Origin of the sequence: Sphingopyxis granuli NBRC 100800 (assembly GCF_001591045.1) — a bacterium.
Taxonomy (GTDB): Bacteria; Pseudomonadota; Alphaproteobacteria; order Sphingomonadales; family Sphingomonadaceae; genus Sphingopyxis; species Sphingopyxis granuli.
Map to the genome: position 1 here is coordinate 1 of NZ_BCUA01000031.1, position 41,294 is coordinate 41,294.

At 64.9% G+C, this 41,294-nt stretch carries 38 protein-coding genes and 1 tRNA gene; 25 read left to right on the top strand and 14 right to left on the bottom strand.

From position 1 onward, the window contains the following. Window positions 1-132: 132 nt before the first annotated feature. Window positions 133-1,053 (bottom strand): methionyl-tRNA formyltransferase, encoded by a 921-nt coding sequence (gene fmt / locus SGR02S_RS09195; RefSeq protein WP_067108408.1) that lies wholly within the window; start codon window positions 1,051-1,053, stop codon window positions 133-135. Between the two features lie 198 nt (window positions 1,054-1,251). Here fmt and recR point away from each other — a divergent pair, with 198 nt between their 5' ends. Further along, window positions 1,252-1,848 (top strand): recombination mediator RecR, encoded by a 597-nt coding sequence (gene recR / locus SGR02S_RS09200; protein ID WP_067108324.1) that lies wholly within the window; start codon window positions 1,252-1,254, stop codon window positions 1,846-1,848. A 31-nt stretch (window positions 1,849-1,879) separates the two neighbouring features. After that, complete coding sequence (def, locus tag SGR02S_RS09205) at window positions 1,880-2,413, top strand: peptide deformylase (protein WP_067108327.1); 534 nt, start codon at window positions 1,880-1,882, stop codon at window positions 2,411-2,413. Between the two features lie 164 nt (window positions 2,414-2,577). On the opposite strand, the gene grpE is transcribed toward def, so the two are convergent. Then, a complete protein-coding gene (gene grpE, locus SGR02S_RS09210; RefSeq protein ID WP_067108330.1) occupies window positions 2,578-3,129 on the bottom strand; it encodes a nucleotide exchange factor GrpE in 552 nt (183 codons plus the stop codon). A gap of 4 nt (window positions 3,130-3,133) precedes the next feature. Next, complete coding sequence (gene hrcA / locus SGR02S_RS09215; RefSeq protein ID WP_067108332.1) at window positions 3,134-4,177, bottom strand: heat-inducible transcriptional repressor HrcA; 1,044 nt, start codon at window positions 4,175-4,177, stop codon at window positions 3,134-3,136. A 107-nt stretch (window positions 4,178-4,284) separates the two neighbouring features. Between hrcA and rph the strand changes: the two genes are divergently transcribed. Genes rph through SGR02S_RS09240 form a run of 5 tightly spaced genes read left to right on the top strand, consistent with a single transcriptional unit; the run spans window position 4,285 to window position 8,331 of the window. Then, complete coding sequence (rph, locus tag SGR02S_RS09220; RefSeq protein WP_067108335.1) at window positions 4,285-5,001, top strand: ribonuclease PH; 717 nt, start codon at window positions 4,285-4,287, stop codon at window positions 4,999-5,001. A 1-nt stretch (window position 5,002) separates the two neighbouring features. Then, complete coding sequence (gene rdgB, locus SGR02S_RS09225; protein WP_067108338.1) at window positions 5,003-5,644, top strand: RdgB/HAM1 family non-canonical purine NTP pyrophosphatase; 642 nt, start codon at window positions 5,003-5,005, stop codon at window positions 5,642-5,644. 58 nt (window positions 5,645-5,702) lie between these two features. Beyond that, on the top strand, window positions 5,703-6,218 hold the full coding sequence (locus SGR02S_RS09230) for a DUF2239 family protein (RefSeq protein ID WP_067108341.1): 516 nt from the start codon (window positions 5,703-5,705) through the stop codon (window positions 6,216-6,218). Window positions 6,219-6,249: 31 nt separating this feature from the next. Then, window positions 6,250-7,395, top strand: a complete 1,146-nt coding sequence (gene hemW / locus SGR02S_RS09235) for a radical SAM family heme chaperone HemW (protein WP_067108344.1) — start codon at window positions 6,250-6,252, stop codon at window positions 7,393-7,395. Between the two features lie 45 nt (window positions 7,396-7,440). Then, window positions 7,441-8,331 (top strand): tyrosine-type recombinase/integrase, encoded by an 891-nt coding sequence (locus SGR02S_RS09240; protein ID WP_067108347.1) that lies wholly within the window; start codon window positions 7,441-7,443, stop codon window positions 8,329-8,331. A gap of 7 nt (window positions 8,332-8,338) precedes the next feature. Here the strand turns inward: SGR02S_RS09240 and SGR02S_RS09245 are convergent, their stop codons facing one another. Genes SGR02S_RS09245 through rsmI form a run of 4 tightly spaced genes read right to left on the bottom strand, consistent with a single transcriptional unit; the run spans window position 8,339 to window position 11,203 of the window. After that, window positions 8,339-8,947: a DedA family protein gene (locus tag SGR02S_RS09245; protein WP_067108349.1), complete on the bottom strand. Its 609-nt coding sequence runs from the start codon at window positions 8,945-8,947 to the stop codon at window positions 8,339-8,341. 54 nt (window positions 8,948-9,001) lie between these two features. Beyond that, window positions 9,002-9,952 carry a glutathione synthase gene (gene gshB, locus SGR02S_RS09250; protein ID WP_067108352.1) on the bottom strand — a complete coding sequence of 317 codons (951 nt, stop codon included), beginning with the start codon at window positions 9,950-9,952 and terminating at the stop codon, window positions 9,002-9,004. Between the two features lie 43 nt (window positions 9,953-9,995). Beyond that, window positions 9,996-10,346, bottom strand: coding sequence for a YraN family protein (locus SGR02S_RS09255; protein WP_067108355.1), 351 nt, complete (start codon window positions 10,344-10,346; stop codon window positions 9,996-9,998). Then, window positions 10,343-11,203, bottom strand: coding sequence for a 16S rRNA (cytidine(1402)-2'-O)-methyltransferase (gene rsmI, locus SGR02S_RS09260; RefSeq protein WP_067108358.1), 861 nt, complete (start codon window positions 11,201-11,203; stop codon window positions 10,343-10,345). The genes SGR02S_RS09255 and rsmI overlap by 4 nt, the downstream gene beginning before the upstream one ends. A gap of 10 nt (window positions 11,204-11,213) precedes the next feature. Here rsmI and SGR02S_RS09265 point away from each other — a divergent pair, with 10 nt between their 5' ends. Together SGR02S_RS09265 and infC are read left to right on the top strand one after the other, a co-directional pair. Beyond that, window positions 11,214-12,401: a penicillin-binding protein activator gene (locus SGR02S_RS09265; RefSeq protein ID WP_067108411.1), complete on the top strand. Its 1,188-nt coding sequence runs from the start codon at window positions 11,214-11,216 to the stop codon at window positions 12,399-12,401. A 180-nt stretch (window positions 12,402-12,581) separates the two neighbouring features. Continuing rightward, on the top strand, window positions 12,582-13,118 hold the full coding sequence (gene infC, locus SGR02S_RS09270) for a translation initiation factor IF-3 (RefSeq protein ID WP_067108361.1): 537 nt from the start codon (window positions 12,582-12,584) through the stop codon (window positions 13,116-13,118). A gap of 15 nt (window positions 13,119-13,133) precedes the next feature. Here the strand turns inward: infC and SGR02S_RS09275 are convergent, their stop codons facing one another. After that, window positions 13,134-13,835, bottom strand: a complete 702-nt coding sequence (locus tag SGR02S_RS09275; protein WP_067108414.1) for an NRDE family protein — start codon at window positions 13,833-13,835, stop codon at window positions 13,134-13,136. An 85-nt stretch (window positions 13,836-13,920) separates the two neighbouring features. On the opposite strand from SGR02S_RS09275, the gene SGR02S_RS09280 reads away from it, so the two are divergent. After that, a complete protein-coding gene (locus SGR02S_RS09280; protein ID WP_067108365.1) occupies window positions 13,921-14,358 on the top strand; it encodes a hypothetical protein in 438 nt (145 codons plus the stop codon). Between the two features lie 40 nt (window positions 14,359-14,398). Here SGR02S_RS09280 and SGR02S_RS09285 read toward each other — a convergent pair whose 3' ends face one another. From SGR02S_RS09285 to uvrB, 4 genes are all read right to left on the bottom strand, one after another. Beyond that, the gene (locus SGR02S_RS09285; protein ID WP_067108369.1) at window positions 14,399-15,904 is read right to left on the bottom strand and encodes a S10 family peptidase; all 1,506 of its coding nucleotides are present in this window, start codon (window positions 15,902-15,904) and stop codon (window positions 14,399-14,401) included. 92 nt (window positions 15,905-15,996) lie between these two features. Then, the gene (locus SGR02S_RS09290) at window positions 15,997-16,290 is read right to left on the bottom strand and encodes an addiction module antidote protein (RefSeq protein WP_067108372.1); all 294 of its coding nucleotides are present in this window, start codon (window positions 16,288-16,290) and stop codon (window positions 15,997-15,999) included. Continuing rightward, entirely contained in the window at window positions 16,265-16,612 is a 348-nt protein-coding gene (locus SGR02S_RS09295) for a type II toxin-antitoxin system RelE/ParE family toxin (RefSeq protein ID WP_255211433.1), read from the bottom strand. The genes SGR02S_RS09290 and SGR02S_RS09295 overlap by 26 nt, the downstream gene beginning before the upstream one ends. Before the next feature lie 118 nt (window positions 16,613-16,730). Further along, window positions 16,731-18,917, bottom strand: a complete 2,187-nt coding sequence (uvrB, locus tag SGR02S_RS09300) for an excinuclease ABC subunit UvrB (protein WP_067108375.1) — start codon at window positions 18,915-18,917, stop codon at window positions 16,731-16,733. 104 nt (window positions 18,918-19,021) lie between these two features. Between uvrB and SGR02S_RS09305 the strand changes: the two genes are divergently transcribed. The 12 genes from SGR02S_RS09305 to SGR02S_RS09360 all read left to right on the top strand — a co-directional run bounded on the left by SGR02S_RS09305 (window position 19,022) and on the right by SGR02S_RS09360 (window position 32,489). Continuing rightward, window positions 19,022-19,543 (top strand): DUF3617 domain-containing protein, encoded by a 522-nt coding sequence (locus SGR02S_RS09305; protein ID WP_158682112.1) that lies wholly within the window; start codon window positions 19,022-19,024, stop codon window positions 19,541-19,543. 588 nt (window positions 19,544-20,131) lie between these two features. Beyond that, entirely contained in the window at window positions 20,132-21,889 is a 1,758-nt protein-coding gene (locus SGR02S_RS09310; RefSeq protein WP_067108381.1) for a tetratricopeptide repeat protein, read from the top strand. A gap of 271 nt (window positions 21,890-22,160) precedes the next feature. Further along, window positions 22,161-22,397, top strand: a complete 237-nt coding sequence (locus SGR02S_RS09315; protein ID WP_003039428.1) for an acyl carrier protein — start codon at window positions 22,161-22,163, stop codon at window positions 22,395-22,397. A 169-nt stretch (window positions 22,398-22,566) separates the two neighbouring features. Next, window positions 22,567-23,829 (top strand): beta-ketoacyl-ACP synthase II, encoded by a 1,263-nt coding sequence (fabF, locus tag SGR02S_RS09320; RefSeq protein ID WP_067108384.1) that lies wholly within the window; start codon window positions 22,567-22,569, stop codon window positions 23,827-23,829. Window positions 23,830-23,994: 165 nt separating this feature from the next. After that, window positions 23,995-24,933, top strand: a complete 939-nt coding sequence (mltG, locus tag SGR02S_RS09325; RefSeq protein ID WP_067108421.1) for an endolytic transglycosylase MltG — start codon at window positions 23,995-23,997, stop codon at window positions 24,931-24,933. A 98-nt stretch (window positions 24,934-25,031) separates the two neighbouring features. Continuing rightward, window positions 25,032-25,784, top strand: coding sequence for an alpha/beta fold hydrolase (locus tag SGR02S_RS09330; protein WP_067108386.1), 753 nt, complete (start codon window positions 25,032-25,034; stop codon window positions 25,782-25,784). A gap of 227 nt (window positions 25,785-26,011) precedes the next feature. Beyond that, entirely contained in the window at window positions 26,012-26,503 is a 492-nt protein-coding gene (locus SGR02S_RS09335; protein ID WP_067108389.1) for a 2'-5' RNA ligase family protein, read from the top strand. A 53-nt stretch (window positions 26,504-26,556) separates the two neighbouring features. Continuing rightward, window positions 26,557-26,633: transfer RNA gene (locus SGR02S_RS09340), tRNA-Met, on the top strand. Window positions 26,634-26,751: 118 nt separating this feature from the next. After that, a complete protein-coding gene (locus SGR02S_RS09345; RefSeq protein WP_067108392.1) occupies window positions 26,752-27,318 on the top strand; it encodes an RNA polymerase sigma factor in 567 nt (188 codons plus the stop codon). Beyond that, window positions 27,302-28,399 carry a FecR family protein gene (locus tag SGR02S_RS09350; RefSeq protein ID WP_067108395.1) on the top strand — a complete coding sequence of 366 codons (1,098 nt, stop codon included), beginning with the start codon at window positions 27,302-27,304 and terminating at the stop codon, window positions 28,397-28,399. The genes SGR02S_RS09345 and SGR02S_RS09350 overlap by 17 nt, the downstream gene beginning before the upstream one ends. 93 nt (window positions 28,400-28,492) lie before the next feature. Then, on the top strand, window positions 28,493-31,846 hold the full coding sequence (locus tag SGR02S_RS09355; RefSeq protein WP_082797070.1) for a TonB-dependent receptor: 3,354 nt from the start codon (window positions 28,493-28,495) through the stop codon (window positions 31,844-31,846). A gap of 205 nt (window positions 31,847-32,051) precedes the next feature. Beyond that, window positions 32,052-32,489, top strand: a complete 438-nt coding sequence (locus SGR02S_RS09360; RefSeq protein ID WP_255211434.1) for a DUF2147 domain-containing protein — start codon at window positions 32,052-32,054, stop codon at window positions 32,487-32,489. Between the two features lie 57 nt (window positions 32,490-32,546). On the opposite strand, the gene SGR02S_RS09365 is transcribed toward SGR02S_RS09360, so the two are convergent. After that, entirely contained in the window at window positions 32,547-33,575 is a 1,029-nt protein-coding gene (locus tag SGR02S_RS09365) for a FecR family protein (protein ID WP_067108399.1), read from the bottom strand. Then, on the bottom strand, window positions 33,572-34,084 hold the full coding sequence (locus SGR02S_RS09370; protein ID WP_076077957.1) for an RNA polymerase sigma factor: 513 nt from the start codon (window positions 34,082-34,084) through the stop codon (window positions 33,572-33,574). The genes SGR02S_RS09365 and SGR02S_RS09370 overlap by 4 nt, the downstream gene beginning before the upstream one ends. A gap of 553 nt (window positions 34,085-34,637) precedes the next feature. On the opposite strand from SGR02S_RS09370, the gene SGR02S_RS09375 reads away from it, so the two are divergent. The 3 genes from SGR02S_RS09375 (at window position 34,638) to SGR02S_RS09380 (ending at window position 41,234) form a co-directional block, all read left to right on the top strand. Next, window positions 34,638-37,841 carry a TonB-dependent receptor gene (locus SGR02S_RS09375; protein ID WP_255211435.1) on the top strand — a complete coding sequence of 1,068 codons (3,204 nt, stop codon included), beginning with the start codon at window positions 34,638-34,640 and terminating at the stop codon, window positions 37,839-37,841. A 155-nt stretch (window positions 37,842-37,996) separates the two neighbouring features. Continuing rightward, window positions 37,997-38,464, top strand: a complete 468-nt coding sequence (locus tag SGR02S_RS20050) for a hypothetical protein (RefSeq protein ID WP_156483028.1) — start codon at window positions 37,997-37,999, stop codon at window positions 38,462-38,464. A gap of 217 nt (window positions 38,465-38,681) precedes the next feature. Then, window positions 38,682-41,234, top strand: a complete 2,553-nt coding sequence (locus tag SGR02S_RS09380) for a porin family protein (RefSeq protein ID WP_156483029.1) — start codon at window positions 38,682-38,684, stop codon at window positions 41,232-41,234. The last annotated feature ends 60 nt before the right edge of the window (window positions 41,235-41,294 follow it).

Here is a 41,294-nt window from a genome sequence, read left to right on the forward strand (position 1 = left end):
GGCTTTCGCCGGGGAACAGCTCACCACTTGCCTGAGGGGTATATATGCCGACTTGATCCGGGGTCCCGCTATGCGCCGCCCGGCAGCGGGATCCCGGATCAGGTCCGGGGTGGCGAGGGAGTGAGGTCGCTTTCATGCCAGCCGCACCCCCTTCGCGATCGGGCGCCCGCGCAGCAATTCGGCGGCGTCCATCGCCGGCTTGCCCGCGCGCTGCACTCGCGTCGCGCGGATCGCGCCGGGGTTGCAGGCGACGGTCAGCGCCTCGTCGAGCGTGACGCCCGGCGTCGCGCCCGGAATCGTGTCGGCCGGATGCACGACCTCGGCGGCGAGCAGCTTGTACCGTTCGTCGTCGAGTTCGAAAAAGGCGCCGGGGACGGGGTTGAACGCGCGAATCTGCCGTTCGACCTGCACCGCGCTGGTCAGGAAATCGAGCCGCGCCTCGCTCTTGTCGATCTTGGCGGCATAGGTCGCGCCCGCATTGGGTTGCGGTTGGGGCGCAAAAGCATCGAGATCGCCCAGCACCTTCACCATCAGCCGGGCGCCCATCGCCGCCAGTTCCGCGGTCAGTTTGCCCGCCGTCTTGCCATCGACCGGAGTGCGTCCGATCAGTCGTATCGCACCCGTGTCGAGCCCGGCGTCCATCTGCATGATCGTCACCCCGGTCTCGGCATCGCCCGCCAGGATCGCGCGCTGCACCGGCGCCGCGCCGCGCCAGCGCGGCAGGATCGAGCCATGGACGTTGAGACACCCGGCGCGCGGCGTATCGAGCACCGCCTGCGGCAGGATCAGGCCATAGGCGGCGACCACCGCGACATCGAGGTCGAGCGCCGCGAACGCTGCCTGCTCCTCGGCGTTCTTCAGGTTTTTCGGCGTGCGGACGGGCAGGCCGTGCGCCTCGGCCCAGTCGTGTACGGCGCTGCGCTGCACCTTCTTCCCGCGCCGTGCGGGGCGCGGCGGCTGGGTGTAGACTGCTACAACCTCGTGCCCCGCCGCGTGCAGAGCGGCGAGCGTCGGCACCGCGAAGGGCGGCGTTCCCATGAAGGCGATGCGCATGGTTGCGGGCATTGGCGGAGGCAGGCGATACATTCAACCCTGCTCTGCCTGCATGTGTCCCCGCGAAGGCGGGGATCCAGAGGATCAAGAGGTGACGTTGGTTCCGAACGCTCTGGGTCCCCGCCTTCGCGGGGACACACGTGGTGGATTTATGCATATGGATTGTGCACCGATTGCACACCCACTACCACCACACCCATGGCCTCCACCGAAATCGAAGCCCTCGTCCAGCAACTCGCCCGGCTTCCCGGCCTCGGGCCGCGGTCGGCACGGCGCGCGGTGCTGCACCTGATGAAGAAACGCGAAAGCGCCTTCGCGCCGCTGCTCGCCGCGCTCCAGACCGTGTCCGAACGGCTCGTCACCTGCACCGTCTGCGGCAATGTCGATACGCACGATCCCTGCGCGATCTGCGCCGACCCGCGCCGCGACGCACGCAGCCTGTGCGTGGTCGAGGAGGTGTCGGACCTATGGGCGCTCGACAAGGCGCGGCTCTTCCCCGGCAAATATCATGTCCTCGGCGGCCGTCTGTCGGCGCTCGAAGGCGTGCGGCCGCAGGATCTGAGCATCGACGCACTCGTCGCCCGCGTCGCGGCGGGCGGCATCGACGAGGTGGTGTTGGCGATGAACGCGACGCTGGAGGGGCAGACGACCGCGCATTATCTCGCCGAACGTCTCGAATCATTTCCGGTGCGCCTGACCCAGCTCGCGCACGGCCTGCCGGTCGGCGGCGAGCTCGATTATCTCGACGAAGGGACGCTCGCGCAGGCTCTTCGCGCGCGGCGGCCGGTGGGTTGACGGCGGGCCCGCGAGTTCATACCTCCCGCCCATGGCCCTGCTACCCATCATAGAGACCCCCGATCCGCGGCTGCGCGTCATTTCGAAGCCCGTCGAGACGTTCGACGCCGAGCTGAAGACGCTGATCGCCGACATGTTCGAGACGATGTACGACGCCCCCGGCATCGGGCTGGCCGCGATCCAGGTCGGCGTGCCGAAGCGCATCCTGGTGATCGATCTTCAGGAACCCGATCCCGAGGATGAAGAGGGGAAGCGGGTGATTCGCGACCCCCGCGTCTTCATCAACCCGGTCTTCTCCGACTTTTCGGAGGAGCACAGCGTCTATCAGGAAGGCTGCCTGTCGGTCCCCGAGCAATATGCCGAGGTGACGCGCCCCGCCGAGGTGACGGTCGAATGGCAGGACGCCGACGGCCAGCCGCACAAGGAACGCATGACCGGCCTGATGGCGACGTGCATCCAGCACGAGCACGACCATCTGGAGGGCATTCTCTTCATCGACCATCTGTCGCGGCTGAAGCGCGAGATGGTGCTGAAGAAGCTCGCGAAGATGCGCAAGGCGGCATAATTCCCCTCTCCCCTTGGGGAGAGGGCGGCGAGGCTTGCGAACTTGTTCGCTAGTCGCAGCGGGTGAGGGCTATTACGCCAGCGCCTGAACCCTCACCCAGCTTCGCCCAGGCAACGAGTTGCCAAGGCTGCGCATCCCTCTCCCCCAAGGGGAGAGGGTTTTCGTCAATCCGCCTTCTTCGCCACGCCGACCATCGCGGGGCGCAGCAGGCGATCCTTCATCATATAGCCCGCCTGCATTTCCTGCACGATCGTGCCCGGCTCCTTGTCGCTCGGCACTTCGAGCATCGCCTGATGCTGGTTCGGATCGAGCGGCAGGCCGATCGCGGCGATGCGCGTGATGCCGTGGCGTTCGAAGACGCCCATCAACTCGCGCTCGGTCGCTTCCAGCCCGGCGACGAACGCCTTGAACGTCTCGTCCTCGCGCTGCTGCGGGCTGACCGCGGCCAGCGCGCGACCCAGATTGTCGGCGACCGACAATATGTCGCGCGCGAACTTGGTCGCGGCATAGGCGTGCGCGTCGGCGACCTCCTTTTCGGCGCGGCGGCGCACATTCTGCGTTTCGGCGCGCGCATAGAGCAGGTCCTGCTGCACCGCGGCAAGCTGTTCGGCGAGCTTTGCCGTCTCGTCCTGCGGCTCTGCGGCCGGGGTTTCGATGGCGGCGGCGTCTTCGGTCTGGCCGTCTTCGACTGGCGTATCGTTTTCGATGTTCGTCATAACCCTATCGTATCAGTCTGGAGAGCGATTGTGCGGTAAAGTCCACCATGGGTACGATGCGCGCATAGTTCAAGCGTGTCGGGCCGATTACCCCGACGACGCCGACGACGCGTCCGTCGCTGCCATGATAGGGCGCGGCGATAACCGACGAACCCGACAGCGAAAAGAGCTTGTTCTCCGACCCGATGAAAATACGCGTCGCGCTGCCCTCGCGCGCGCTGTCGAGTAGATGCGCGATGTCCTGCTTCGTCTCCAGTTCATCGAGCAGCTGGCGCACGCGGTCGAGGTCGCCGACCGCGCTTTCGTCGAGCAGATTCGCCTGACCGCGCACGATCAGCACCGGCCGGTCGGCGCCGTCGACCGACCAGATGGCCAGCCCGCGCGACACCAGGTCGGCGGCGGCGCGGTCGATCGCGATGCGTTCGGCCTCCAGTTCGCGTCGCACGCGGGTCTGCGCCTCGGCCAGGGTCAGGCCGGCGAGCATCGCCGACACATAATTGCCCGCCTCGACCAGCGTCGAGGGTTGAAGGCCGGGCGGGATCGCGATGACGCGATTCTCCACCGTCCCGTCGGCTGCAACCAGGACGACGAGCGCCTGCTCGTCGGACATGGGGACGAAGGCGACCTGCTTCAGCACCCGCTCGTGCTTCGGAACCAGCACCAGCCCGGCGCAGGCCGACAGGCCCGACAGCGCGGCGGTCGCGTGCGCGAGCGCGCTTTCGATCGGCCCGCCCTCGGCGAGGCTCGCCTCGATCTGCGCGCGATCCTCGGCTGACGGTTCGGCGACCTGCATCATCCCGTCGACGAACAGGCGCAGCCCCTGCTCGGTGGGCAGGCGCCCGGCGCTGGTGTGCGGGCTGGCGAGCAGGCCGAGTTCCTCGAGGTCCTGCATCACGTTGCGGATCGAGGCGGGCGACAGGTTGAGCGTCGCGAGTTTCGACAGCGTGCGCGATCCGACCGGCTGGCCGGTCTCCAGATAGGCATCGACCACCAGCCGGAACACGTCGCGTGCGCGCGTGGTCAGTTCGATGATCGGCGGCGTGGTCATGGAAGCAGATTTAGGGATGGGGCGGGGCGGGGGCAAGCATTGCGGGGGTGGCGCCGGATCGTCAACGCGGCTAAGCGCCGGCACAGCTTCACGAGGAGACAGACGACATGCGCCCTTCCGGCCGCGCGCCCGACCAGATGCGCCCCATCGCGATCGAAACCGACTTCACCATCCACGCCGAGGGCAGCGTCCTCGTCGCTTTCGGCAACACCAAGGTGCTGGTGACCGCCAGCGTCGAGGAAAAGGTGCCGCCCTTCCTGCGCGGCAAGGGGCAGGGGTGGGTGACCGCCGAATATGGCATGCTTCCCCGCGCCACCCACACGCGCGGCAGCCGCGAGGCGGCGAAGGGCAAGCAGTCGGGCCGCACGCAGGAAATTCAGCGGCTTATCGGGCGCAGCCTGCGCGCCGTCGTCGATATGAAGAAGCTCGGCGAGCGGCAGATCGTCCTCGACTGCGACGTGATCCAGGCTGATGGCGGGACGCGCACCGCGGCGATCAGCGGCGCGTGGGTCGCGCTGCGCCTCGCGGTCGACAAGCTTCTCGCCGCCAAGGCGATCGCCGAGGACCCGATCGAGGACAAGGTCGCCGCCGTCTCGTGCGGCATCCACAACGGCACCGCGGTGCTCGACCTCGACTATGACGAGGATTCGACCGCGGGGGCCGACGGCAATTTCGTGCTCACCGGCAAGGGGCAGATCGTCGAGGTGCAGGCGAGCGCCGAGGGCGCGACCTATGACGAGGAAGGCCTGCTGCGCCTGCTCCGCCTCGCCCGCATCGGCTGCACCGAGATTTTCGCAGCGCAGGCGAAGGCGGTGGGGCGCTGATGTGACCCGAAAGCTCGCTCCCGGCAAACTCGTCATCGCCAGCCATAATGCGGGCAAGGTGCGCGAAATCCGGGCATTGCTCGACCCTTATGGCATCGATCCGGTGTCGGCGGGCGACCTCGGCCTGCCCGAGCCGGCCGAGACAGGCACGACCTTCGCCGAGAATGCGCTGCTCAAGGCGCACGCCAGCGCCTCCGCCGCGGGCCTGCCGGCGCTTGCCGACGACAGCGGGCTCGAGGTCGCGGCGCTCGGCGGCCGGCCGGGCGTCTACACCGCCGACTGGGCCGAACGCCAATGGTTCGAGGGCGAGCCGGGAAAAGATTGGGCCGGCCGCGACTGGTATATGGCAATGGGCAAGGTCGAGGGGCTGCTCGCCGAACAGGGGCCGGGGGTCGACCGCAGCGCCTGCTTCGTCTGCACCCTCGCGCTCGCCTGGCCCGACGGTCATGCCGAGGTTTTCGAGGGGCGCGCGCAGGGCAGCCTGACCTGGCCGCCGCGCGGCACGCTGGGCTTTGGTTATGACCCGGTCTTCGTTCCGTCCGGCAAGCCACAGACCTATGCGGAAATAGACCCGACCGAGAAGCACGCGATCAGCCACCGCGCCGATGCGTTTGCGAAGCTGGTGGCGGGTGTTTTCGGCTGATCGCTTATTTTACCCGGATATTATTGACTCCAATTTTATCCGGGTGTAATCGGCCGGCATGCAACAAGATATTCAAACCGTAACCGCCTTCCTTGGCGCCACATCACTCGTATCGGGGTCGCGCATGATCGTCCGGCAACGGCTGGAGGAGCGCTATCCGGGCGACCTCGGCGCGATCCTCGTTTTCGACGATGCGACCGGCAAGCCGGTCGACCTCGACTATTGGGACGCCGCGACGACCGCGCCGGCATCGTCGGTGGGTCGCCCGAGACTCGGCGTCAAGGCGCGCGAGGTGACGCTGCTGCCGCGGCATTGGGACTGGCTGGCGGAACAGCCCGGCGGCGCCTCCGCCGCGCTGCGCCGACTGGTCGAGGCTGCGAGCCGGGCGCCCGGTGACGGTCGCAAGCGCAAGGATGCCGCCTATCATTTCATGAGCCATATGTGCGGCAACCTGCCGGGCTATGAAGAGGCGCTGCGCGCGCTGTACCGCGACGATAGCGCGGCGTTCGACAGTCTGATCGCGGAGTGGCCGGACGATGTGCGCGATCATATCCGGCGCCTGATCGCCGGCTGACATTCGCGCGCCGCGCCCTATATCGCTCCCCATGGCCGAACCGCTCGCCCTTTATGTCCACTGGCCGTTCTGCGTGTCGAAATGCCCCTATTGCGACTTCAACAGCCATGTTCGCGAGCGCGTCGATCAAGTGGCATGGCGCGACGCGTTGCTCGCCGACCTGCGGCACGAGGCGGCGCTGCTGCCGGGTCGCAAGGTTTCGTCGATCTTCTTCGGCGGCGGCACCCCCAGCCTGATACCGCCGCAGACGGTCGCGGCGGTGATCGCGGCGGCGGACGCGGCATGGGGGCTGACCGACGATTGCGAGATCACGCTGGAGGCGAATCCCAATTCGGTCGAGGTCGCCAATTTCGCCGCGCTCGCCGCCGCCGGGGTCAATCGTGTGTCGATCGGGGTTCAAAGCTTCGACCCGCAAATCCTTGAATTTCTGGGCCGGGCGCATAGCGGCGACGAGGCGCGGCGGGCGATCGCCGCGGCGCAGGCGTATTTCGCGCGCGTCAGTTTCGACCTCATCTATGCGCGTCCCGGCCAGTCGCTCGCCGCGTGGGAGGTGGAGCTTGCCGAGGCGCTGGCGTTCGGCACCGGCCATCTGTCGCTCTATCAGCTGACGATCGAGCCGGGGACGCGCTTCGCTACCCTCGCGGCGAAGGGCGATCTCGTCATCCCCGACGGCGATGCTGCCGCCGATCTGTTCGACGCGACGCAGGCGACGACGCGCGCGGCCGACCTGCCGCGCTACGAAGTGTCGAACCACGCGCGCCGCGGCGAGGAGAGCCGGCACAACCTGACCTATTGGCGCTATGGCGATTATGCCGGCATCGGCCCCGGCGCGCACGGGCGGCGACTTGCGCAGGCGACCGAGCGGCACCGCAAGCCCGAGAATTTCCTGTCCGCCGTCGCGCGCAACGGCCACGGCCTGAAGGTCGAAATCGACCTGCCGCTGCACGAGCGCGCGACCGAGGCGATGCTGATGGGCCTGCGCCTGACCGAGGGCGTCGACCTGACGCGCGTCGAGGCGCGCAGCGGGCTGGCACGCGATGCCTTCGTCGATGCCGGGGCGGTGGCGCGACTGGCGGGACAGGGGCTTTTGGTGCAGGAGAGCGATCAACTGGCGGTCACCGACGCCGGGATATTGCTGCTCGACTCCATCCTTTCGGAGGTGGTGAAAACCGACTAATCCTCACGGTATCCGCTCGACACGAACGGAACGAGAGGGACGGATTTGCCGCAGGACATCATCCGCGACTGGCACGCCCATCTGGCGCACGAAAGGCGCCGGTCGGAGCATACGCGCCGCGCCTATGTCGCGACGGCCGAGCGTTTCTGCGCCTTCCTGATGGAGCATCGCGGCGGTGGGGTCGATGCGGCGATGCTGCGGTCGCTGTCCGCCGGCGACCTGCGCGCCTATCTGGCCGCGCGCCGCGCCGGGGGGCTGGGCAATGCGTCGGCCGCGCGCGAACTCTCCGCCATCCGCACCTTCCTGCGCTTCGTCGGCGGCTCGAATGCCAGCGTGCCGCAGATGCGCGGCCCGCGCGTCCGCAAGGGGTTGCCGCGCCCCGTCGCGCCCGACCAGGCGCTCGATCTTGCGCACGAGGTGGAGGATAATGCCCGGCAGGGCTGGACGGGCGCGCGCGATTTCGCGCTGCTGCTGCTGCTCTATGGCGCCGGGCTACGCATCGGCGAAGCGCTGTCGCTGACCGGCGCCGCGCTCCCGCTCGGCGAGACGCTGCGCGTCACCGGCAAGCGCGGCAAGACGCGGATCGTGCCGATCCTGCCCGCGGTTGCCGCCGCGGTGGCGCGTTACGTCGAGGCCTGCCCATGGCCGATCGCGAAAGAGACGCCGCTGTTTCTCGGTGCGCGCGGCGGCCCGCTCCAGCCCGGCGTCGTGCGCGCGAGCGTGCGGTCGGCGCGCCGCGCTCTCGGGTTTCCGGAGCGCACGACGCCGCACGCGCTGCGCCACAGCTTCGCGACGCACCTGCTTGCCGGCGGCGCCGACCTGCGGTCGTTGCAGGAACTGCTCGGCCACGCGAGCCTCGCTTCGACGCAGGTCTATACCGCGGTTGACGCCGCGCACCTGCTCGACATCTACCGCAACGCGCACCCGCGCGCCTGACCGGCGTTCAGTCGCCGGGCCGCTGCGGCTTCCAGGTGACGACGCGCCAGAGGTAGAACAGGATCAATGTTCCGATCGCGATCAGCGCGAGCGGCCCGACCAGCTGCTCGATCGCGGCGAAGCGCTTGCCGAACCATTGCCCGGCGCCCGCCAGCGCGGCGATCCAGATCGTCGATCCGGCGGCGGTCCACAGCAGGAATTTCGCCTGGTTCATCCGCACCATGCCCGCGGGCAGCGACACCATCGTCCGCGCGACGGGCATGAAGCGCGCCGCGAAGACGATGCCGGGACCATATTTCAGGAAGCCCGCGTGCAGCCGCTCGACCTCGCGCCAGTCGAGTGTCAGCCAGCGGCCGTGGCGGTCGATGAAGGGCTTCAGCCGCTCATAGCCGATCCAGCGGCCGATCGCGTACCATACCCAGTTGCCCGCGGTCGTCCCTGCGACGGCGACCGCGACGAGCGTCCAGAAATCGAAGCGCCCCTGCGCGGCCGCGACGCCGCCCAGCCCCATGATCACCTCGGACGGGATCGGCGGAAAGACGTTTTCGAGGAGCATCAGGACGAAGATGCCGAAATAGCCCCACGTCTGGATCAGATCGAGAATGAAATCGGTCATGCGGGGCTTAACGCGAGGGGAGGGTGGTTCGATCCGCGTCTGTCATCGAACCCGTCACCCGATCCGCCGCTCGATCGCGTCCCAGATCATCCCCACGGTGTCGCTGTTGTTGAACTTGTCGATCGCGACGATGCCGGTGGGCGAGGTGACGTTGATCTCGGTCAGCCATTCGCCGCCGATCACGTCGATGCCGACGAAGATCAGCCCGCGTTCCCGGAGCGCGGGAGCGAGCGCGGCGCAGATTTCCTCTTCGCGCGGGGTCAGCGCCGCCGCTTCGGCATAGCCGCCGACCGCCAGGTTGGCGCGGAATTCGCCTTCGCCCGCCTTGCGGTTGATCGCGCCCGCGACCTCGCCGTCGATCAGGACGATGCGCTTGTCGCCCTCGCTGACGCTCGGCAGGAACTGCTGCACCATGAAGGGTTCGGGCCAGACCTGTCCGAACAGTTCGACCAGCGCGCCCAGATTGGTGCCCGCCTCGTCGATGCGGAACACCGCCTTGCCGCCGTTGCCGTGCAGCGGCTTGATCACCAGCGCGCCGTGCCGCGCGTGGAAATCCTTCACCGCGTTCAGGTCGCGCGTGACCATCGTCGGCGGCATGAACTGCGGAAAGTCGAGCACGAACACCTTTTCGGGCGCGTTGCGAACCGACACCGGATCATTGACCACCAGCGTTTCGTCCCGAATGCGCTCGAGCAGCCAGGTGCCGGTCAGATAGCCGAGGTCGAACGGCGGGTCCTGCCGCATCAGCACGACATCGACATCGCGGCCGAGGTCGAGGGTGACGGGGTCGCCGAACCGGTAATGGTCGCCCTTCACGCGCTTCACCTCCAGCACCGGATGGGCCGGAGTGGTCAGCCGTCCCGCTTCCCATGTCAGGCCGCGCACGTCGTAATGATAGAGGGTGTGGCCGCGTTCGAGCGCCTTCAGCATCAGCGCGAAGCTGCTGTCCCCGGCAATGTTAATGCCGTCCATCGGGTCCATTTGCACGGCGGCGCGCAGGGTCATCTCATTCTCCTTCCGGGGCGACCGAATTTCCAGGCGAGCCGCGTCAGGGCTGCCAGACGTGGACCAGATGGCGAGGCAAACGCCGCGGCGCAAGCAGCATCACGTCGATACGGATGGCGTCGCCCGGCCGCGAGAAGCGCGGGGCGAGCATTTCCGCCGCCGCCGCGACGCGGCGTAGCCGCCAGGCGTCGATCGCGAAGTCGAGGTCGGCGGCGCGGTCGCGCCACTTGACCTCGACGAAGGCGACCGTCCGCCCGCGCCGCGCGACCAGATCAACCTCGCCGACGCGAACGCGCAGCCGCCGGGCCAATATCCGCCAACCGTGCAGCCGCAGCCACCACGCGGCGCGATTTTCGGCGCGGCGGCCGCGCGCTTCGGCGACCGCGCGGTTCACGCCTCGTCCTTCAGCGCCAGCGCGCGGGCATAAATGGTGTGACGGTCGAGCCGATAGCGTTTGGCGACCGCCTTCGCCGCCTTGGCGACCGGCTGATCGGCAAGCGCGGTGCGCAGCGCATCGTCGACCGCCGCGTCGTCGGCCTCTTCGACGGCGTCGTCGGCGGGCGGCGCGACCATGACGACGATCTCGCCCTTCGGCGGCGCGTCGGCATAGCGTGCGGCCAGTTCGCCGAGCGAGCCGGTGATGCATTCCTCGTATAATTTGCTGATCTCGCGCGCGACGGCCGCGGCGCGGTTGCCGAGTCCCTCGGCCAGCGCGGCGAGCGTCGCGGCGAGGCGCGGCCCGCTTTCATAGAAGACCAAAGTCGCGCGCAGCCCGGCGAGTTCGGCGATGGCCTCGCCGCGCGCCTTGGCCTTGGACGGCAGGAAGCCGGCGAACAGGAAGCGGTCGCTCGGCAGGCCCGACAGGGTGATCGCCGCGATCGCGGCGCAGGGGCCGGGCAGGGTGGTGACGCGCCGCCCCGCCCCGCGCGCATCGCGTACCAGTTTGTACCCTGGATCGGAGATCAGCGGCGTGCCCGCGTCCGAGACCAGCGCCACCACATCCGTTTCCATGCGCGCAACCAGCGCGGCGCGCGCGCGTTCGTCGCTATGGTCGTGATAGGGGGTCATCGGAACGCGCAAACCCAGGTGCGACAGCAGCTTCGCCGTCACGCGCGTGTCTTCGGCGGCGATCACGTCGGCGCGGGCAAGCAACGCCGCAGCGCGCGGCGTGATGTCGCCGAGGTTGCCGATGGGGGTCGCCACGATATAGAGACCGGGCAAGGGAGATTGAGAAATGGTCGAATCCGGCATGTCGCCGAAAATGGCAGAAAGCGTCGTCGAGCGCCAAGACAATGCGTTGCGGCGGCGCAGGTTGCTGCGTGGAATGGCGACGCTGGCGCTCGGCGGCTTGCTCGCGGCCTGCCAGGTCGTGCCCAAATCGGGCGGTCCAGCGGCGCCGCCGCCGCCCGAGAACCCCGACGAGACCGTGGGCCCCGGCCTGCCGACCGACACCGATCGCCACCGCGTCGCGCTGCTCGTGCCGCAGACGGGGGCGAATGCCGACGTCGGCACCGCCATCGCCAATGCGACGACGCTGGCGCTGCTCGACACGCGCGCCGACAAGGTTCGCATCACCACCTACGACACGGCGCTCGGCGCCGCGGCGGCGGCGCGGCAGGCGGTCGCCGATGGCAATCGCCTGATCCTGGGCCCTCTGCTCAGCGAGGATGTCACCGCGGTCGCGCCGGTCGCGCGCGCGGCAAAGGTGCCCGTGCTCAGCTTCTCGAACGACAGCGGGGTCGCGGGCAACGGCGTCTTCATCCTGGGCTTCGTGCCGGGCCAGTCGGTCGAGCGCGTCGTCGCCTTCGCGCGCGGCAAGGGGCATCAGCGCTTCGGCGCGCTGGTGCCCAAGAACGTCTATGGCGACCGCGCGGCGGCCGCGTTCCGCGACGCGGTGCGCGAAGCCGGGGGGACGCTGGTCGCGGTCGAAACCTACGATCGCACCGCGACGGCGCTGACCGGCGCGGCGCGGCGGCTCGCCAATGGTGGCGCGATGGACGCGGTGCTGATCGCCGATGTCGGTGGTAATGCGATCCGCGCCGTGCCGATCGTCAAGGGCGCGGGCAGCAAGCAGATATTGGGCACCGAATTGTGGAACACCGACGCCTCGCTCGGCAGCAACGCCGCGATGCGCGGCGCGTGGTTCGCCAGCGTCTCCGACGGTCTCTACGGCCAGCTCGCGACCAAATATCGCGCCCGCTACGGCAAGGCGCCCTATCGGCTCGCCAGCCTCGGCTATGATTCGGTGCTGCTGACCGTGCGCATCGCGCGCGACTGGAAACCCGGCACCGCCTTTCCGGTGAACCGGCTGCTCGCGGCCGACGGTTTCGGCGGCATCGACGGCATCTTCCGCTTCAACAACCGCGGCATCGCGGTTCGCGCGCTCGAGGTCAGCGAGGTCGGCGCCGGCGGTTTCCGCGTCGTCGATCCCGCCCCGGCCAAATGGTGACGCGCCGGGGCGTGGCATAGGCGCCACAGTCGGGCGGAAAGTGTCGCCCGATCGGCACGCGCGGCCTTTACGGCGCGCGCCCGTTCACTATATGGACAGTGCGCGCATCCGCCCATGTTCCGCATGGGCGCCCGCGTGCCTGTCGAAATGATGTGAGGAGATACAGCTATACGCCCGCCCATGACCCGCCGCCCGCTGGCGCCTATGCCGCCGAAGAACGGCCCGCGATATAATGAGTTCATCGCCTCTCCCAAGGTCCGCGTGATCGACGAGGAAGGCGAAAATCTGGGCGTAATGCTGACTGCCGAAGCCATCGAACAGGCGGCCGAGGTCGGCCTCGACCTGGTCGAGGTTTCCCCCAACGCCGACCCGCCGGTGTGCAAGTTCCTCGACGTGGGCAAGTTCAAGTACGAAGCCCAGAAAAAGGCCAATGCCGCCCGCAAGACGCAGAAGACGCAGGAGATCAAGGAGATCAAGATGCGTCCGAACATCGACGACCACGACTTCGAAGTGAAGATGAAGAAGGTGTTCGACTTCCTGGGCGAGGGCGACAAGGTCAAGATGACGATGCGCTTCCGCGGCCGCGAGATGAGCCACACCCAACTCGGCCTCGCCGTGCTGCAGAAGGTAGCCGAAATGACCGCCGAGATCGCGAAGGTCGAGGCGCATCCGCGCACCGAGGGCCGCCAGATGCTGATGGTGCTCGCGCCGAAGTAGGCCGACGCCGCGGCTTCAGAAACCGGTACGAAAATCGAGGGCGGTCGTTCCGATGGGGCGGCCGCCCGCTTCGTATCGGCGCTCGACCATATGTGCGCGTCCGTCCGCCGCGATGGCGACGAGGGTCGAACAGCGCGTGCCATAGGCTTCGCCGTGCAGGAACAGCGCCGGGGCGTCGTCCGCGACGAGCATGTCGAGCAAGGTTTCGGGATCGGCCGCCGCCGCGGTTGCTGACGCCAGCGCCGCGCGCAGGCGTGTCGCCCGCGCACATGGGCTGTCGGTCGGCTCGTTCGCCAGCGCATGGATTCCCGTCGTCAGCCTTTCGACGCGCGGTTCCGGCCGGTTGGTCAGCAGCCGCGCGCCGCCCCGGTCGACCGTCAGCAGGTTGAAGGCGTTGAAGCGGTCGAGGTCGGCGCACTGCGGTTCGGCGAAGCGCCCGTCACCACGCAGCAGGTCGGCGACCAGTTCGCCGCGCGATTCACGGCCGGGATCGGGCGGGGCGCCGCGCACGTTGGTGACGACGACGACGCGCCCGCTTGCGGGATGCACCCCCAGCCAGGTTCCGCCCGCCTGCAGGTCGCGTCCGGCGATGATGCCGCTGCCGTCGCCCCATTCCGCGAGCGGCGCGGCGGCCCGCGCATGAAACTCGTCGCGGTTGCCGACAAGGATCAGCGGCCAGTCGGGATGGACGTGGCGGGCGAGGGCGACGACGCACATGCCGGCCATATCGTGCTTGGGTGATGATTTGCCAAGCGGGACATGATAGATATCGCTCCGTCTTTTCCGGGGGAGGGAGGAAGATATGAGCGAAATGGGCAAGGCGCCGTTCCATCTGTGGATCGTCGGCATTCTCACCCTGTTGTGGAACGCCATCGGCGCGTTCGACTATACGATGACCAAGCTGCGCAACGCCGATTACCTGAGCGCTTTCACGCCCGAGCAGCAGGCCTATTTCCACGGCTTTCCGCTATGGGCCAGCGCCGGCTGGGCGCTGGGCGTCTGGGGCGCCGTGCTGGGGTCGATCCTGTTGCTCGCGCGCAGCCGGCATGCGGTGACGGCGTTCGCCGCCTCGCTGGCCGGGCTTGCGGTCAGCAGCTTCTATCAATTCGGGCTGCATTATGGCGATCTGGAGCGCCTGTTCGGGACGTTCCCCATGGTCTTCTCCGCCATCGTCTGGATCGTCGCGATCGCGCTCTTCATCTACGCGCGGCGACAGGCGGCGGCGGGCGTTCTGCGCTGAACGGAAAAGGGGCGCCGATCAAGCGCCCCTGTCCATTTCCTTACCGCGCGCGGATGAAGGCGCGGATGTCGGACGCCAGCTTGTGGCGGTCCTCGTCGCGGATATACATCATGTGTCCCGCGGCATAATATTGATATTCGACGCGGTCCTGCGGGATGCCGGTGCGCGACAGCGAATATTCGGCGGCGAAGAAGGGCGTCGCGAAGTCGTAATAGCCCTGTCCGACGAACACGCGCAGTCCGCTGTTCTCGCGCAGCGCCTGCCCGATATAGGGCGCGACGTTCAGATAGGCGTTGGTGTCGCGCCCGCCGATGCGCCAGTCCCACAGCCGCCCGATGCCGCCGATCGACTGATATTCGCGGTCGGTCTTGAACCCCAGCGTCTCGCGCGACCAGCTGTTGATCGCGGCGGTATAGCTCGCGTCGATGCCATAGAAGCTGGGATCGTTGTCGGGCTCTTCGCCGGCATTGTCGTAGTCACGGCCGGTATAACGGCTGTCGAGCCGTCCGACGGTCAGCCCGCGATCGCGCAGCAATTCCTTGTAGAAACGGCCCGGCGTCACGCGCAGGTCGGCATTTTCCAGAAAGGTTTCGGACAGGCCGGTGAAGCGCGAAAGCTCGCGGCGGATCTGCGCGCGCTCGTCGCCCTGCAGCTTCTGCCCCTTCAGCAGCGCCGCGGCATAGGGACCGATCGCCCATTGCCGCGCTTCCTCGACGAACTGCTCGACCGACGATGCGCTCGCCTTGCCGTGATAGAGCGCGGTTGCGGCCATCGAGGGCAGGTTGGTGATGAAGCCCAGTTCGTTGCCCGGCGCGTCGGAACCGGCCGCGAAGTCGAGCACAGTCGAGATCAGGATGATGCCGTTGAGGCCGACGTCGTTGTAGGTGACGTTCATCAACTGGTTGGCGACCGCCGCCGAACGCGTCGTGCCATAGCTTTCGCCGCCCAGGAACTTAGGGCTGTTCCAGCGGCCGTTGTCGTTCAGCCAGCGGCGGATCACTTCGGCGACCGCCTTCGCGTCCTGCGTCACGCCGTAATAATCCTCGGGCTTGGCATTGCCGATCAGATGCGAAAAGCCAGTGCCCGGGGGATCGATGAACACGATGTCGGTGACGTCGAGCAGCGAGTCGGGATTGTCGACGATCGGATAGGGCGGGGCGCCGTCGTCGCGGGCGTCGCTGGGGATGGCCACGCGCTTCGGACCGAAGGCGCCCATCATCAGCCACACGGTGCCCGAACCGGGGCCGCCGTTAAACAGGAAGGTCACCGGGCGGCTGGGGTCGCGCGGTTCCTTGATATAGGATGTGGTGACGATCGCGGCCTCGGGCACGCCGTCCTTGTTCTTGAGGATCGTTTCGCCGATCGTCGCGGCATAGGCGACGCGCTGCCCCCCGAACGTGCCAGACAGCTTCGTCGTACGGACCTGCGGCTCATAGTCGGTGGATTTTTCCGCCTTTACCTTGTCAGCGGGGGCATCCTCGGCATGGAGCATCGCGGGTGTTGCGACGGCGAGCGCCAAGGCGATCAGCGACAGACCAGATTTCATCTCATTCTCCCCAGTTGCGCGCGAACCCTAGGCAGCGCACGGGAGGGGAGCAAGGGCGCTCGTCGGCGGGGATCGTCCTTTTGTCGAAGCGGTCAGGCGGCCTTTTTGGGTTGCACCGACAATTGCAGGCCGAGCGCGTCCAGCACGGCGGTCAGCGTTTCCAGTGTCGGGTTGCCGTTTTCCGACAACGCATTGTAAAGCGCCTGCCGGCCAAGGCCCGTTTTGCGAGCGATTTCGCTCATGCCTTTGGAACGGGCGACATCGCCGATGGCGCAGGCGATATGCTTGGGGTCGTTCCCTTCCATCGCTGCTTCGAGGTAGAAACGGATATCCTCGGCCGTTTCGATATAGTCGGCCGGGTCAAAGCGCGTCGTCTTCAATCCCATTGTCTGCTTTCCTTGCCAGTTCCTTGGCCTTCGCAATATCGCGCGCCTGACTATCCTTGTCGCCACCGATCAGCAGAAGTACCAGCGTGGTATCGCGCCACATATAATAGATTCGATATCCCGGCCCGAATGCGAGCCTCAACTCGTACACACTATCGCCGACCGGCTTCGTGTCGCCCGCATGGCCGGATGCAAAGCGCCTCAGCCTGTCGGCAATCCGCAACAGGGACCGACGATCCCGTAAAGCGCGGAGCCATTTATCGAACTGACGCGTTCGCCGAACTTCGATCACTTGTCCTTTATACGAGACATTATCGCTCATGTCAACCCAATCCTGATCCGCTGCCGTCCTTGGCCGCCGCTCATTCATAGTTTCGGATCGGATCGTGACGGGTGTCCGCTAGCGGACACCCATGCGCCAGGCGCGGCAATTCAATCGCCTACCGCCCCCACTTCGTCTTGCTCTGCTTCCCGAAGCGTCCCTTGCGCGTTCCCGGCTTGCCTTCGTTCGAGCGTCCCACGCGCGGTGCGACCTGTTCGTCCGGGGGCAGGCCTAGTTCGTCGGCCTCCAGCCGGCGGATCTCGTCGCGCAGGCGGCCGGCTTCCTCGAACTCCAGGTCGGCGGCGGCGTCGCGCATCTTCTTTTCCAGCTCGGCGATATAGGCGCGCAGATTGTGGCCGACCATATGGTCGGGCCGGTCGTCGCCCAGATCGATGGTGACCTGGTCCTTCGAGGCGACATGCGCGATGATGTCGCCGATGTTGCGCTTGATCGTCGTCGGCGTGATGCCGTGTTCGGCGTTATACGCCTGCTGTTTTTCGCGGCGGCGGTCGGTCTCGCGCATCGCGCGCTCCATGCTGCCGGTGATGCGGTCGGCATAGAGGATGACGCGCCCGTCGACGTTGCGCGCCGCGCGGCCGATCGTCTGAACGAGGCTGGTCTCGCTGCGCAGGAAGCCCTCCTTGTCGGCGTCGAGGATCGCGACCAGCCCGCATTCGGGAATGTCGAGCCCCTCGCGCAGCAGGTTGATGCCGACGAGCACGTCGAACACGCCGAGCCGCAGGTCGCGGATGATCTCGATACGCTCCAGCGTCTCGACGTCCGAGTGCATGTAGCGGACCTTCAGCCCCGCCTCGTGCAGATATTCGGTCAGGTCTTCGGCCATCCGCTTTGTCAGCGTGGTGACGAGGGTGCGGTATCCTTGCGCCGCGGTCGCCTTCGCCTCGGCGATCAGGTCGTCGACCTGCTCCTCGACCGGGCGGATGATCACCGGCGGATCGATCAGGCCGGTGGGACGGATCACCTGTTCGGCGAAGACGCCCTGCGTACGGTCCATTTCCCATGTGCCGGGGGTAGCCGAAACGCTGACCGTCTGCGGCCGCATCGCATCCCATTCGGCGAAGCGCAGCGGCCGGTTGTCGATGCAGGAGGGGAGGCGGAAGCCATATTCGGCCAGCGTGATCTTGCGGCGGTGGTCGCCCTTCGACATCGCGCCGATCTGCGGGATCGTCTGATGGCTCTCGTCGACGAACAGCAGCGCGTTGTCGGGCAGATATTCGAACAGGGTCGGCGGCGGCTCGCCCGGCAGGCGGCCGGTCAGGAAGCGGCTGTAATTCTCGATTCCCGCGCAGCTTCCGGTCGCCGCGATCATCTCGAGGTCGAAATTGGTGCGCTGTTCCAGCCGTTGCGCCTCGAGCAGCCGTCCTTCGGTTTCCAGTTCCTTCAGCCGTTCGGCCAGTTCGTGCCGGATCGCCTCGCTCGCCTGTTTCAGGGTCGGACCGGGGGTCACATAGTGCGAATTGGCGAAGACGCGGACATAATTCAGGTTGGCGATCTTCTTTCCGGCCAGCGGGTCGAACTCGGTGATCTCCTCGATCTCGTCGCCGAAGAAGCTGACGCGCCAGGCCATATCCTCATAGTGTGAGGGGAAGATTTCGAGGCTGTCGCCGCGGACGCGGAAATTACCGCGCGAAAAGGCCTGATCGTTGCGCTTGTATTGCAGCGCCACCAGCTTGCGGATGATCTCTCCGCTGTCGACGACCTGCCCTTTCTTGAGGTCGAAGATCATCGCCGAATAGGTTTCGACCGACCCGATGCCGTAAAGGCACGATACAGAGGCGACGATGATCACGTCGTCGCGTTCGAGCAGCGCGCGCGTTGCCGAGTGGCGCATGCGGTCGATCGCCTCGTTCACGCTCGACTCCTTCTCGATGTAGGTGTCGGAGCGGGGGACATAGGCTTCGGGCTGGTAATAGTCGTAATAGCTGACGAAATATTCGACCGCGTTGTTCGGGAAGAAGCTCTTGAACTCGCCATAAAGCTGCGCCGCGAGGATCTTGTTCGGCGCAAGGATCAGCGCGGGGCGCTGCAATTCCTCGATCACCTTGGCCATGGTGAAGGTCTTGCCCGATCCGGTCACGCCGAGCAGCACCTGGTCGCGCTCGCCCGCGCGCGCGGTGTCGACCAGTTCGCGGATCGCGGTCGGCTGGTCGCCGGCGGGCTGATAGTCGCTGACCAGTTCGAAGCGCTTGCCGCCCTCGACCTTGTCGGGACGTGCGGGGCGGTGCGGGACATAATCGCCGCTGGTGTCGATTTCGTCGAGCGAGGTGCGAATCTGGATTGCCATCACGAGGAATATGGTATCGTTTGCCTGCCACGACAACGTGGCGTGACGGCAACCAAATGGATCGCATCGGGGTTATCGCCCAATCCAGCAGAAGGATGGAATATATGAGGAAATTTGTGACGATCGCGGCCCTTGGCGTTGCCATGGCGGTGACGGGATGCAGCAAGTCGGCAAACAGCGACGGCCCGGTGAAGCGCGAGGCAGGCAACTGGAAGACCGAGGTCAAGCTGGTCAAGTTCGAGGTCCCCGGCATGCCCGACGAGATGAAGGCCGGCATGAAGCAGATGGTCGAAGGCGCGAGCGGCATGGACCAGTGCTTCACGCAGGAACAGGTCGACAAGGAGGATATCGCGGCCGAACTCGCCAAGGAAGGTTCGGGCAACGGCGGCGAATGCAAATGGTCGAAGAAGGATGTCGCCGGCGGCAAGATCGACGTCGCGGGCACCTGCACCGCCAACGGCCAGACGATGGACATGGCGATGGCCGGAACGATGGAAGCGAAGAAGAGCGACGTGACCATCACGACCAAGGGCAAGATCCCGACCGGCGGCGACATGGAAATGGTGATGCAGGTGGTCAGCACGCACACCGGCCCGTGTCAGGCCGGCGCCGCGACGAAAAGCTAAAGCTGAGCCGAAGCGTTTCGGCAGCACCATGGGCGTCGGCACGAGCCGGCGCCCTTTCATCGCATGATGGATTGGCGCCGATGCCCGATATTGCGGGACACGGCGCGCGGACCGGACAAGTCCGGACACGCTTCTGATCGTGGTGATGAGGGGGGAGAGCGGACCTGCCGGAGGGGACACAGGTGGGGCTATGTCCCCTCCGGCAAAGTCTCAGTGTATGAAGCCGACAGGCGTTGCGAAGAATGCCAGGGACCAGCTCGCATTCTTCAACCCACCGGCTTCAATTCGTCGAACTGAGAACATGTCTCAGACCAGACCACGGTGTTGTGGGGGGCACCGCGACGATTGAAAGGTGGCAGCGGTGACGGGGAAATGATAGTTACATGGGGTCACGTAGCGGGTTGTCGCTACTTGATAACCAAATGCTAAGATTGTTTCACCGGATTTTGGCCGGATTGGCGGGAACCAATTTTCAGCATGGCGCGTTCCGGCCTATCTGTTACCGTTACATGGCCGTAACGGTGTCTGGTCGTGCTCTGGGATTGGCGTATCTACCGCAGCAGCTCGTCGGGGAGCATCGAGGGTAGAATGAATCATACAGGAACGAACGAGTCGGAGAGCAGCGACGCCGGCGACCGGATCGTCGAACAGGAGCTGCGCCGCCTGCTCGAATCACCGCTGTTCGTTCGCTCGCCGGTTTTGTCGCGATTGCTGCAATATCTGGCCGATCACCGGCTGCGCGGCGCGCGGAGCGCGCCCAAAGCCTATGAGATCGCGACCGAGGCGCTGGGGCGCAGCCACGATTTCGACCCCTCGCTCGACAGCTATCCCCGCGTCATGGTCGGGCGCCTGCGTAACCTGCTCGACCGCTATTATGCCGATACGCCTTGGGTGCACCGCCTGCGCGTTCCGCAGGGCAGCTATGAAATCGTCGTCCAGCATCGTGCCGCGCCGCCGCCGGCCCGCTCCGCCGAAAATGCTGCGGAAGCGTCCGCAGCGGCATCGGTCGACCCGGGCGCGACGCCTTCGCACGAAGCCGCCGCGCTGCCCCCGGCGCGCTTGCAGCGCGGACGCCGCACTGTCCTGCTCGCGGTGCTTGTTCTGTCGGTGCTCGCGGCGCTCGCGGGATGGTGGGCCTGGCGCGGACAGCAGGCGGTATTCCAGGGCAATATCGACCCGATGCCGCTGGTCGAGATCAGCGCCCCCGAAGCGGGAGAGAGCGCGGTTTCGCGGGCGCTGGCGCGCGCGCTTGACGGCAAGCTGCGCGACGGTATCCGCCGCTTCGAGTTCGTCGACCTGCTAAGCGCGCGGAGCCGCGAGGACGACCGGCGCGACCGCGCGGATTACCGACTCGACAGTTCGGTGGTGCGGACGGTCGAAGGACCGGTCGACGTGACGCTGGTGCTCAATCGCGTCGCCGACCAGCGGGCCATCTGGTCGATGCAGGTGCGGGTGAATGACGGCGACGTGCCCGAATTCGGTCAGCTCGAGCCCGCGATCGCCCAGATCGCCGGCGATTACGGGGTGATCGTTCGCGACCAGCTCCGCCGCGAGCCCGACGATTATGCCCCCGGCTACCCCTGTCTGGCCCAGTTCAGCCGGATGCGGCAGAATCGTACCACCGAAGGCGCGCGCAGGGTCGGCGACTGTTTGCGCGCGTCGGTCGAGCGCGCGCCGCGCGACCCGGTGCTGCTCAATGCGCTGTCCTGGCTTCGGTTCGGCGACTGGGGGCCGCAGCGGGGGACGCCGCAGGGCAAGGCGATCTTCGCCGAGGCGCGCGGGCTGGCCGAGCGCGCCTATGAAAACGGTCCGAACACGCCGGCCGGCCTGTTCGCGATCACGCGCGCCCATTTCTATGCCGGCGATTGCGCCGCGGGGGAGGCGATGGGCAATGCCGCGGTCAGGCTCAATCCCTATGATCCCGACATGGCCGGCTTCATCGGGCTGTTCAAGCTGACGTGCGGCGTCGGCGACAATGGAGAGGCGCTGCTGCGCCGGTCGCTCGCGCTCGACGCCAGCTATGCGGGGGTTCCGGCGGTCACGCTTGCGTTCGTCCTGTCGCAGCGCGGCGAAGTCGATGAGGCGCGCGCCATCCTCGACGGCATGCCGTCGCCCAGCAACATGGAGCCGCAATATCTGGTGGTGCGGTCGATCGTCCTGGCGCGGCAAGGCCATCTGGCCGAGGGGCGCCAGCTCTGGCAGCGCCTGTTGACCTATACGCGGCAGCCGGCGGGCACCGAGCCCGAAAAGGTGCTGGGCCAGTTCATGATCACGCCCGCCGTGGTCGGGCACGCTGCGGCGGCGCTGCGCGATTCGGGCGTGGTGTCGGCCACCCCGCGCGGTTGACCGGAACACGGCCCGCATCGCTTTCCGGGGGCATGATCATCGCGATCGGCCGTGGGTTCGTCCTTGAAGCCGGCGGCTCTACCCTCTATTTCCGGGGACAGGTGGCCGAACAGCAGAAAGGGGGCGACGGTCGGCCTGCGCCTTGTCCGGGGGGCGGTGTGTCGATGCGGCGCATGGCCGCGGTCGCGACGCCAGCCTCTTGCCAGCCCCGCCGACGGACACTAGGGCAAATTCCAACATTCACGAGACAGTCAGAAAAAAGGAACTGTGCATGAGCGATTCGGCCGAAAAGGTTAAGAAGATCGTCGTCGAGCATCTGGGCGTCGAAGCCGACAAAGTCACCGAGGAAGCGAGCTTCATCGACGATCTGGGCGCCGACAGCCTCGATATCGTCGAACTGGTGATGGCGTTCGAAGAAGAATTCGGCGTCGAGATTCCCGACGATGCGGCGGAAAAGATCGCCACCGTCAAGGATGCGATCGACTATATCGAAGCGAACAAGGGCTAGGCCCGTTCGGTCCGGCGCGGCCGGACGCGGCGGCGACGCCGCCCACGCGTTTCCGGCTTCCCGGCTCCCAGCGCTTGCGCGCCATGGCCGGGAAGCCTTTTTTTTGGGCATGCCCCGACAAAGATGATGCCGCGCCCCGAAGAGGCGAGGCCCGACGAAAGGAATGACTATGCGCCGGGTTGTGGTGACGGGTTTGGGTTTGGTGACGCCGCTGGGCGGCGACGTCGAAACGAGCTGGGCCAATCTGATCGCCGGAAAGTCGGGCGCGGGGACGATCACCCGCTTCGACGCGTCGGACCAGAAATGCACGATCGCGTGCGAGGTGAAGCCGGCGGATCACGAATATGGCTTCGACCCGATGAAGCGCGTCGATCACAAGGTGCAGCGCCAGGTCGACCCTTTCATCATTTATGGCATCGACGCCGCCGGGCAGGCGATCGAGGACGCCGGCCTGACCGAGATGACCGACGAGCAGAAGCTGCGCGCGGGCTGTTCGATCGGGTCGGGGATCGGCGGCCTGCCGGGCATCGAGAGCGAGAGCCTGCTGCTCGCCGAAAAGGGCCCCGGCCGCGTCAGCCCGCACTTCGTCCACGGCCGCCTGATCAATCTGATCTCAGGTCAGGTCAGCATCAAATACGGGCTGATGGGTCCCAACCATGCCGTCGTCACCGCCTGCTCGACCGGCGCGCATTCCATCGGCGACGCGGCGCGGATGATCAAGGACGGCGACGCCGACATCATGCTAGCGGGCGGCGCCGAGTCGACGATCTGCCCGATCGGCATCGCCGGCTTCGCGCAGGCGCGCGCGCTCAACATGAGCTATAACGACCGCCCCGAACAGGCGAGCCGCCCCTATGACAAGGATCGCGACGGCTTCGTGATGGGCGAGGGCGCGGGCGTCGTCGTGCTCGAGGAATATGAGCATGCGAAGGCGCGCGGCGCGAAAATCTATGCCGAGGTGGTCGGCTACGGCCTGTCGGGCGACGCCTATCACGTCACCGCGCCGCATCCCGACGGCTTCGGCGCCTATCGCTCGATGGAGATGGCGCTGAAGAAGGCGGGTATGACCCCGGACGACATCGACTATATCAACGCGCACGGCACCTCGACGATGGCCGACACGATCGAACTCGGCGCGGTCAAGCGCCTGTTCGGCGACGCGATCGGCGACGTGTCGATGAGCTCGACCAAGTCGGCGATCGGCCACCTGCTCGGCGGCGCCGGCGCGGTCGAGACGATCTTCTGCATCCTCGCGATCCGCGACCAGATCGTCCCACCGACGCTCAACCTCGACAACCCCGACGAGGGGACCGAGGGCGTCGATCTCGTCCCGCACAAGGCCAGGAAGCGCCCGGTGCGCGCCGCGCTCAACAACAGCTTCGGCTTCGGCGGCACCAACGCCAGCCTGATCGTCAAGGCGGTCGAGGAGTAGCTCGAGCCGGACTGAAACCTCTTTCCTACATTGCGCCGCCATGCTCTAGCAGGCGCGTGCGCTCGACCGGGCCCGGTTTAAAGCCGCAGAGGACACAAAAGCATACCGCACATGCGGGGCTTTTGTGGCTTTAGGCCGCCGGGTAAGGACTGACGGGAGACTTTGGTGCGTCCGTTTCGCTGGCTGACGATTGCGATCTTCGCGCTGCTGCTCGCCGCCTGCTCGGGCGGCGCGCCGCGCGATACGGTGGTCGTCATCCCGCCGGGCGCGAGCATCGCGAAGGCGGGAGAGATCCTCGAGAAGGCGGGGGTCGTGTCGGCGTCCGCCTTCCGCAACCGGGCGCGCTTCCTCGGCTCGGACAAGCCGATCAAACCCGGCGAATATGAAGTGAAGAAGGGCATGGGCGCGGGCGATATCCTCGCGCTGCTGCAGTCGGGCAAGACCGTGCAGCGCTTCGTGATGATTCCCGAAGGCATGCCCTCGATCATGGTGTGGGAGCGATTGATGGCCGAACCGCGCCTGACGGGCGAGGTGGCGGTGCCCGCGGAGGGCAGCGTGTTGCCCGATACCTATGCCTTCACCACCGGCGAAAGCCGTGCCGCGGTGCTGAAGCGGATGCAGGCGGCGATGGATAAGGCCTTTGCCGAGCTCTGGGCGAAACGCACCCCGCGCACCGCGGCGAAGGACCGGGGCGAGGCGATCACGCTCGCCTCGATCGTCGAGAAGGAAACCGGCGTCCCCGCCGAGCGTCGCACCGTCGCGGGCGTCTATACCAACCGGCTCGCGGTCGGCATGAAGCTGCAGGCCGATCCGACGATCATCTATCCGATCACCAGGGGTAAGCCGCTCGGCCGTCGTATCCTGCGGTCCGAAATCCAGGCGGTGAACGGCTACAACACCTATGCGATGGTCGGTCTGCCGAAGGGGCCGATCGCCAATCCCGGCAAGGCGTCGATCGCGGCGGTTCTCGACCCTGAACCCAACGACTATCTCTTCTTCGTCGCCAAGGGCGACGGCGGCCATATCTTTGCGCGCACGCTGTCCGAGCATAATGCCAATGTGCAGAAATGGTATGAGATCCGGCGCGAGCGCGGGGAGATGTAGGACAAGCGCCGTCGCGGTGAAAGCTGGGGCGGCTGGCAGCCTTGCGCCATACGGATAGGGCCGCGCGTTCGGAAGGGCGAAGGAAAGGCGAAGCGACGATGGCGACCGCGAAACTCTTCCTCCACGGCGTTCCCGACAGCCCTGCGGTCTGGCGCCCGCTGCTCGACGCGCTCGACCTCGGCGATGCGCCGGTTGCGGCCCCCGCGCTGCCCGGCTTCACGGCCCTGCTGCCCGCGCATTTCCCCGCGACGAAAGAGGCCTATGCCGACTGGGCGGTGGGGGAGGCGGCGGCGCTGGCGCGCGTGCATGGCCCGATCGACATCGTCGGCCACGACTGGGGCGCCCTGATCGCGCAGCGCGTCGCGATGCTGCGCCCCGGCCTCATCCGAAGCTGGGCGGTGTCGAACGCCGTGATCGACCCCGATTATCGCGGCCACCGCATCGCGCGGATCTGGAACACGCCGCTGCTCGGCGAAATCTTCATGGCGCTGAGCCGTCCGGCGGCGCTGGCGAAGGGACTCGTCGCGCAGGGGCTTCCCGCCGCCATTGCGGAGGAAGAGGCGCGGCAATGGGCGGGCAGGGACAAGCGCCGCGCGATCCTGCGCCTCTACCGCTCGGCGAAGGGGCTCAGCTTCCGGCACGACTGGGCGCGCGACCTTCCGGACCTTCCTGCGCGGGGCGCGCTGATCTGGGGCGCGAACGATCCCTATGTCGCTCTGGCGGTGGCGCAGCGCTTCGCCGCCCGCACCGGCACGCCGCTGACGGTCATCGAGGATGCGGGGCATTGGGCGATCGCCGAACGCCCGCAAGCGGTCGCGGCGGCGCTGCATCGCTTCTGGAACGGTTTGTAACGGGGCGCTTTTTCGCTCTCATCGGCGCAGGCGATCATTGTGACCCAGGAAATCGATTGGATTGCCGCAAAGGATTGGCCGAAAGCGCTGGACATCGAGAAAGGGCGTCCCATGGACGATGGCCATCCCCCCTCCCGCCGCGCCCATCCCTTCTCGTGACTGGCGACCCGGGCAATCCCCCTCCCGTCCGGGCCTCTGGCGCCGCGCCCGTCGTCGTTACCGCAACGATGGGCGCGGCCGACCAGCGCTTCTTCGACGCGCTGCGGACCGCCCATTATCCGCCGGGACGCAACCGCGTAGCGTCGCATATCACGCTGTTCCATCATCTGCCGCCATCGGCCCTCGACGAACTCGCCCGGCTGATCCGCGCCATCGTCGCCGACACGCCGCCGCCGGTGGCGCGTGTTTCGGACATCTACCTGCTCGATCGCGGCGTCGCCTTTCGCGTCGAAAGCCCCGACCTGCTGGCGATCCGGGCGCGCATCGCGGACCGTTTCGCGGGCCTGCTCGCCGCGCAGGACCGCGGCACGCCGCGCCTGCACATCACGGTGCAGAACAAGGCCGATCCAGCAGCGGCGCGCAAGCTGCTCGCCGAACTGCGGCGCGATTTCCGGGCCCGGCCGCTGGCGATCGCGGGCCTCGCCGCCCACCATTACCGCGGCGGGCCGTGGGAAACGGCGTTCGAAAGGAATTTTCGCGGCATGCGCGGACGATATTGACCGGCGCAGACCGCCTGCTTATAGGCGCGGCTCGCCCACGGGCGGCCTTTCGGGGCGGAGTAGCTCAGCCGGTTAGAGCAGCGGAATCATAATCCGCGTGTCGGGGGTTCGAGTCCCTCCTCCGCTACCAAACCACCAAAAACGATGCTTTTCCTTGGTTTCCTGCCGCCGCGAGGCTTCGCATCCACGCCGTCTTGACATCGCCCCATTTCCGCACACCCTCGCGCGAGGGAGGATTCGGCCGCGCGATGGACGATCTGGATCAATGGTTTGCCGAACAGATTCTGCCGTTCGAGGGCGCGCTGACCGCCTATCTGCGGCGCGTCTGGCCCGACGCGTCGGAGGTCGCCGACCTGCGGCAGGAGGTCTATGTCCGCGTTTATCAGGGCGCGGGCAGGCAGCGCCCGCCGGTTGCGCGCTTCTTCCTGTTCAGCGTCGCGCGCAACCTGCTGATCGACCGGCTGCGGAAAAGCCGTGTCGTCCCGATCGACCTGATGGCGGATTTGGACGCGCTGAACGTATTATCGGATGACATATCGGCCGACCGCATTCTAAGCGGCCGTCAGGAACTGGCGCGGCTCGAAGCGGCGCTGGGCGACCTTCCGGCGCGGTGCCGCGAGACGTTCGTGCTGCGCCGGATCGACGAACTGTCGCAGCGCGAGACGGCGGAGAAGATGGGCGTGTCGGAAGCGACGGTCGAGAAGCAGATGGTGAAGGCGATGCGGATCCTGGCGGATCGCTTCTGGAATACCGCGTCCCGATCGGCGCCGGGCGCGGATGATGGAAAGGCGGACAGCGATGAAAAGCGCCGCTGATATCGAGCAGACCGCCGCCGAATGGCTGGTGCGCCGCGAAGGCGACGGCTGGTCCGACGCCGATCAGGCCGCGTTCGACCGTTGGGTCGCGGAGGAAACCGCGCACCGCATCGCCGTGATCCGCCTCGAAACCGTGTGGCGCAAGGCGGGCCGCCTGCGCGTGTCGGCGCTGCGGAGTGGGGAGGCGGAAGCTTCCAATTCCGTTCGTGCTGAACTTGTCTCTCCTCCCCCCAAGCCGTTCGCCCTGAGCTTGTCGAAGGGCCGTTCTTTCTTTCGACCTCGCCAAGAGCAGGACGGTGCTTCGACAAGCTCAGCACGAACGGAGGTGGGGGACGGCGCGGTGGATAACCCGCGCCGCCGCTGGCTCTGGCCCGCCGCCATCGCCGCCTCGCTCGCGCTGGCCAGCGTCCCGATCTATCGGAACCTCACCGCCGCCGAGACTTACGCCACCGCCGTCGGCGGCTTTCAGCGTTTCCCGTTGGCTGACGGATCGCGCGTCGACCTCAACACCAATTCGCGCCTCGACATCGCCTATACGAAGGCGGTGCGCCGCCTCGACCTCGAACGGGGCGAAGCCTTCTTCAAGGTCGCGAAGAATCCGGCGCGCCCCTTCGTCGTCCATGCCGGGGCGTGGCGCGTCACCGCCGTCGGCACCGCCTTCACCGTCAAGCTGCGCGGCGGCGACATCGACGTCGTCGTCACCGAAGGCCGTGTCCGCATCGATCCGCCCGCGACCGGCGGCGCCTCCGCGCGGCCCATCTTCGCCTCGGCGGGGCAGGCCGCCACCGCCACCGGCGCCGCCCCCATCGTCCGCCCGCTCAGCGCGGCGGCGATCGACATGGCGCTGAGCTGGCGCGACGGTCTGCTGATCTTCGAGGGCCGCCCGCTGGGCGAGGTCGCCGCGGAGTTCAACCGCTACAACCAGGTCCAGCTCGTCGTCGATCCGTCGGCGACCGGCGTCATCGTCGACGGATCGTTCCGCGCGACCAACGTCGAAGGCTTCCTTCGCCTGCTGCGGCAGGGTTTCGACGTGCAGAGTGTTCGCGATGGACCGGGCGAACTGCTTCTCAAAAAAATCTGACCGTCCGCGCGCGCAGCGTACCGGAAAAGAAAAGCCGCTTCGTATTCCTCAATAGCAGCCGCGTTCAGAGCGGTACAACATGGGGGAGGAAATATGCAGCTCAGGAAAATTGCGTTCGCCGTTCTGCTCGGTTCGACGAGCGTGCTTTCGGCCGTCTCGGCCGCGCAGGCCCAGGCGCCGGCCGCGCGACAGAGCGAATTCAACATTCCCGCTGGCGATCTGGTCGCTGGCCTGCGCGCCTATTCGCGGCAGGCGCATGTCGAGGTGATGTTCAACGCCGCCGACCTTCGCGGGCGGCGCACCGCCGGCGTCAAAGGCACCCTCGGCGCCGAAGAGGCGCTGCGCCGCCTGCTCGCCGGTGCGGATACTGAACTGGTGCGCGACCCGTCGGGCGCCTGGCTGGTGAAGCCGGTGGGAAACGGCGCGCAGGCCGCCGCCGATGACTATCGCGGCAACGAGATCGTCGTCACCGCGCAGAAGCGCGTGGAATCGGTGCAGGATGTACCGATCGCAGTTACTGCGCTGTCGCAGAAGAATCTGGAAGAACAGAAGATCGAGGGCGGCCCCGACATCATGCGGGCCGTGCCGAACCTGACGTTCAGCAAGTCGAACTTCACCGGCTACAACCTGTCGATCCGCGGCGTCGGTACCAAGTCGATCTCGGCGACCAGCGACCCCGGCGTTGCCGTCGCCTTCAACAACAGCAGCCTGATCCACAACCGCTTCTTCGAACAGGAATTCTTCGACATGGAGCGGGTCGAGGTTCTGCGCGGACCGCAGGGCACGCTCTACGGGCGGAACGCAACCGGCGGCGTCGTCAACCTGATCACCGCCAAGCCCAAGCTTTCCACGTTCGAGGGCAATCTCAAGGGCGAGGTCGGCAATTACAACAGCCGCCGCCTGCTCGCGATGCTCAATGTGCCGCTGGTCGACGACGTGCTGGCGGTGCGCGTCGCGGGTTCGATGACCCAGCGCAGCGGCTATGACTATAACGCGACGACCAAGAACCGCATCAACGGCCGCGACCTCTGGTCACTTCGCACATCGGTTGCGTTCGAGCCGGCACCCTGGTTTCGCGCGAGTGCGATCTGGGAGCGGTTCAACGAAGACGACAATCGCTCGCGTACTGGCAAGCAGCTTTGCCATCGTGACGATGGGCCGACGCATGTCGGCGGGGTCGATCTGGCCGATGGAGCGCTGCAAGACATAACCCCCGAAATTCGCAGGGCGCTGTTTGGCCAGGGATGCAAGCCTGGAAGTCTTTATGATGATGCCGCCTTTGGTACGCCCAACGGCTTATCCTATAGTTTCATCCTAGCAGGCGTGGCGTACAAGGACGCGGGGCTGGGTATCGGGGTAGATCCAGACAAGTCCAGTGGCTTTCAATCTGTTATCCAGCCTATCGACCCCTATGGCGGCCTTATGCAGTCTCGCAACCTGCGAGAAGTCAACTCGATCCGCGATCCGAGGTACCGCGCGAAAGCTGATCTCCTCCAGTTCAATATCGATATCGATGTCACGCCGGAACTGACTTTTACATCCCAGACCGCCTATAATTCCGACAAGGTGTACTCATTACAAGATTATAATCGTTTTACCAGCCTTCCAATATTTACAGATACGAGCAGATTAGTTCTCCACAAGGGAGTAGGGCCGAGCGAATATAAAGATATGATACCTGGTGGAATATTCTGCGATCCCCAGATTGGATGCTCGAACACGCTCGCAGGGCTTGATATAAGCCAGGCGAAATCAAAGCAATTTAACCAAGAAATCCGACTGCAATCATCTTTCGATGGACCGTTTAATTTCAGCTTCGGAGCAAATTATACGCGATTTAAGACGTTAAATGACTATTATGTCATGTACAATGTCCTGAGCGCAATGGCCTGGGGAGGCGGGTTCAATAATTCGACATACTTTAGTGGCGTCCCATGGGATCCATCTGTATGCCCAAATACCCAGGGCAGCAGTCAACCTGTCGAGGCGAGCAATCCTCTTGCCTATTGTCCTTACGTCGATCCTAACCCAATCGAAAGTATCGATGGGAATGGCCACAATTACTTCCGTTCCAAAAATCCGTACAAACTCCAATCTTCGGCACTTTTCGGAGAAGTTTATTGGAACATCCGCGACAACCTTAAATTGACTGCAGGCCTTCGCTACACGGAAGATCGCAAGACGTTTATCCCGGTTCCGTCGCAAGTTTTGTTAGCGCGGAGCATTTTCGCCGGTGGGACTGTTTCTTCCGGATATCCCGAGAATTCAGCTATCAAACAAAAATGGAGTGAATGGACAGGGCGAGTTGGCCTCGATTGGAAGCCGTACTTGGGATTCACCGATGATACGATGCTCTACGGCTTCTATTCGCGCGGCTATAAAGGGGGTGGCGCCAACCCCCCCAGTCCAGGTTTCGCGACCGAGGAAGAATTTATAGCCAACGCGCTCGCCGATGGAATGCCTGAGAACGTTTTCAACGTTTACAAGACTTTCGGGATGTTCCCGCCTCTGACGCTGACAGCCGTGGAATATGGTCCGACCTTCGAGCCAGAATTCGTCGATGCTTTCGAAATCGGCGCCAAAAACACGTTGTTGAACGGAAAGCTCACGTTGAACGCCTCTGCCTTTTACTATGATTACAAGGATTATCAGGTTTCCCAGATCAGGGATCGGACGGCCGTAAACGAGAACTTCGATGCTAAGGTATGGGGGCTGGAATTCGAGACGGTGTTCGCACCAACGCGCAATCTTCGGATTAACGCCAATCTCGGCTATCTCCGCACCAAGATCGGCAAGGGCGAGACATCGATCGACATCATGAATCGTACCCAGGGCGATCCTGACTATACGCTTGTAAAACCGTGGATGCAGCTGCCATCGAATTGCGTTATTCCTACGCATGTTGCAGCGGAATGGGCCAGAACGAGGCAGGGCCTTGTCCAATTTTATGGCATGTGCGGTGGGGTGAAAGGCTTGATCGGCGGGCTCTTCCCACCGCTCATTACTGATCCTGCCTTTGGTGGTGCACGCTATGATTTCAACAACTATCCGGAATTGAACGGCGGGGCCGGTCTAAAGGCCGATCTCAGCGGTAATGAACTGCCTAACTCGCCGCGTTGGACGGCCAATCTGGGCGCACAGTACACAGTCGATTTCGATCAGGACTGGAGCGCGACGATCCGTGGTGACGCCTATTGGCAGGCGAAGAGCTGGGCTCGTGTCTATAACAGCAACCCCTACGACCGACTGCGTAGTTGGACCAACTTCAATCTTTCGCTTCGTGTCGAAGGTCCCGAGGACCTGACGTTCGAGGCCTATGTGAAGAATGTCTTCAACAAGTCGCCGATCACCGACTCCTTCCTGAACAGCGACGATACCGGTCTGACGACCAACGTCTTCACGCTCGATCCGCGCATCATCGGGTTCAGCATCGCCAAAAGATTCTAGAGTCCTCTCCACCCACTCCACTGGGTAACCTCGGGCCGATGCCGCGCTTGCTCCCGGCAAGCATCGGCCCGATTTTTCTGAGAGAGTACGGGAAGGCGCCGCGCGCCGGATTCAAGCCGGCTTGCCTCAATTCTGTCGAACTATTCGTCTTTCTTTCAGGAAAGAAAACGACGTCGTGACAGACTCGGAGCGGAAAAGAGGCAGCATGAAAAAGACGATCCTGATGACGATCCTGATCGCGGCCACGGGGGGAGGGACCGTGGCCGCCGCGCCGCAGGGGGGCGGCGCCATCACCGGTCTGTGGTCGACCGGCAGCCAGGGGGGCCGCGTCGAACTGTATCGCTGCGGCACCGCCATCTGCGGCAAGGTGGACGATGCCGCTCCCCTGCGTGCCAATCCCGACCAGCGCGACGTGAAGAACCCCGACCGCGCCTTGCGCGACCGGCGATTGAAGGGGCTGGTCGTCCTGCGCGGCTTCGAAGGCGGCCCGCGCGAATGGAAGGGTGGCCCGCTTTACGATCCGGAGACGGGCGACGGCGCCGCGAAGGGCTCTCTCACCCTGCGGGCCGACGGAAAGTTGGAAGTGAAGGGCTGCAAGGCGGCGGTCTTCTGCCGGACCAAGGTCTGGACCCGCGCGCGCTGAATCCGGAACGGTGCGCCGGTGATCCGGCGCATCATCCCGTCCGGATCGAACCGCCGATCAATCCTCGGTCAGGATGATCTCGTCGCTCGTCGTCGAAACGCGCTTCGCTATGCCATAGAGCTCGAGCGCCTTCACGAAGCCGTCGATGTCCCCGGCCGAGAAGACGCCGACGATCTGCTTGTCGGGGATGCTGCCGTCCTTGAACGTCAGCTTTCGCGTCGAATAGCGATTGACCTCCGCGACCGCCTTCGACAGCGGGTCGTGCATGAAGACGAGCCGCCCCTCGGTCCAGCTCGTCTCCTTCTTCACATCGACGTTGCTCAGCGTCCAGCGGCGGTCCGGGCTGATGACCAGCTGGCGGCCGGGGGTCATGTCGGTGCCGTTGCCGGGGCCGGTCGCGGGCTCTTCGACCCGGACCTTTCCTTCGGCGAGGACGATGGCCACTTCGCCCCCGTCCATGCTGACCTCGAAGGCGGTCCCGACCGCGCGCACCGTCTTGCCGTCGGCGTTGACGATGAAGGGCCGGGCGCGGTTGCTGGCGACCTGGAAGAAGGCGCGGCCGCGAACCAGGTCGACGCGGCGCTGGTCGGGGGCGTCGGCGAAGCGCATCTCAGTATCGGAATCGAGCGTCACGACCGATCCGTCGGGAAGGGTGATCGTGGTCCGCTGTCCCGTTTCGGTCTGGAAAGCCTGCGCGGCGTGGTCGCGCTCGGCGAACAGCAGGCCGGGCAGGGTGGTCCAGCCGATCCCGACCGTCAGCAGGACGGAGGCGGCGACCGCAAGTCCCCGCCGCCGGCCCAGCCTCTTTCCCCATCCCCGCCAGCCCGGCGCCGGCGCGTCCTCGACGTCCGGCTCGCCATATGGGGAGGCCGCGCCCGACAGGGCGGGGTCCGATGCCGCGGCGCCGGCAATCGACCATGCGCGGTCGATCGACCGATAGGCATCGCGGTGCGCGGCGGACTGGCCGATCCAGTCCTGAAAGCGATATTCCTCCTCCGCCGTCATGTCGCCGGAAAGCTGCTGGTTGTACCAGTGCGCGGCTTCGGATCGAAGCGCGGCGCGCCCGGTGGATCGGTCGCCGCTCATTGGCCGGCCTCCATCTCTTCGGCGATGCGGACGAGCGCGCGGTGCATCAGGTCCTTCACGGACTCGCGGCTGATGCCCATGCGTTCCGCGATCGCCGGATAGGTCAGATTATCGAACCGGTGCAGTTCGAAGGCTTCGCGCGTCCGCGGCGGCAGATTGCAGATCGCTGTGACCACGCGTCGATATTCCTCTTGTCCGATGGCGATGCGCTCGGGGGACAGCGGGTCGCTGCCTCCCAGGCTGTCGCTCCATTCTTCATGCAGCAGGGTGACGCGCGCCGCCTGTTCGCGGTAGCGGCTGACCAGCACATTGTGCGCGGTGGCGAACAGATAGCCTTCGACATTGTCGATCGCCGCGTTCAACCGCGCCGATTGCAGCCGCAGGAAAACATCCTGCACCAGATCGTCCACATCCGCTTCGGAAACGCGGCGCCTGAAATACCGCCGAAGACCCGGGCCATAGGTCGTCATCCATGCGCCGATATCGGGGTCTTCGCGCCGCGCAGCCATCATCAACCCATGCCCCGAAAGGGCAGGAGATGCCAGCCATCGCCCGTCTCACCCGTCATTCGTAACGTCCACGATCGTGTCGCACCCTGCGTGCGCTTACCGGAGTAGACGCGCGCGACGGCAAACAGGGGGGTCGGGGTGCGAAATATCTTTCCCGCCCCCTCGTTAATCGTCATCCCGGACTTTTTAGAGCATCGAGCCTTAAATCTGACTCACCGTCCCGTTCGTGTCGAGCGAAGTCGAGACACCCATCGGCCTTGCGTTACGCCGATGGGTGTCTCGACTTCGCTCGACACGAACGGATAAGAGGCATTGCAGATTTAACGCACGATGCCCTAATCGTCATCCCGGACTTTTTAATCGTCATCCCGGATCAAGTCCGGGATGACGAAGGTGAGCGGGTGGCAGTTCCCCACCCCCCGCCGAAACCGCGCCCCAAAAAAATTTTCGAAACTCGACCCCCCTCCCGAGCGCAATTTACGTCTATGTTAGTGGCGGGGTGGATCATGTGTAGAGTCGAGCCCCGATAACTATAACAGGGGAGAGTAAACACATGCGTCTTCGCGCGTCTGCATTACAGCACATTCTTTTGGGAAGCGTCGCTATTGGCGGTCTTGTCATGGCTGCGACGCCCGCCGCCGCGCGAGACAGCCTGGTCAATTACAATATTCCAGCGCAACCGCTCGGCCGTGCCCTGAAGGATTTCGGGCTGCAGAACGGCATGACCGTGATGGCGGACACCGCGGTCGTGCGCGGCAAGATGACGCAGGGAGTCAAGAATCGCGCCGATCCCGACACGGCGCTGCGCATGCTGCTGCGCGGAACCGGCCTGACCTATCGCCGCGACGGCAACATCTTCGTCGTAACGCCGGTGGGAAACGCCGTTCCCTCCCCCGCATCTGCCGCTGAGCCGGCGGCCAATCAGGAAATCGTCGTCACCGCGCAAAAGCGCGTGGAATCGATTCAGGACGTGCCGATTTCGGTCTCGGCCTTCTCCGCCAAGTCGCTCGATGAACAGAAGATCGAGGGCGGATCGGAACTGGTCCGCGCCGTCCCGAACGTCAGCTTCTCGAAAAGCAATTTCGCCAGCTACAATTTCTCGATTCGCGGCATCGGTACCAAGGCTCTCTCCGTTTCGTCCGATCCTGCCGTCGCCATCAGCTTCAACAACACTCCCTTGATCCGCAATCGCCTGTTTGAACAGGAGTATTTCGACGTCGCGCGCGTTGAGGTGCTGCGCGGTCCACAGGGTACACTCTATGGACGCAACGCGACCGGCGGCGTCGTCAACATGCTCCCCAATATCGCCGAGCCGGGCGATTTAGCTGCCGATCTGAAGCTGGAGACCGGCAATTACAGCGCCATGCGGGCGAACGGGATGATCAATATTCCGCTGGGCGACACGCTGGCCGTTCGGGCGGCGGGCGCTTGGACCAGCCGCGACGGCTATGATTATAACACGGTGACCGAACGTAAAGTAAATGGTCGCGACCTGTGGTCCACGCGTGTCAGTGCCGCTTGGGAGCCGAGCGACCGTTTCCAAATCAACGCGATCTGGGAGCATTTTTACGAGAATGACGACCGTTCACGGACAGGTAAGCAGCTTTGTCATACCGATCCTGGTCCCGCCAGCATCGGGAGTAAGGATCTCACGAACATGCTGGTAGCCCGTGGCTCATTGAGTCAGGGCTGCCTGCCCGGTTCCCTATATGACGACGGAGCCTATGGCGTTCCCAGTGGTTTTTCCCTGCCATACGTCAACGCAGCCGCCTCCCTGATCGCCCTTGGGTATAACGCCGGGGCTATGGGCGCAAATGCCACACCGATCATGTTGATCGATGCAACCCAAGACCCTTATGCGGGAATAACGCAGTCTCGAAATCTCCGCGAGATCGCGACCGCCATAGATCCTCAGTTTCGTGCAAAGAATGATATTTTTCAGTTAAATATCGAGGCGGGCTTGGGGGATTATCTGAAATTTTATTCAAACACATCCTATTCAAAAGACTCGTATAACAGTATTCAGGACTATAATAGAATTAACAGTGACGATGTTTTCAATGATTCTAGTGTTTTATACGCCCTCAGAACGAGGCCGTTGCCGTCCAAAGGCATTGCGATTGGAGGCATTTTAGACGATCCGCAATTGGGCGAATCTGCCAAGATTCTCGGCGCGGATATGGTGAATTCCCGCAGCAAACAATGGTATCAAGAGTTTCGCCTGCAATCCTCCTTTGATGGAAGGGTCGAATTCAACCTTGGCGTGAACTATCTAAATTTTAAGATAAATGAAGATTATTATGTATTCAATAATCTTTTCACCGCCATTTCTAGAACGGTGTTGGGCACAGGAAACACCTCCGGCGTAGTTATTGATTGCACTGGATGGCCTGGTGGAAGAGATTGTACATATGTCGACCCCAATCCCCTGAGTTCGCTCAATGGAAACGGACATAATTATTTCCGCAGCCAGAATATTGCTAAAACGGAATCCTATGCCGGTTTCGGCGAAATTTATTTCCAGGCGACCGACCGCCTGAAAATCACGGCCGGGTTGCGCTATACCGATGATAAGAAGATATCGACGCCGATTCCGACGCAGCTGCTATTGGGAACGGGGATTTTCGGATTTGGTCTTATCAATGAGGGGTATTTCGTATCCCCTGATATCGTGCAGAAATGGGGGCGGGTAACGGGACGGTTTGTCGTGGACTGGAAACCACGCCTCGACTTCACCGACGACACGCTATTCTACGCATCTTATGCCCGTGGCTATAAAGGCGGCGGCGCCAATCCCCCAAGCATTGGAGCCGATCCGGCCTTCTTGCAATTTTTTCCGCAACCCGAAACCTACAGACCCGAAAGCGTCGATGCGTTCGAGATCGGAACGAAAAATCTTCTGGCCGGCGGCAGGCTGTCGCTCAACGGAACCGCCTTTTATTATAAGTATAAAGATTATCAGGTTTCGCAGATCGTCGATCGCATTGCCCTGAATGAAAATTTTGACGCCGATATCTGGGGCGCCGAACTGGAGATGCTGTGGCGGCCGACGCGGCGCATCAGTCTCAATGCCAATCTTGGCTATCTTGGCACACGCATCGCGAACGGCATGAAGTCCATCGACGTCATGAATCGCACCCAGGGAAATCCTGAGTGGGTTGTCGTGAAGCCGTGGCTTCAACTCGCATCCAATTGCATCGCGCCGAAAGCGCTGGTCGAAAAAGCCGGAGAGAGTCAGTATTTCAACAACGCAAGCGCTAATGGAATTTTGTCCACATTCTGCGGTGGGCGGGGAGAGCTGAATTTTACCGCCGGATCATCTCAGTCGAATCTTTATGGAATCGTATATGATCCGGCGACCGACGCCCCCAATCAGGGCCGGGGATTCGATGCCGAACTTGGCGGTAACGAACTGCCAAACTCTCCCCATTGGACTGTCAATCTGGGCGCACAATATACGATTCCGATCAATGACTGGGATTTGACCTTGCGCGGCGATTATTATCGGCAGGGCAAGAGCTGGGCGCGCGTTTACAATACGGCAATTGACCGCCTGAAGTCATGGGACAATGCCAACATCTCCATGACGCTGGAACGCCCCGACAGCGGCTTTGCCATGCAGCTTTATGTGAAGAATGTGTTCAACAAGACGCCGATCACCGATGCCTTCATCAACAGCGACGACAGCGGACTGACGACAAACGTCTTCACGCTCGACCCAAGGATCATCGGGTTCAATATGAGCAAGAGATTTTGATAATGGATTGATAAAGAACGGTTATTTTATGGATAGATATATTTTGTAGGGATCGCCCCATGAGTAGGGGTGGTGGTGATCGTGGACCCACATTCAATATCCACGATCATCTGGGGAGCGGCACCCTTTATGCCGCATATAACAGGAGAAGGATCATGTTGAAGACTTTCATTGGCGCGATCGCAGTGCTGGCAACCACAACGGCGATGCCGGTCTATGCCCAGAGCTTTTCGCCCGCGCCGACGACGATTTCAGGAACGGGTACTGGATACGTTAATGGCACCCCTTGCACCGGCGCAGTTGTTACCGGGACGGTAGACTCATCCGGTGCTTATGCCGATGTGTCGTTTAATAATGCCGGAACCTTGTGCGCGGCTTACGGCGTTACCGCTCGTGTCTGGGCAAACGGTGATTTGAGCAATGTGGTTGTGACAAACCTTTCGAACCCCGTGCCCCCCGTTTGCGACAGCGGGAGCGCGAAATATGAGGGTGTGGTTGAGTACACCAATTACCCGGATGGCGAAACGATGAATGGGTTTGTCGACGACCAGAACCCGGTACAGGTCGGCAATTGCTGGGTCGCGGCGGATATGGATGTCGCTGTGGTGCAAATCGTGCCGTAAGGCGTGATTACTCAATGAAGTAGGCGGATGTTCCGATCATTCAATGATCGGAACATCCGCACCTCCACCGGATATTACTGGCCGCACCGCTGCCACGGCGCGGCCCTTTCCGGGCCAGCGACGGCGAACCGCTTCCGGCGCGGTCTCGATAAATGGGTCAGGCGGGCATCGCAATGTGTTTGCGCTGAGAAGAGTTTCCACCCCATTGTTGCTGGGCTTGGCCGTTCCTACGGTCCCGGCCCATGCCGAAACGGATAAGGGGGACGTCGCGGCGGGGCCGGTTTCGCGAGAGACTGCCCCGCCCGGCGTTATTCTGCCGCTGCGCCGCGCGGACGAGCTCGACGAGATCGTCGTCACCGCCGACCGCTATGGTGAGGCGAAGGTCGCGGCGGAGAGTGAGTTCGACGAAGAGGAGATCGCCAGCCACGGCGCCGACAGCATCCAGGACCTGCTGACCCGCCTGTCGCCCTTCATCGATCCGAGCGGCGAGGAGCCGGTGATCCTGATCAACGGCAAGCCCGCGGGCTTCGACCGCTCGATCCTCTCCTACCCGGCCGAGGCGCTGCAACGACTGGCGGTGTTGAAGCCGGAGGCCGCGGCGCAATATGGGGAACCCGCCGGCAAGCGCGTCGTCAACCTCGTCCTGAAAAAGCATTTCTCGATGTGGAACGCCGATGCGGGCGTCGATTTTGCGACCGCCGGCGGCCAATATGGCGGCAAGCTGTCTGCCAACCGCACCGCGATCGACGGTGACATACGCTGGAATGCGCGGGCGCGGATCGCTGCCGACAGCGCCTTTCGCAAGAGCGCGCGCGCCCTGCCGCCGCGCGACGGGGTCTTCGACAGCGTCGGCTTCGTCTCTGCTCCCGATGGCGGAGAGATCGACCCCGCGCTCAGCCTGATCGCCGGGGAGCCGGTGACCGCCGCCGCGATCCCACCCGAATCGCTGGCTGGCGCGGGGGCGGGGGCGGGCGTGCCGGGCCTCGCCGATTTCGCCGCGACCGCGAACGCGCTCCACCCCGCCGATCCCAACGCCTATGAAACGCTGCAATCGTCGCGCCGCACCGCCTCGCTCGCCATCGGCGTCACCCGCCCGCTCGGCGCCTTCACCGCCTCGCTGAATCTCAACGCCAGCCGCAGCAGCAGCGACGGGCAGCGCGGCCTGCCGATGGTGTCGGTTCTGATCCCGGCGGGTAGCCCCTGGTCGCCCTTTGCCGACGATGTCCTGCTGACCCGCCCCTTCGCGGGCGAGCGCGCGCTGCGCAACGCCAGTGATTCGACCGCGCTCGGCGCGTCGCTGACGCTGAACGGCAGTATCGGCAGCTGGCAGACCAATTTCGGCATCAACTATGCGCGGGGTTGGGCGAGCAACCTGCTGGAGACCTGCATCGACCGCGCGCGCATTCAGCAGGCGATCGCCGCCGACGCGGCCTTCGATCCCTATGGCCCGTGGGACGAATCGCTGTTGCTCGCCACGCGCGGCCGGACGCGCAGCGAAAACCTCAGCGCGCGGCTCAACGTCCGCAAGACCATCATCGACCTGCCCGCCGGACCGATGGTCTGGAACCTGACCGCCAACGCCAGCCGCAACCGTTCGCATAGTTGGCAGGAGGGCGGGGGCGAAGGTGACGGCGGCGGGGACGCGGGGGCGGTGGAGCGCCGCACGACCCGCCACCAGACGAGCGGCCAGATGACGCTCAGCCTGCCGATCGCGCGGCGCGGGGAGGCGGGGCCGGCGTGGCTCGGCGACCTGTCGCTCGACCTGTCCGCCAGCACGCAGGCGATGACGGGCAGCCGCACGCAAAAGCGCTATGGCGCGAACGTCAGCTGGTCGCCGTGGTCCATCGTCCAGCTTCGCGGGTCGATCGACCGCGCCGAGGCCGCGCCGTCCTTCGACCAGCTCGACGCGCCGATCGTCACCACGGTGACCCGCGTGTTCGACTATGCGCGGCAGGAGGTCGCCGAGCCGCTGTGGATCACCGGCGGCAATCCCGACCTGCGCGGCGGCAGCCGGCAGAGCGTGTCGCTGGCCGCGACGCTGCGCCCGCTCGGCGGCCAGGCGCTGACGCTCAACCTCGGCTATCGCCAGTCGGTCGCGAAGGGCGGCGTTGCTGGGTTTCCGGAGCTGACGCCCGCGATCGAGGCGGCCTTTCCCGAGCGCGTGACGCGCGATGCGGAGGGGCGGCTGGTCGCGGTCGATGCCCGCGCGATTAACATCGCCCGCGATACCGACGCCGAACTCTCCTCCGGCATCGCGCTGCGCCTGGGGCAGGCGCGCGCGGGGGAGCGAAGCGTCGCCGATCCGCTGCAATTCAGCGTTTCCGTCAACCACCGCTACCGCCTGAAAAGCGAATTGCTCACGCGGTCCGGCCTCCCCGCGATCGACCAGCTTCGCGCCGGCGGGCAGTCGCGCCACAATCTGTCGATGCAGCTTTCGGTGGGCAAGCGCGGCATCGGGGCGAACCTCAGCGGCAACTGGAGCAGCCCGGGCCGCCTGCGCGGTGCGGCCGACGATGCGGATGCGGCCTTCCGGTTCAAGCCGCCGCTGACCTTCAACCTGTCCGCGTTCGTCGAACCCGATCGCCTGTTCGCACTGTCGGGCAAGAAAGGCGCGCTGAACGGTCTCAAGATTTCGGTCGATGTCCGCAATCTCTTCAACGGATACCGCCGGGTGACGCTCGCCGACGGCCGCGTGCCCTCCGGCTACAGCCGCAACGAAATCGACCCGCTCGGCCGCACGCTGAGCCTGACCGCAAGGAAACGCTTCTAGCCGCGCCCGGCTTGTCATGACTTGCCGGCCGTGCAAGGGACGCGCGACCCTGGGGGCAGG

Excerpts from the sequence above, each read along its gene's own strand:
- uvrB (WP_067108375.1), bottom strand. The coding sequence starts at position 18,917 with ATGGCAATCCAGATTCGCACCTCGCTCGACGAAATCGACACCAGCGGC.
- SGR02S_RS09335 (WP_067108389.1), top strand. The coding sequence starts at position 26,012 with ATGGGCGCGGCCGACCAGCGCTTCTTCGACGCGCTGCGGACCGCCCAT.
- SGR02S_RS09265 (WP_067108411.1), top strand. The coding sequence starts at position 11,214 with ATGGCAGAAAGCGTCGTCGAGCGCCAAGACAATGCGTTGCGGCGGCGC.
- SGR02S_RS09310 (WP_067108381.1), top strand. The coding sequence starts at position 20,132 with ATGAATCATACAGGAACGAACGAGTCGGAGAGCAGCGACGCCGGCGAC.
- infC (WP_067108361.1), top strand. The coding sequence starts at position 12,582 with ATGACCCGCCGCCCGCTGGCGCCTATGCCGCCGAAGAACGGCCCGCGA.
- fmt (WP_067108408.1), bottom strand. The coding sequence starts at position 1,053 with ATGCGCATCGCCTTCATGGGAACGCCGCCCTTCGCGGTGCCGACGCTC.
- SGR02S_RS09315 (WP_003039428.1), top strand. The coding sequence starts at position 22,161 with ATGAGCGATTCGGCCGAAAAGGTTAAGAAGATCGTCGTCGAGCATCTG.
- grpE (WP_067108330.1), bottom strand. The coding sequence starts at position 3,129 with ATGACGAACATCGAAAACGATACGCCAGTCGAAGACGGCCAGACCGAA.
- SGR02S_RS09375 (WP_255211435.1), top strand. The coding sequence starts at position 34,638 with ATGCGTCTTCGCGCGTCTGCATTACAGCACATTCTTTTGGGAAGCGTC.
- def (WP_067108327.1), top strand. The coding sequence starts at position 1,880 with ATGGCCCTGCTACCCATCATAGAGACCCCCGATCCGCGGCTGCGCGTC.
- SGR02S_RS09305 (WP_158682112.1), top strand. The coding sequence starts at position 19,022 with ATGAGGAAATTTGTGACGATCGCGGCCCTTGGCGTTGCCATGGCGGTG.
- SGR02S_RS09245 (WP_067108349.1), bottom strand. The coding sequence starts at position 8,947 with ATGACCGATTTCATTCTCGATCTGATCCAGACGTGGGGCTATTTCGGC.
- rph (WP_067108335.1), top strand. The coding sequence starts at position 4,285 with ATGCGCCCTTCCGGCCGCGCGCCCGACCAGATGCGCCCCATCGCGATC.
- SGR02S_RS09290 (WP_067108372.1), bottom strand. The coding sequence starts at position 16,290 with ATGGGATTGAAGACGACGCGCTTTGACCCGGCCGACTATATCGAAACG.
- SGR02S_RS09230 (WP_067108341.1), top strand. The coding sequence starts at position 5,703 with ATGCAACAAGATATTCAAACCGTAACCGCCTTCCTTGGCGCCACATCA.
- hemW (WP_067108344.1), top strand. The coding sequence starts at position 6,250 with ATGGCCGAACCGCTCGCCCTTTATGTCCACTGGCCGTTCTGCGTGTCG.
- fabF (WP_067108384.1), top strand. The coding sequence starts at position 22,567 with ATGCGCCGGGTTGTGGTGACGGGTTTGGGTTTGGTGACGCCGCTGGGC.
- SGR02S_RS09275 (WP_067108414.1), bottom strand. The coding sequence starts at position 13,835 with ATGTGCGTCGTCGCCCTCGCCCGCCACGTCCATCCCGACTGGCCGCTG.
- rsmI (WP_067108358.1), bottom strand. The coding sequence starts at position 11,203 with ATGCCGGATTCGACCATTTCTCAATCTCCCTTGCCCGGTCTCTATATC.
- SGR02S_RS20050 (WP_156483028.1), top strand. The coding sequence starts at position 37,997 with ATGTTGAAGACTTTCATTGGCGCGATCGCAGTGCTGGCAACCACAACG.
- hrcA (WP_067108332.1), bottom strand. The coding sequence starts at position 4,177 with ATGACCACGCCGCCGATCATCGAACTGACCACGCGCGCACGCGACGTG.
- SGR02S_RS09350 (WP_067108395.1), top strand. The coding sequence starts at position 27,302 with ATGAAAAGCGCCGCTGATATCGAGCAGACCGCCGCCGAATGGCTGGTG.
- SGR02S_RS09345 (WP_067108392.1), top strand. The coding sequence starts at position 26,752 with ATGGACGATCTGGATCAATGGTTTGCCGAACAGATTCTGCCGTTCGAG.
- SGR02S_RS09295 (WP_255211433.1), bottom strand. The coding sequence starts at position 16,612 with ATGAGCGATAATGTCTCGTATAAAGGACAAGTGATCGAAGTTCGGCGA.
- recR (WP_067108324.1), top strand. The coding sequence starts at position 1,252 with ATGGCCTCCACCGAAATCGAAGCCCTCGTCCAGCAACTCGCCCGGCTT.
- SGR02S_RS09355 (WP_082797070.1), top strand. The coding sequence starts at position 28,493 with ATGCAGCTCAGGAAAATTGCGTTCGCCGTTCTGCTCGGTTCGACGAGC.
- SGR02S_RS09280 (WP_067108365.1), top strand. The coding sequence starts at position 13,921 with ATGAGCGAAATGGGCAAGGCGCCGTTCCATCTGTGGATCGTCGGCATT.
- SGR02S_RS09365 (WP_067108399.1), bottom strand. The coding sequence starts at position 33,575 with ATGAGCGGCGACCGATCCACCGGGCGCGCCGCGCTTCGATCCGAAGCC.
- gshB (WP_067108352.1), bottom strand. The coding sequence starts at position 9,952 with ATGACCCTGCGCGCCGCCGTGCAAATGGACCCGATGGACGGCATTAAC.
- SGR02S_RS09285 (WP_067108369.1), bottom strand. The coding sequence starts at position 15,904 with ATGAAATCTGGTCTGTCGCTGATCGCCTTGGCGCTCGCCGTCGCAACA.
- SGR02S_RS09360 (WP_255211434.1), top strand. The coding sequence starts at position 32,052 with ATGAAAAAGACGATCCTGATGACGATCCTGATCGCGGCCACGGGGGGA.
- SGR02S_RS09330 (WP_067108386.1), top strand. The coding sequence starts at position 25,032 with ATGGCGACCGCGAAACTCTTCCTCCACGGCGTTCCCGACAGCCCTGCG.
- SGR02S_RS09370 (WP_076077957.1), bottom strand. The coding sequence starts at position 34,084 with ATGGCTGCGCGGCGCGAAGACCCCGATATCGGCGCATGGATGACGACC.